This window comes from Pullulanibacillus camelliae, assembly GCF_014642655.1.
Lineage (GTDB): Bacteria > Bacillota > Bacilli > Bacillales > Sporolactobacillaceae > Pullulanibacillus > Pullulanibacillus camelliae.
Genome location: NZ_BMIR01000020.1, coordinates 1 through 57,671 on the forward strand (window position 1 = coordinate 1; position 57,671 = coordinate 57,671).

Here is a 57,671-nt window from a genome sequence, read left to right on the forward strand (position 1 = left end):
TCTACGATGTATTTGCTCTGGTAGGCATACATTTATGATAGAGTGCCTCTTCTTTTTTGGCTAGGATTTTGTAGAAATACCACCGAGAACTATTTTACACATACGTTAAATTTACATAAAAAAATGTGAATTCAATATACTTCAAAGATTAAATAAAACCTGAGTAAAGACAGCCCCCATACCTTAATTTAACCTACATTATTTTCATGACTGCGCTTATTAGGACTCAGGTCCATCGCTACATACACGCTAGATAAAAGGGTATTATTTTTGAGCATAATAGCTCTCATGAAGGCATCAGAAATGAATACATGGCCCCTGCCTAAACATCCCGCAAGGATGCCTTGAATGATTTTTCAAATATAGTAAATGCTAACTGACTGTCTTCCTTTAAAAGAGCATTTAGGGGATGTTAGAATCCCATTTGGATGACAGAACGTTTTAACTGATCGGAGTTGTAAGTATGAAGCATTTAAAAATTTTTATGGGCACAATTTTATTCAGCATTTTACTCGTTAACCTCTCTGCTTGTAGTCATTCAGCGGATAAAGATACAGCAACAAAAGAGCAGCCGCAATCAGATGCCACAACTCAAACCCATCATTCAGCGTCAAATCGAAAAGGCACAGCAAACAATAGCACAAGTCCCAGTAATGACGCGAAAAGTCAGGTGATCAACCGACCTCAAGGGGCTTGGGTCGGCACATTTGAGAAAAAATTGTATAAAGGGTATCACGTGACGCCGAGCCGCTACAAAAATATTGGCAATGGCCAATGGGAAGTCTGGGTTAAGGAAATCAACACCGGCCAAAATCCATATGTGACGGTGAATCAAAAGACAGGGGATTTCCATGGATAATCAGTTCCCTAACACTTCACGGCACTCTCTATTGGGATAAAAATAATTCAGATTCCTTCCATTTTAAATCGTTCTAAAGGAAGTCCCATCCCTCTATTCTTTTGGTCCTTTTTCTTTCACCTGCTTTAATGTCGCAACAATGAGAAAGCTCACAATCACCAATAAGAGCCAGGAGCTCACCTTCCCAAGATTAACGACGTGCCAGGCACCGGTCTGGTTTGGATATTCCCAAGCACCAAAAAAGGTGGCAATGTTTTCGGCAATCCATATAAAGAAACCGATAAGTCCGAAAGAAAGAGCAAGAGGCATCCGATAGCGCCTGCCATTTATCCTATAGATTACCCCCGATTGCCCAAAAACAATAAGTACAAGTCCAGACAACCACCAACGCACATCCATCCAAAAATGATGAGTGAAAAAATTTAAATAGATGGCAGCAGCAAGGGGGACAACAACGACAAATGGCGGCCACTTGATCAATTCAACCTTTAATCTCCGCCAGGCTTGGCAAAGATAGCTGGCTACACTTGCATACATGAATCCACTGTATAGTGGTACTCCAAAAATTTTGGAATAGCCTTCCTCTGGATAAGACCAAGAGCCCATATGCACTTTGAATAGTTCAAGAGCAAGTCCAATAAGGTGAAACAATGTAATCACCTTAAGTTCATCCACAGTTTCAAGCCCTGAACGCACCATCCACCATTGCATGAGAAGGCAAATAATCAGCAACCAATCATACCGTGGTAAAAAGGGAAGCGGCAGGATTTTTGTCATAGCCAAAGAGACAAAGATCACCGCAGGAAAGAGACAGGACAGCGCTTGTTCCCAACCAAAGCGAATCAATTGTTGAAGTGCGTTCATACTGCGTCCCTTCATTTTCCGGGCATGATTTTGGATCATTACATTCATGTGTTGCTCCCCCTCTTCATATTACGTTTCTTCATCACTTCGGTATTCCAAAAGATCTCCTGGCTGACACTCTAAGGCCTTACAGATCGCCTCTAAAGTGGCGAGTCGGATCGCTTTTGCCTTGCCATTTTTCAATATAGAAAGGTTGGCCATCGTGATCCCAACCCGCTCTGAAAGCTCCGTTACACTCATTTTTCTCTTAGCTAGCATGACATCAATATTGATTACAATTGCCATGGGTTTCACCTCAAACCGTTAAGTCATTTTCTGATTTTATATCTATCGCTTCTTTTAACAGTTTCTGAAGTACAGCAGCAAAAACAGCAATGACCATTGAAGCAAAAATAATGATCAAGCCGATAATGATAACACCCGGGGCATCATCTTTGTCAGCAAAGCCATAAAAGAGAGGCAAGGCTGCTATATACCAAATGCAGATAATGGTGGCACAAATTTTTATATGTTTTAAAGCTCTCACAGATAAGTCCGAGAACGCTTTGTTTTTATCGATGAAGCTTAAAAGTTTAAAGGCTTGAAAAAGCGCCATATAAAAAGGAATTGCCGCTCCATATAAGACGATAAAAACAAGAATGTTCATATAAGAGACTGTTGGATATAAGCCTCCTGCATAGCTTGCAATATGGGGTACAACAAAGATGCACAAAGCAAGAATCGGCATTCCGATAAAAAGCACAGCTATTTTTAAAAAGAGCGTTGATACGCGGTTCATGAAAAAGCACCTCACTCATTTATTGTCAAATTTATTTTACCACAAATTTATCGTTTTACAATAAATAATTATCGATTTTAATTATATTATTATTCCTAAAAAGAAAAAAACATCCCCCAAAGAGATGCTCTATCGCTCTATCGCCCGAATGCTTTATCAAAAGGCTATTGATCTTAACCGATATATCCCTATGAGTGAACAGAAGAGATGAAATAATCCCTGATTGGCGTTTCCATTTGGGGAATTAAGGAATGGGTTTCATTGAGCGATTATCCTAATATCACTTCATCTGAAAGCCTAATTAATATTTAACTATTAAATAACTCGACTCTTCCAAGCTCATCGGTATAGAAGGGTATTCAACGCCTACTTTTTTTACAAATCATGCCTTAGTTAAGTGTGTAATCAACACTTGCACATCTATACCTCATACCATTTCTAAGACTTTTTGGTTTTGTCATCGAGAATAGCACGTAACTCCTTAATATCTTCTTCGGACAAGGAGTCTTCTTGAATAAATTGCACAAGCATCGACTTCAATGTGCCACCATAAATGCGTTCAATAAAGGATTTTGCCTCAGCATGCTGACATTCATCCTGGGTATAAAGTGGAAAAAAGGTATAAATCCTCTGATTTTTATTCACACCAACCACCTGTTTTTGAACAAGACGATCTAAAAGCGTGCGAACTGTTTTCGGCTTCCAGTCCGTTTTATCCTGCAAGGAGCCAATGACGTCATTTGCTGTCTGGGGTGCCTTTTCCCAAAGCACATTCATGACTTCCCACTCAGCTTCTGAAATACTCGGTGCTTCTTTAGCCATTTCTCTACTTCCCTCCTTCTATTTTACTCTTATACTACATGAAATTTCATCAGCTCTCTTTATCTTATGATGACTAATAGATCCCTTTATCCTCTAAAATCGATAAGGTGATTTGCGCTGCCTGACTTCCGGTAGCACGGGCATCATTTTGGATACGTGTGGCAAAGAAGTAAGTATTATCAACCGTTTCAACATAACCGATAAACCAGCCACTGATATTTTTATGATTGACCATGCCTGTACCCGTTTTCCCAGAAAGCACGGCACCATCTTTCTCTTCTAGTTTAATGGCAGCTTTAACAGTTTGGATATTTTTTCTCTTAAATTTAAATTGATTCGTATAAAAGGCTTTAAGTAGCTGTACCTGCTCTATTGGTGATATTTTCAGAGAAGATTCTAGCCAAAACGGCGTCCTTCCTTCAAAAACCTTTCCATTTCCATAGCCAATTTGATTAAGATCGCCTTGTTCACGCTCCAGCCCTATTCTTTTATCTAACTCCTGAAAATACCATGTGACAGAATTTTTCAGTGCTGTCGATAGATTTTGGTCGCTATTCCATGATTTATAGGCATACTGTGTGCCATTCCAATCGATGGTGGAATGCTCAGGAGTTATGACATGCGCTTCCAAAGCAAATAGGGCACTGTAAATCTTATAAGTCGAATCTGGGGACGCTCGAAGCCTACTTTGCTTCTCATTATAGATATAATAGCGATTCGCCTTCAAATCATATAATACAAAGCTCCCCTTAAATCCATCAAAATAGTCACTTAGATGCACGTCAATCACTCGATCACTTTTAAAATCATAGTGATTATTTTCCTCAGCAAAAGCAGAAATAAACGGACCTTGACTTGTCAGCATTAATCCTACAACCATAAAAATGACTATACTCTTAAGCTTCCCTTTTTTTGTTTGCCTTGTAAAGGTTGCAATACTCCTAATCCGTCTCTTTATTTGCGCCTTAGAACCATTGAGCTGGTTGGCCAGAGTAAAAGCCTTCGGTTGCGTTGTTCTGGCCGCCATTTTAATGAGCGTATGACCATATTCTTGATAGCTGTTCTGATCCAATGCATTTAAAACAGCGGTATCACAAGCGATTTCACGGTCCAACCTCATTTTTCTAAAAGCCAGCCAAACCAATGGATTGAACCAGTACAAAATTTGATAAAGTACAGTCAGGTCATTTATCGCAACATCCTTATGCTTATAATGAGTGAGCTCATGAAGTAAAATGAAGGTCATCTCTTTCATTGATAGCCATTCATCACAATGAGCGGGCAGAACAACATAGGTCTTGAAAAGACCAAATGTCATGGGAGAGGTAATGCGTGGCGATTCCCCTATAATCAGTTGTTTGGATAGATTTAAATGTTGTTTACACTCATCAAATAAAAGCAATATATCTTTATTTTTAAGTTCATTCGTCGTCCTTTTTATCTTCTCGATCTTCAACAAAGCAAACAGTGTTAGAACAGACATCAATAGAACCCCTATGATCCAAATCCATACTAAAACATGATTGAGAAAGTCGAGAATGGGATGATTCACAGATAGCGTCAGATCCTGCATCCAATGACTTTTTTCCAACCGGGAGTGCCCATTAGTAATAGGAGAAGAATGAGTACTATCCTTTTGATGATAAGTCTCCAAGAACTGAAAGTGCTGGCTAAAATGAAATAAATAATTTGATATAAAAGGCAGTGTCAATCCAATAAACACTAAAAGCCATAGATAATAATGCCCTCTCGCTGATAGCTGTTTTGAAAACACTTTTTTAATGAGCATTATGATAGCGATACTCATAGAAGATACGATGCAACCGATGAGAAAATGTGTGAGAAACATGCTGCTGTCCTCACCTCCCTACTAATGACCATAATCTTAAATTTCCTAGTGCAATGCTCAAATAATCCTTATCTTAATTATAAAGTAATCAAACAGTCAACACATACCAAAGTTTTCTAGTACGTGCTGACTGCAAATATTTCTGTGCGCGCTCATGCCTTGCCGTTAACAATGACAAGTGGAATAGATTTAATTTAGAGCACTGAGTGCAGCCTTAGCTGCTGCTGCGATAAGCGCATCGTCATACGTGGCATCCTGTGCAGCGCGGCTAGATAAAACGGCAATGACAATAGGCGCTCTATTCGGTGGCCAAACAATGGCAATATCATTTCGCGTTCCATAGCTCCCAGCTCCGCTCTTATCGTCAACCTCCCAGCCCTTTGGTGCGCCCGCCCGGATCAAGGCATCTCCAGTAGCATTTCCCCGCATCCAGTCGATCAGAAGCGCACGTTTTTCAGGAGGAAGCCCATTCCTGATTGCCAATGTCTGAAGATCAGTAGCAAGTGCCCTTGGTGTGCTTGTATCTCGACTATCCCCCGGAACAGCAGCGTTTAAATCGGGCTCATAGCGAGCGACCTGTGTTACATGATCGCCAATTTTTCTCAATGCTGCTTCAAATCCCTTAGGACCTCCGAGTTGCTTTAATAAAAGATTCCCGGCTGTGTTATCACTGTATCGTACAGCAGCCTCACTCACTTCTCAAAGCGTCATCCCAGTATCAACGTGTTGCTCTGTAATCGGTGAATACGAAACTAAATCCTTGCTCGTGTATGTGATGCGCTCATTAAGCTGGCCCAGTGAATGATGTCGTAGTAACGCTCCTGTGGCTAAAGCTTTGTAGGTCGAGGCATAAGCAAACCGCTCATCAGATCGATAGCTAACGGTTCGATGATTCCCCGTATCGAGCGCATAGACTCCAAGCCTCGCATCATATGTATGCTCGAGTCTAGCAAACTGCTGACTAAGATGATCAGCTGTTTTCTTCTTGGGCCCTTTATCACGATGAGCTGATTGGTGTTCGGCAGGCTTTGACCATCCTGCAAGTGGGACAACAGCGATCAAAAGTATAATCAAAACCAGTATAAACTTATTCACTCTAAAACCATTACGTCTTTTCAACATCTAGCCCTCTTTCTTCTGTTATAATCGTGTAGCGAAAAAAATGGTGTGAAGCTATAGCCCCAGACTCTATAATACACATAAAAAGGCAGCCATTTTGCCTGGTGTGTATCCTCCTTTTCGCCACCGGATTACAATTGTAATCAATATTACAAATGTAATTCAATACTACACACGTAATCTCTAAGTGTCAATCCCTTTACTGAAAAAAATGCCACCTATGCTTTGAGTTAACTAGAATGCCTCATTTAAAATAAAATAACATAGATGTACTAGGGGGTGATAGAGAGATCTGGATATTCAGAGGGGCCTTTTGCTCAGGTTTCTTATCAAATGCCCTTCCACTTCGGACTTTATTTGGCTTCAGCCATGTATTTCTGGCCGAAGAGAAAAGCTGGTAGCCATTTTTCCATCAGCGTTAAGCTTACACTGGCTTCATGATGTAAAGAACCCTTCCTTTGCGGAAATCCACACCGTCCTCATGAACAGAATTTTATGCTTTCTTAAAATATAAAAAAAAGCTATAAGACTCTTTATCGAATCCCATAGCTTCTATCTTATTTTAAAAACGTGGCTTATACTTCACCGCTCCGCTAAGCACAGCCTGATGCGATTTTTCAAATCACCTACTAAGGGTGACTCCAAAGCCTCTGGGTGGCAAAAGTCAAAGCCCGAGCTTATAAAGTCTTCGGCAAAGTGATAATCTGACGTTATTAATAACGAAGCTTACCTTTTAATATCTATCTCTTTTTGGGCCACTATATCGAATGCATAAGTCCTTTCATTTTGCTCTGGCTGATAGGTACGTTCTGCAAAGGTAAGATGGCCTTTGGTGTCGACGGTCACAAGGGTTGAGGTTCGGGTGCCATATTTTGGGCTGCTTATAAAAGGCGAAGACAGCAAATGTTCAAGCTCTTCGTCTATTCCTGTATCAGGGAGCTGATCCTTCGGAGCCTTATCCTCATCAGCAAGGAGCTCAAACAAGCAGTCCTCTTCGATCCTTTCCTTTCCCTCTAGACACCCCTTTAATCGCGCCTTACTTTTTTCAACTTTAGGCCACGGTGTATCAAGCAAAGCATTGCTCAAGCCATAAATCCCTGGTTCTAGCTTGCGGATCTCGCCTTCTCGATTAGAAAAATAGTAAAGCGTTTCGGTATCCCCTATGATGAGATTGAACCCATTGTAATCCTGAGCATGCATTTTCACTGATTGCAGATAGATCTCTGGATCCATCGTCCCACATAAAAACTGACTGACTAACTCGCCACGAGAGATAGCGTTCGGATTTTCTGAAAAAGGATCACGATAATTGGTCAGCGCTGCAAAACGTCCAGCTTTTGTCACGCCCATCCACGTTCCCATTTTTTCTAAATCCCTTCCCGCTAACACCTCAGGATAATCCGCCCAAAAGTCTGCCAAAGAGGCCGGACGCCCATACAGCTCATCTCGATTAGCAGCCACAACAAGCTTGTAATTGGGATGCGCATGATACGCAAACGTTATTAAGCACATAAATCTTCCTACTTTCTTAAGTTCAAACACGACATAAAATTTTAAACCTATTTCATCATTGGCAAACGCGTCATCGCCCTTGCGTCTTCTTCACGCTTACACATGGATAGCCCTCTCACTCCAAAAAGTGAGGGGCTATTTTCCGTGTGAATCTAACCTCTGAGCACAGCGCCAAGTTCCGCCTCAAGCGCCGTCAAAACCTTCGTGTGTACTTTCTCAACTTCTTTATCGGTTAAGGTTTTATCGGGATCGAGGTATTTTAGAGCGTAGGCCATTGACTTCTTGCCAGCCCCTAAAGATTCCCCTTGGTAAATATCAAAGAGCTTCACCTCTTTAAGAAGGGGTGCACCATTCTCTTTAATAACCTTAATCAACTCCCCGGAAGCCACCTGTTCGTCAACGACAAGAGCGATGTCACGAGAGATCGCTGGATAACGCGGTAAAGCGATATAACGAAGGGTCTCATTTTCAGCATGGAGCACCTGCTCAATATCCAGTTCAAATACATAAGTCTCTTTTAAATCAAGCTGGCTCTGTAAATTTGGATGCAGCTGTCCGACGAAACCAATGACCTCTTGATCTAGCAATACATTAGCAGTGCGTCCTGGATGTAGCCCTTCACGCTGAGCAGCTTGATAGGAGATGCGCTCCGTCAAATCAAGCGTATTAAATAAGCCTTCAAGAATGCCTTTGGCAACGAAAAAGTCAATGGGTTCTGCCTGTGCATGCCATCCGGCGGACTGCCAGCTTCCCGTGAGAACAACCGCAAGCTGCTCCCGTTCTTCAGGAAGCTGAGTGAGCCTTTCTTCTTTTGAATAAAAGCCTTTACCGAGCTCAAAAAGCTTCACATCAGGCATTTGCCGATTAAGATGATATTGTGTAATCTCCAGCAATGCTGGAATGAGACTAAGTCTGAGGACCGACCGTTCCTCACTCATTGGCATAGCAAGTGGAATCGGCTGATAAGACGCTTCATCGATGGTCGTCACACTCTTAACCTTTTCTTCAGTGGTCAAAGAATAGGTCACCGCTTGGTAGAGCCCTGCGCCTTCCATGTAACGCTGTACCCGGCGACGCTTAAGCTGATAATCAGTGAGAATACCTGTTGTCCCACTGCCTTCTGGTAAGGTTGCTGGCACATGGTCATAGCCGTAGGTGCGGCCCACTTCCTCTACCAAATCCTCTGGGATCGTCACATCGGGGCGCCGGGCTGGGACGGCGACCTGTAATCCATCGCCTTCAACCTTTGCAGCAAAACGCAAGCGACGAAACACAGATAAAATCTCATCTGAAGAAAAGGTTGTGCCTAATACAGCATTGATCTTCTGCCAAGGCATCGTGATCACTCGATCAGGAACTTCTGGCTCCCCTACATGGGTAAAACCCTTTAACACCTGCCCACCTGCAAGCTCTGAGATTAATTCGGCTGCACGATCAGCAGCACCTGCCACTCGATTCCTATCGATCCCTTTTTCATAACGGCTGCTGGCATCTGTGCGCAGACCGAGACGTGAGGAGGTTTGACGGATAGATGCCCCATCGAAAATCGCCGCCTCAAGAAGTATTGTTGTTGTCTTATCAGTGACTTCTGAATCAGCTCCGCCCATTACTCCGGCAACAGCCACTGGTGCTTTTCCATTGGTAATGACAAGATCCTCTGCAGTCAACGTACGTTCTGCATCATCAAGAGTGGTGAGCTTTTCACCGTTTTCAGCATGGCGCACCACCACTTTATCAGAGGCAAATGTATCATAGTCAAAGGTATGGAGTGGTTGCCCATATTCCAGCATGACAAAATTAGCAATGTCGACGATATTAGATATCGGACGAACTCCCGCAGCAATCAACTTATTCTGTAGCCACTGTGGGGATGGCCCGACCTTCACACCTTCAATCACACGTACACCATAGAAGGGGACCTTCTCTGGGGCATCAACCTGAACCGTAATTTTTGCTGTAACATCCACAGCGGTTTCTACGAACTCAGGTGTGGGAAGTTGAATCTCCCGGTCTAAGATCGCCGCCACTTCATAAGCGACACCAATCATGTTTAAGCAATGCGCACTATTCGGTAAAATATCAAGCTCTAAAACGTAATCATCAAGATTGAGATAAGGTAGGGCATCGGCACCCACTTCTGCCTCTTCTTCTAAAACGTAGATGCCATGCGCAAATTCTTTTGGAACAAACTTGTCTTCAATGCCGAGTTCTTGAAGTGAGCAAATCATCCCTTGGGAAACTTCACCGCGTAATTTTGCCTTTTTAATTTTAAAATTCCCAGGAAGGACTGCACCAACCTTAGCCACGACAACCTTTTGTCCAGCCGCAACATTGGGAGCTCCACAAATAATTTGCACGTTTTCCTCTGCACCAATATTGACTTGACAAACGTTGAGCTTATCGGCATTTGGATGCCTGTCACAAGACTCTACATAGCCGACGACAACATCACGGATCCCTTCACCAAGAAAGGTAACATGTTCAACTTCTATACCTGCCTTCGTTATTTTTTCCGCAAGCGCCTGCGGAGTAACACCCGTTAAATCAACATATTCGTTTAACCAATTATAAGAAACATTCATTTTTTTATACCACCTTTATGCCCGTTTGAACTGTTCTAAGAACCGCTGATCATTCGTATAGAAATGGCGAATGTCATCAATACCATATTTAAGCATAGCGATACGCTCCGGTCCCATACCAAAAGCAAATCCTGTATAGACTTCCGGATCGAATCCAGACATCCGTAAGACATTAGGGTGGATCATCCCTGAACCGAGAATTTCAATCCAGCCTGTCCCCTTACAAACTGAGCACCCCTCACCCCCACAACGGAAACAAGAAATGTCCATTTCCACAGACGGTTCCGTAAAGGGGAAAAAGCTTGGACGCAAGCGAATGTGCCTGTCTTCACCAAACATCTTTTTCGCAAACACCGTGAGAGTCCCTTTTAAATCGCTTAAGCGGACATTTTTATCAACATATAAACCCTCAATTTGCATAAATTGGTGGGAATGCGTCGCATCATCAGTATCCCGACGATACACCTTTCCCGGACAGATGATTTTCACTGGACCTTGTCCATGATGTTTTTCCATGGTGCGTGCTTGAACCGGTGAGGTATGTGTCCGCAGTAAAATATCCTCTGTAATATAAAAGGAATCCTGCATATCCCTTGCCGGGTGATCCTTCGGAAGATTTAAGGCCTCAAAATTATAATAGTCCTTCTCTACTTCTGGTCCCTCTGCAATTGAAAAGCCCATACCGATAAATAAATCTTCAATTTCCTCAATAACAGCAGTAAGCGGATGATGATTGCCTTGTTGGACCATGCGACCAGGAAGTGTCACATCCACCGCTTCACTCGCTAAGCGTTCCTCAATCTTCTTTTTCTCAAGCGCTTCTACTTTTTCGGTAATCGCACTTTGAATCGCCTCGCGAACGTCATTGGCTAACTGTCCAATCACTGGACGCTCCTCAGCGGATAGCTTGCCCATCCCGCGAAGCACCTCTGTAATTGGTCCTTTTTTTCCTAAATACTTCACCTTTACATCTTGAAGCTGCTTAGGCTCACTCGCCGTTTGGACAGCTGCCAAAGCTTCCTCTTTTAGAGCCTCTAATTTGTCTTTCATTTTCTTCCTCCTTATCTTCAAAAAGCGGAGCGGCTTTTATTGACATCGGTTTTGTTTTTATTAACGGAGAACGTCACGCTGTAAAAGGAACAGTAGAAAACTTGGCTTGTCCTTCACCGCTTCGCTAAGCACAGCCTGATGTTCAAGGCTCCGCCTTTACACATTAAAGTTGTCGCCAAGCCTTAATGCTGAAAGCCAAAGTTGCGCTTATAAGGGCTTCTGCTAAGTTATAAATGCTGACGCTACAAAAAACCCCGCCCCCAAAAAAGGGACGAGGCTCCGCGGTACCACCCTTGTTAACGATCAGATAGGATCGCTCACTTAACACCGGATAACGGGCGGTGCCGATCCATCCTTTACCTAGGAAAACGTTCCAAGCCTGATGCTTGTCTATTCCTTGGTCTTTTCGGATGATTGCTCCAGAGCGAATTCCTAACATGCCGCCATAGATGTGCTTTCAGTCAGGACACATCCTCCCTAAATGGCGGCTTTCGCCAGTACTACTCTCCTTCAACGCATGACAAGTTCTTCTATTCGTTACTGTTAGTATAAAGAAATATCAGCTATTCTGCAACATCATGAGTAAAATGGACTTTTAAAAAACGGCTCCTCCGGCAAAGCCGTAATCAAAGAAGACAAATTTTTCTACCAAAACCCTTTCTTACATTCTTATATTTTAAGTGAAATCTAATAAGACCTTAATTTATGTATAAAGGGTGGTCGCCTTCAATCAATTAATTTTTGCGGTCTTTAATAATAAGACTCAAAGTGATGATAGAAAGAATGAATGCAATAACAGAAATACACAGGGTTAAAATCAGCATTTTTATTCCCCCACTTGAGTTTTTAGAATAAAAAGGGTATGATAAACATAAGATGATGGAGGGAAGGGGCTTGCCCCTTCCGGGATGTTTAGAACTTTCACCGGTGATGACGGTGGAGGTTCTTTTTCTTTTTACGCTTTGTTAACAGCACTACTGTTAGATTCATAACAGCAACTGTAAAATTAACCAAAGACGTAAGAAGTATCACAATCTCTGCCATCACTTACCACCTCCTTTCTAAAGGAGGTTAGAGTGTCTATCACACCCTCAGGTCCCATTCTATTATAAATAATCTATCTATTCGAATATATCAAAAATGGAACTTGACACGGATGTCATATCTTAATCAATAGCAACCTGTTTACGTGCAATCTCTATCAACAGCGACAAACGATGCGCGATAGTCCCCCTATCCCTAATACAAGTTTCCGTATTAATAAATTTCCATGGTTATTATACCTATTCTAAAATGGATTAGTTGCCCACTGCAAGGACTGTTTTATAAAAATACGTGGATGCAGCTTCAATAGGGAAACCATATATTCGGCGAGATCCTCGGGTTGCATAAATTTTTCTTTATTCTGTTCGGTAAGCGTGTCCCCAAAGGCGAGTTCTGTCGCTACAAGACTCGGATTCAGTGTAAAGACGCGGATGTTGTTCCGACGCACTTCTTGCATAAGCGCTTCGGTCATCCCCTGGATTGCGAATTTCGAAGCACTATAAGAAGTAGAACCCGCTGTTCCTTTAAGGCCATTACTTGAGGAGATGTTTATAATATCCCCACGGTTTTTCTCAATCATTTGTGGCAAAACAGCGCGTGTCACATGATATGTACCAAAAACATTGACTTCAAATGTATGCTTCCACTGTTCAGGTTCAATTTCTAAAAAGGGACCATGACACCCGATTCCTGCATTATTGATAAGTATGTCAGCTGGCCCAAGCTCTTTTTCTAGATAAGCGATGCCGTGATGGACAGCTTCCATATTAGCAATATCTGTAGAAGAGAAACTGACATTCACACCAATAGACTCAATTTCCTCAGCGACGGCTTCTAATTTGCTTTTTGTACGAGCGATTAACCCAACGTTAACCCCCGCTTTAGCCAACTCCAATGCTGTTGCCCGTCCAATGCCGCTACTTGCGCCTGTAATGTAGGCCGTTTTCCCTTTGATTTCTTGTCCCAACTTTAACCATCCTTTCTATCAGTTTTTATTTTAGTATAGGCTTCGGCTGAGAAGTGTTCAATGCTAAGCATTCTTTTTACTTTGTAGCACTAAGAGGATGGAGGAAAGGGGTTTTCCCTTCCAGAAGGGTTTAAAACTGTCAGCGGTGAAAGCTTTTTTCTTTTTACACTTTATTAAAGTACAATCACCGCCACATTTAAATCCTACATCACTTTCAATCAAGAGCTCACCATAATGCCACCATTCACATGGATCACTTGCCCTGAGACATATCTCGAATCATCCGAGGCCAGATACACATAAGCAGGCGCAAGCTCAAAAGGTTGTGCCGCTCGTTTCATTGGTGCATTCAGTCCAAACTTCTCCACGTCTTCCGCTGAGAAGCTTGAGGGTATAAGCGGTGTCCAGATGGATCCTGGGGCAACTGCATTGACTCTGATGTCTTTATCCGCCAAATTATGTGAAAGTGCTCGAGTAAAGCCAACAATAGCTCCCTTTGTAGCGGTATAATCAATCAGTTGTTTATTGCCTTCATAGGCCACAACTGAGGCCGTATTAATGATGGCATCTCCTGCTTTAAGATGAGGGAGCGCCGCTTTAGACATATAAAAAAAGGCATAAATATTTGTTTTAAAAGTGGCATCCCATTGTTCTATCGAGATATCTAATAAGCTTTCTTGGGGAAACTGCACCCCATGATTGTTCACTAAAATATCGAGCTTACCAAAGGTATCCACAGCGGTTTGCACGACTTTTTGGCAATGATGAGGGTCACGGAGGTCTCCTGTCATCAGAATACAATGCTGTCCAAACGCTTCTACACGTTTTTTGGTACGTTCAGCGTCTTCTTGTTCATAATCACTAAAATAAGGAATGACAAGATGAGCCCCTTCTCTTGCAAAAGCGATAGCCGTCGCCGCTCCAATGCCACTATCCCCACCTGTAATGATAGCGACTTTATCTTTCAGTTTATCGCTCCCTTTTACTTCGGGATTTTCAATAATGGGCCTTGGATTCATTAGCGATTCTATACCGGGTTGTCTTTCTTGATGCTGAGCTGGAAAAGCTATCGGCTGTTCTTTTGTTACCATTTTCTTGGAGTAATAAGGATATTCAGGATACATGGTTACCGCTCCTTCATAGGTCAATGTCACTATATCCTATTTTAGTGAGCAGAAATTGGTGAAAGCTGAGAAGTTGTCCCTACCGGACGCATTCACTCCTTTAAAGTCCCCGTAAGTAGTACATTAAAATGCCGGCGGCCACTGCAACATTAAGCGATTCGGCTTGACCATAGATCGGAATTTTTATCGAAAAATCGGTTTGATCTAAAAGATCAGGATGTACCCCGTTGGCTTCGTTGCCTACAAGCAAGGCAAATCGATGTTGACGAAGGTCTGATGATAATTCCGTCCCTGCCAGCGAGGTCCCATAAATAGGAATCGCTTGTTCTTTCAGTTGAACAATCGCTTCAAATAAACTTAAACGGATGACCGGAAGATGGAAATGGGAGCCTTGAGCGCTGCGCAAAGTTTTTTCATTATATTGATCAACGCAGCCCTCTCCTAGATAGACTGCATCAAGGCCTGCCGCATCCGCTGTTCTAATCAATGTCCCTAAATTCCCTGGATCCTGGACAGCATCTAACAACAACACTCGCGTTGCCTCTTTCGGAAGCTCTGAACTTTTCATTTTACACACCGCGAGCATTCCTTGAGGATTTTCCGTCATGGCAAGCTCTTTAAATAGATCGGTGTTAAGCTGATACACCATCATGTCTTCGTAAAGCTCAAACACCACATCCTGATCCCCATTTAAAAGCAGCTCTTGTACAACATCAGGATCTTCCAGAGCCTCTTCCACAAGATGGGGGCCTTCAATGAGATAAAGCCCCGCTTTCTCCCGTCCACGCCTTTTTAAAAGTTTGCGCCACTCTTTAAATTTTTTATTTTGTGCAGATTGTATGTATTGAACGTTCATATTAACCTCTCTTCACTCCCATAAGTTATGCTCTCTATTTTACATATTTTTAGCGAGATAACCAAATACTATAGTCAAAAGTAAAGGAGTGTGCTGTATTGTGGATATCAATATTCGTAATGCCGTGAAACATAATATTTCCGATAATGATGAAACTCAACTTCGCGATACTATTGTAGATGCCATTCAAGACGGCCAAGAGAAAATGCTGCCAGGTCTTGGGGTCTTGTTTGAAATCATATGGAATCAGTCCGATGAACAGCAACGCAACACTATGGTGAATACCCTGGCAAAAGGAGTTTAAGAAAAAAACGTTGAGACCAGCTGATGGACTGGAAGAAAATCAAGACACAAAGGAGCTTAGAGTTCAGACTCAAGCTCTTTTTTAACTGTCTACTTTACAGGGTCCATTTTAATTGCACCTAGGGGCTCCCTTTTTATCTGTATCCTCTTTATCTAAAGCGGTTCCATAGATTCAAATAAGTCGAAACCAATAACAGATTGTTATTTACATATAAAAAATCTGATAATGTGATGAAATAAAATTTGACATAAGGGATGTTCGCAATGAAGAAACAGATTTTTTTATAGTATTCGCCCTTTTTATTGTTTCATTAAATTTAAGAATCAGCATCGCATCAATTTCACCAGTATTAGAAGCTATTAGACATGATTTACATTTAAGCAATGGAATGGTGAGTTTACTGACGTCTATCCCTGTCATATGTATGGTTTTTTTTGCGTTCTTTTCCACACGCATCAGCTCGCGATTGGGATTAGAAAAAACGATTGCGGCTTGTCTTGTGCTCATTTTTATCGCGACAGCCTTTCGAGCGTTTACTCATTCTGCATTGACCCTGCTTCCCACTGCCTTCTTTATAGGCATTGGGATCGCCATTGCCGGACCCTTAATTTCTGGCTATATCAAAAAAAAATTCCCGAACAAAATCGGGATGATGATCGGTGGTCTATTCTTTAGGCATGGGAATTGGAGCGTCATTAAGCGCCGGTTTGATGATTCCGTTACAAGAAAGACTGAACGGTTCCTGGCAACTTGCTTTAGCCAGTTGGGGGATTTTTGCCATCATCGGACTCCTCTTTTGGCTTCCGATGGTGAAAAAGAGTGAGCCTGTTCACCCATCAAATCACAGGTCTGAACCTTACCCTTCAAAAATGGGAAAGCATGGTTGTTTATGCTCATCTTTGGCTTACAGTCGGGTATTTTTTATTGTATTAGCACTTGGTTAGCCCCCGTGGCACAAACAATGGGGTTTAGTGAAGCACAATCTGGAACACTCATTACACTATTTACGGTCGTTCAAATGCTATGTAGCTTTTTCATCCCTTCATTCGCAGATCTCTACAAAAACGAAAAAGCGTGGTTAATGGGAAGTACCTTATTTGTTTTACTGGGACTAGTCTTCATTGTCTTTAATCTTTTGAATCCATGGATAGCCACTATTCTCATTGCTATAGGTCTTGGCGGGTTATTCCCGCTTTCATTAGCAATGCCGTTAAACGCTGTTGCATCCTCAAGTGAGGCCAGCGCTTGGACAGCCATGATGCAAGGCTTCGGTTATATCCTCGGTGGCATGATTCCGATGATTGCCGGACTCACCCGCGACCTTATTACGTACGACAAACAAATTTTTGTCCTGATGATTGTCCTTTGTTTGATTCTTTGTGGGGCGTTACTGAGCTGGAGAAAAAAGCAACCGGTGCATCATGACGAGAATTAAGTGTTGGAGCTATTATAAACGACTTGGAAGTCCAAGTCGTTTTTTCGATTCAAAAATCAGACGATACTTCCCATATTCTTTTTACACCCACTAATTTCTGGTCATCGAATGTCATTCTATATATATCGGGTTTGGAAGTACGATGTAAGAAATCTAAATCATAATTGCTATCGTAATATCCCATCATCAAAGTCATCACGGCTCCGTGGGTGCCGACTACGACTTTTTGACCTCTATAGGTCTTTAAGAGTTGGTGTAAAACGTTTATAGCCCTTTTTTGACAGTCCGCGTTAGACTCCCCGCCCTCTAGTGCGAAATTAAAATCAGCAAAAGATCTCTCTAATAGTGGATTCAATGCCTGATCAGAAATCCGCTCAGCATCAGAGGAAAATACTCTCTCTCTAAGGTTTTCAAAAATGATTACCTCTTGTCCTAAGGAATCAGCTAGAGGCTGAACAGTTAACATTGAACGATAATATGGACTTGAAATAATGACATCAATGCCTTCTGCTTTTAACCGATTCTTTATCCGTTCCGCAGCTAATTTTCCCTTTTCCGTTAGCCCTCTTGTTCTTTCATTCCCCTCTTTTGGTGATTCACCGTGTCGTATCATATAAATAAACGTTTGCATAGTCCCTCCGTAAAGTGTTTATATTATTCCTTTTTTCTTCAATTAAAAAAGGGGAAACTCTTATCACAAATTACCCGCCAAAATGCATGACAGACCGCTTATTTAATCGTTTTCCCAGACACGACATGCCAGTGAAGATGTTTCGAATCTTGATAATGACCTAGGTTTGTAATCACTCGACAAGCCCCATGTTCTGCTGTAACTTGTTGAGCCACTTTTTTAATCACACCGAGGAGTTCAAGTAATAAGGCGTTATCACTCTCTTCCAAGGCCGTTAAAGAGGCAATATGTTTCTTAGGGACTGCCACAATATGTACTGGGTAAGCTGGCTTTGTATGATGATAAGCTAACACATTGTCAGTCTCCAAAACTTTATTCACCTGTGTTTTACCGCTGAATACTTCCTCACAGTAGAAATCTTCAGTCATCATTCCCTCCTATAAATGACCTTGCATCTTATTCGATAAATTTCCCCTCCCAATATCGCGACTCCCACTAGCTTGTCTTTACCAAAGGCACCTAAAAAATGCCCACCCTTTTCTAAAATTGGTGTTAACATTTGAATGTTATCTACATTCATGCTTCACTCATAACCCTTCAGCAATATGAACTATTTTTTTAATCACAGCATCGGCGTCTGCGTTACCTTGGATAGTAAATAAATAGTCTGCTTCGCCTTCTATAGGGGCCGTGACATCTTCTTTTAGTGATTCCGCCTGTTGGCGGGTGAGCACTTCTTGAAAAGAGGAGTAAGCCCCTCTAAAAATATTGGTATTGCGTTCGCTCTTTCTTACCCGTTCTTGAAGGACATGATCCGGAATATCAAAATGAACCAAAATGCGAAGAAAGGCCTCTTTATTAAACAACTCTTCAAGCATGTATCGTCGTCCTTTTCGACTGCAATTGGAATTGCAAATGATAAAATGAAAATTAGTGTTTTCTTTCGCATAATCAACAATCAACTTTGAAAGGGCATGTTTAAGTGTGTTTGCGCCTTTTTCTGGTAGTAGATTCCTATAAAAGGTATTGATAAATTCAGCATGATTATCTTGATCCATAACAAACGAATGTTTTAAGGCTTTTTCTAAAGCTCTTGCAAAAGTCGTTTTCCCGCTATGGGTTTTACCTACGATTATAATCACTAATCTTTTCATCACTTCATCTCCGTTGATAGTGGTTGATAGGTAGGAAATAGATAATCAATATTCAAATGATCCCCCTTAGCTTAGTCACTCAGCATAAATAAAGTAAACGCCATTTTCCTATCAACAGTCATTCCCGAAATTTATTTTAACATAAAAGTCTAACAAATTTTAATAATCATTCATTATAAAGATAGCGTTATTTTCTATTTTAATTTCACTTTAAATCGCATAAGAAGAAAAAAGCCTTCCCATGCACGGAAGACTTCTGATGCGGCGACCTGGAACATATTCGAATTCACAAAAAAAATCCTTTTTTACTAGATTGAGATTTATATTCCTTAATGGCATTAACCATTGAATCTGCGATATGCTTTTGAAAGTTATCAGCAAACATTTTAGCTTCGTCATGTGGGTTCGTCAAATATCCAACTTCAACTAGCGCTGCGGGCATTTTTGTATCCTTCACAACAAATAAATCTTCTTTTTTAACACCGCGATCTGGAAACCCTGTTGCTTTTGCGATGTGTTTTTGGAGGATTTTAGCAAACGCTTGAGAGCCTGCATGATAATAGTACGTTTGAGTGCCTGAGACTGTTGAATCAGTAAAAGCATTCGCATGAATGGAAATATAGAGATCTGCATTTAATTTATTAGCATAATTTGGCCGATAGCGACTCGTTTGCGAAATAAAATCATCGTCTTCTCTTGTCATGTATACTTTAATCCCCTGTTCCTTTTTTAATAGTCCTTCAACCTTTTTTCCTAAACTTAAAGTGAAATCCTTTTCATATCGACCATCTGCTCCTGTAGTTCCTTTATCTTGTCCCCCATGCCCAGGATCAATGACGACTTTAAAGACTTCTGTAGTCTGATGATCTTCTTTTTTCATGTTACCATTACGCTTAAAATGATCCTGAGCATCATTTCCACAAGCCCCTAGTAGGAATAATGAAAGTATAATAACAAACCCAATTAAAATTCTTTTTCTCATCCTTAGCCTTCTTTCTATCTTAATAGCATTCTTTTAGCCCTTTTTAACGAGCCTTCTTTTTATAGCTGTAGCAGCGATCATAGCAATGAAAGTGCATAGGTTTTACAGAGGCATCAATTTTCTTCATTTGATATCCCTGTTTTGATAAATAACTCAAAAGCTGTGGCAAATATTTTGCCGTCTCTTCTCTATCATGCAATAACACAACCGTTCTCTCGCCATCTTTCTCAACCTTATGAATTTGATTAATCGTGCTTTCCACGAATCCTCCATTTGACAATTCCCAATCTCTGCTATCAACGGTCCAGTCCCACAATTTATACCCCTGACTGTCCAATGCTTTTCTAAAAGAAGGAATCAAATAAGGAACACTTCCATAGGGAACTCGAACAAGAACGGAGTGATAGTCTGCGACTGTTTCAAGTGTCTTTTGATCTTCACTTATTTCATCTAGAACGGTTTGTTTTGAATGATAGAAGTGTTCTGCTACATGGGTTACACCATGGAGCCCAGCGCCATTTCCTTCACGAATCATGCGTTTAACAACCTCAGGATGTACTTTAATATGCGGCGCTAGCATAAAAAAGGTCGCTTTCGCATTTACCTTTTGTAATGCATCCAAAATACGGCCTGTTGCAGATGATGGGCCGTCATCTATGGTCAAATAGATCACTTTGTTATTCGCCTTTCCAAAAGTATCTTCTGTTTTTCCTGCACTGTGCTCTCCATTTACTTCAGTGTTCCGTTGAAGTTCGCTCGCTGCACGTTCACTGCTCGTATATTTATTCATGGCTATCAAATGTATAAAGCAATAACCTAACAAACCAGTAGCAGCTAATAGAATGAAACAGATAGACCATGTCTTCAAATAGATGTTCACACGCTGCTGCCTTCTATGCTGTCTTGAATGCTTCACTGGCTCCCTCCTTTCTTCTGTACACTAGAGTAATAGATGCAAAAAAACATAATGTTAAGGTGAGATAAAGATTACATGAAGATGTACAATTTCCCCCTATTAAATTGTTTTGATAGGAGTCAAACACCGATTATTAGCAGTTTTAGAAAACGAGATGAGAAAAACTTGGCTTCCGCCAAGCCTTAATGGCAAAAGCCAAAGTTGCACTTATAAGGTCTTCTGCTAAGTCATAAATTCTGACGTTACAAAAAAAGCCAATTCCATAAATAGATTGGAATTGACGATTTGAAGATAATACTAATGGTTTTATTTAAAGTATGAACCTATAGCCATCAACGACGATGAAAATAGATATTATTGTCCCGGAGTCGTTCAGAAGAAAGGTGAGTAGAAGTCTGAAACCCTTATCCCTTTAAAGTCCTCATAAGTCTCTCAGGTTATTTTTTATTTAAGTGAAAATAAAATAGGACACCATCGTCCGTATTTTCTGCTCCATATATCACATGATGCATTTCCAATATATTTTTAGAAATGGCTAGACCTAATCCTGTTCCACCTTTTGACCGCCTCCGCGAGGCATCACCACGATAAAATCGATCCCATACCTTATGAATTTGCTCGGGATCAATATATGTCCCCTTGTTCTCAACGCCCACTTTAACTTGGTCGGCCTTTTCTTCTGTTGTAATGATAATGTCATGCCCTTTTGGTGTATAGCGAATAGCATTGGTCAAAAAATTCGTGAGAACCTGTTCAATCCGATGTCGATTAGCAACCACTTCAATAGGTTGAATGACTTTTTGAATTGTAAGATCCTTATTTTCCATCTCCAAACGTAGTTGTTCACAAACCGAATCAATGGCCCTATTAATATAAAAAGGATCCATCTTCATTTTATAAGTCCCTGACTCAAACTTAGCCAACTCAAGCATATCCATCACCATGACATTCATTTTGTCAACCTCTTTATCTAATGCTTCAAGGTAATACCCTTTTTTATGCTTGGCCACACCATCCCTTAAAATGGTGATACAACTTTTCATAATGCTGAGCGGCGTTTTTAGCTCATGGGAAACCCCTGCGATGAATTCCTTTCTAGTATTTTCAAGTCGCTTCTCTTTCTCAATATCTTGCTGTAATTGCGTAATATGAGAGTGTAAAGTACGCGAAAGTAAATTAATGTTACGAGAAAGATCCCCGATTTCATCTTTTGAAGTGATCGGAACCGTTTCCGAGAAGTTAAGGTTTGCAATTTTTTTAGTAATTCGGTTGATTCGTAATAACGGATTGGCAATTTTTTTTGAATAATAAAAGGCTGTAAACAAGATGAGTAGAAGAACAAAACCAGTAATATAAACATAATAATCCTTAAGCATTTGTACAGCTTCATCAACAGGTTGTAAGGAGGTCATAGAAAAAAGATAGAGCGTCTGACCATTTTTATCAACAAAAGGTTGAATGAATATCTTGTATTTATTATCGTTTTTTTCATAATTAAGCACATAAAACGAATTAAAGTTATACGTAACATTATTAAACAATAGTTGAGCTTGAAAGGTCTTCATTCGATTTAAAAATAAGTCATTAGAATACGGCAGTGTCTCGTCCACCTTCGACTCATTTACTTTTTTGATCGTACCATTCAATCTTATCGTTTGCGCTGTTAAATCCTTTTGAGTATTTTGGTTTGAAATCCCGCTCCTGCTCTTTCTATCCTCTTGTTTTGATCGTTGTGGTTGTGGCTTTGGCCCGCTATCCTCTTGCTTATAAAGTCGTTTCCCAACCTCATTTTCCAAAATCTTATTTTCCCAAAAAGACTGCCCTGTCAGATCTTGCAATTGAGCAGGCGTCAAGGCTCCCAATGTCCCCGGAGGAAAGGTTCCTAATTTTCCGAGTGCATAAGGGATAAAGGTTTTTCCTTTTTTAATACCATAGGCACTGACCTTCATCCCGATTGGAAATAAAGAGGCTATATTTGTTGACTCCTCTTTATCAACCAAATAATCCATAGGAAAACGGATATTTTCATCTGGAAATTTTCTTAATTCGGAAGCTGCCAGCTGGATCTCTAAATCAAAACCATTGGCATCGACTAAATTTCCATATTGATCTAAGGGCACTATCCATGAACGTTTATTTTGATAAAAATCTCGTTCCAGCTTTTGTATGACTTGCGACTTTCCACTACTTTGCAAATATGCTTTTTTGAAAGCAGTGATACTTGCTTTCATATCTTCAACCTTTCGTGCCGCATAATATTTTTTAAAAAAGTAGATTTGTCCAAACAGAATGGTCGCTAAAATAAACATGCACAAAGCAGTTGTTAATAAAAATAACTTGATAACAATTCGATTTTTCATGCTTTGCCCTCAAATTTATACCCCATGCCAACTATAGTTCTAACCCATTTTGATTGATCCTCAAGTTTATTTCTCAAATTTCGCATATGGGTGTTCACCGTCCGTTCATCGCCAGAAAATTCATAGCCCCAAATTTTCATGATTAATTGTTCTCGCGTAATGACAATACCTTGATTTCGCATTAAGTATGTTAAAATTTCAAATTCCGTGTGTGTTAAATGGATAGGTTCCCCATTAACCGTAACCGTCCGCGAAGGAATATGAACACAAATGCCCTGATGGACTATTGTCTCTTTTGAGTTTACATCTTTATAGCGCCCGCTTTCTAACAACCGTTTGGCTCTAGCTAATAAAATTGGTGGACTATACGGTTTAGTCACATAATCATCGGCGCCTAATTCAAATCCGAGTAGAGTATCATCCTCATCTACTCGGGCAGTCAACATAATAATTGGCACATTTGACACTTTGCGAATACGTCTGCAGACAGACCAGCCATCAAGCACTGGAAGCATAATATCCAGAATGATTAAATGTACTTTTTTTTCTTGAAAAATATTTAAAGCTTCTTCCCCATCTGCAGCTTCTAAAACTTGGTATTCTTCATTTAGAAAGTAATCCTTGAGTACTTCACGTAGGATATCTTCGTCTTCAACAATAAGAATTGTTTGTTGCATCTTTGCCCTCCATTTAAGAAAGAAAACATTATGACATTCATATAAAAATCGGATCAACCTTAAATATATTATAGCCATGTAAAGATAAGATAAAGAGATCGCTTTTTCATTTATTTATAGCTTCTTTATCCTCAAATGTGGGGCCAAAGATGTTTTAACTGCCTAATGGAGACAACATAGGGTACCATAGCGGAAAAACGATCTAGAATTAAAACGATGTATAGATCCAACTTTCAGAAGAAATTCACCACAAATCGCAGCAAGTTAAATTATTATTATTCATTCCTTCCTTCTGATTAAAAAATTGGCTAACCCTTCACTGCTTCGGAACCATCCACTGACAATATAGAAAAAGCCTACCCCACTTGAGGTAGACTTCTAATAGCTGGGACAAGGAACCTGTCCCCATTATCCAAAAGTAATGTCTTTTACTTTTTCTGCGTCTAGGCGTTTAGCCACTTCGACAACAAGCTTGACAGCATTTTCGTAATCATCTCGGTGGATGACTGAAGCTGCTGAGTGGATGTAGCGTGTTGCAATCGTAATGGAGAGACTTGGTACGCCTTTTCCTGTTAAGTGAATGCGACCTGAATCCGTTCCTCCTCCTGGAATGGCTTCATATTGATAAGGAATCCCTTGCTCATCCGCGATGCTTGTTACGAAATCGAGCAATCCTTTATGCGCCACCATGGAGGCGTCGTAAATGATGATTTGTGGTCCTTCCCCAATTTTAGCACTGGCATCCTTTTCACTGATTCCTGGTGTATCACCGGGAATCCCTGTATCTACCGTTAAGTTAATATCAGGTTGAATAAACTGTGCAGAGGTTTGCGCACCGCGTAGGCCGACCTCCTCTTGAACGGTTCCGACACCGAAAACAACATTTGGATGATCAACATCCTTCAAGGCTTTTAAAGCGTCAATAGCAATTGCGCAACCAATGCGGTTATCCCATGCTTTTGCCATCAAATACTTGGGGTTCGCCATAACCGTAAAGTCACAGACAGGAACAGCCATATCTCCAGGCCGTACGCCGGCTTCCAGGGCTTCCTCTCGACTTGCAACACCAATATCAATGAACATATCCTTCATATTCGCTGGCTTTTTACGTTCTTCAGCTGGAAGGATATGCGGGGGTTTAGAACCTACTACGCCAGCTAGCACACCTTTATTAGTCACAACGGAAACACGCTGAGCCAGCATGACTTGTTCCCACCAGCCCCCTACGGTTTGAAAACGTAAGAACCCTTTATCATCAATCTTTGTAATCATAAAGCCGATTTCATCTAAATGACCGGTAATTTGCAGCTTTGGTCCGCCTTCTTTACCTGTCTTCTTAGCGATTAAGCTCCCTAGACCATCATAAGTAATCTCGTCAGCATAAGGCTGTATGTACTTCTTCATGACCTCGCGGGGTTCGCGTTCATTTCCGGGAATCCCTTTAGCATCGGTTAGCGCTTTAAGCATTTGCAAGTCTGCATCGAGTTCTGTCATTCCACTATTCCTCCTGTATCTGTGATTTGATCATTTCTTCGCGTTTAAACCTCTGGTCAAACCGCATATTTATTTCGTCTTTCGAAACTATTATACAAAATAGCGGATATTGTCACAATCTTTAAGCTTAATAATTTTCCTGTTGACGCTTATAATTTACCTCATTTTTCTTAAAATATCCTTGTTGAATTTGTTCCCCATCAAAGCCAAGGAGCTGTCCTAATAACAAGAATTCAGTAAATAAAACAAGGTATTGATCATATTCTTGAGTTTCATTAAAAGCAGTCATTGCCCGAAAAACAGTAAGAAATTGTTCAGTTACAGAGTTATCTTCTGCGGCTTCTAATTGGATTGCCGACACATCTGTATAGCCTAAATCAAGTCCTAGAGACAATAAAAAGTGAATACCATCCACATATTCTTCTAAGATAATCTCTTGGGAGGCTGGAGGCTTTAAGCTCCAAAATTTAAAACAACGTGTTTCATTGGCAAGCTCACCAAGCTCAACAAAAAAAGCGAGCATTTTTTCTTTTACAAGGTTATGCTCCTTAAGATTATGCTGGGATTCTATATGTTCATCCAACTGTTTTTGTATTGCATATAATGCATTTAACCACGTCAATTAACTCTCCTCCATATCATTTGCTTGAAACGTTTGCACTAGAGTATCGTATATATTAAGTAGGTGATGCGTAATGAATGTACTCTTATACATTTTTATAGGTGCTGGCTTCGGCTGTATCGTCTATGCTGCTGCACGCTTTTACAAGAAGCAGGCAGCACCTGCTCTTGATGAAAAAGAGCAGGTGACAATCGAAGAGCAGGCTGGCCATCTTACGATTCGCTATCGAAAGGCCGACTTTACTGGACAATGCATCTATGACGTGATCGGTGAGGACGTCGACAAAACCATTGCCGTCCATACCATCACACTCGAGCTTCGGTCAACAGTAGCCAGCCTGGCACACTGGAGAAGAGAGGACTTATATGAGATTGAACGCCATCTCTATATGCGTTACCCCGAGGCCGAGATAGTATGGCAATCTCCTATGCGTCTGCTCCTACAAGATTCTTAAAAAGACCATGCCCCAAAGAACGAGATGCCCCATATTCAAGAAAGGAACGCCGATTCGAAAGGAGGTATGGCGCGTTTTATGCCTAAACAGCTTCATCCCGATAAGCACTCCCAAAGCCCCGCCGCACCATGCAGCTAACCATAAATGGCGCTCAGAAATTCGCCAGTGTCCTTGCATGGCCTTCCGTTTGTCGATCGCCATCACCAACCAGCCATAGAGATTGATGAGAACGAGATAGAGCCCCAGCCCCACTTTTAAATCCATTCCAAATTCACCCGTTCATAAGCTTCCTTTATCACTATGTATCTGACCAGCCACTTTACAAAATTGTTGACGGAAAGACACATCACTACCTTAGTTATCAGAATAAAGGCGTTCACGACCACTCTTCAATGGCAGTAGACAAGATTGCTTTATACTCTCAGATAGCATAAAAAACGGATCACTCAAAATGAATGATCCGCTTTATAGTTTTTTAAGCATTAATCGCTTTTTTGGCTTGTTCCGCAAGCTGTGTGAAAGCTTGAGCATCATTGACAGCAAGATCAGCAAGCATTTTACGATTGACGTTAATACCAGCCTCTTTTAAGCCATGCATTAAACGGCTATAGGAAATGCCATTATTTCGTGCTGCTGCATTAATACGCGCAATCCAAAGCTTACGGAAATCACGTTTGCGTTGACGACGATCTCTGTATGCATATTGTAAGGATTTGAAGACTTGTTGCTGAGCAACCTTGAATAATTTATGCTTTGAACCATAATAACCTTTAGCAAGTTTTAATACTTTCTTGCGACGACGACGCGTCACGTAACCACCTTTAACTCTTGCCATGTGTAACTACCTCCTGAAAATATCCATTTTTAACGATGCTTCTACGCAGACATCGCTTGTATTAGTTATTAAGTAAATTTTTGATGCGTTTTTCATCAGCGCTGGAAACGATAGCGCCTTTGCGCAATTTACGTTTTTGCTTTTGTGTTTTATGACGGAACATATGGCTTGTATAAGCGTGGCTACGCTTCAATTTACCTTTTCCAGTTTTCTTAAAACGCTTCGCTGCCCCTTTATGGGTTTTCATTTTTGGCATGAGTACGTCCTCCTAACAAATTACTTTTCGTTCGTTGGTGCTAAAATAAGAAACATGCTGCGGCCTTCCATTTTCGGCTTTGCCTCAATGGTACCGACTTCTTTACACTCTTCAGCCAAACGCTCAAGCACTTTGCGGCCGATCTCAGAGTGGGTAATCGCACGTCCACGGAAACGAATCGATGCTTTAACCTTATCTCCCTTGGATAGGAATTTAATGGCATTACGCAATTTCGTATTGAAGTCATGTTCTTCAATGGTAGGACTCAAACGAATTTCCTTAACGTTGATAACCTTTTGCTTCTTACGTGCTTCTCTGTCTTTCTTCTGTTGCTCATAGCGATATTTACCATAGTCCATAATGCGGCATACTGGCGGTTTCGCATTAGGGGCAACGAGGACAAGATCAAGATTCACATTTTTTGCCATATCCAATGCTTCACTCTTGGTTTTAATTCCGAGTTGATCCCCGTTTTGACCAATTAAACGAACTTGCTTCGCACGAATGGACTCATTGACAAACATATCTTTGCTAATATCGAGCCACCTCCAAAATAATTTGAGCCGACGACCGAGTCCGGCAAGACAAATCTCATACAAGAGATATTATTTTTTAATGAAAGTAAAAAAGCGCAGGCATACGCCCACGCTATTATTTCAGCATCATTAAAGAATAAAACCAGTCAACTGTAAAATCTTACGTCGATCAGGTGAGAAGCCGGGCGCCTCTTCTTGTTCGTCGCTATTCAATTCTTTGTCCAGTATACCATGATAAAAGGAATCATGCAAGCCCTTGGCTTTTCGACTCACTTTTTCATTATACTAAACCAAAATAAAAAAGTAAAGATTATCCCAGCTGTATGTCTAAAAAGATATCAGCAGCATCACAACATAAGGCAAATGCCTTAGCCACACCACATATAGACTCATTTGTTTATCGAGTTAAATCCATCACTCAGCCTAAAAATGAATATTTCGCGTATCACGATCACCAACATGAAGCTTATGCGCTATTCTAATCAGCGGACGAATCAACATCTGCGCGCTGCCAATGACAAATAGCCAGGTCCCTGCCGTTTGATATTGTTCAAAAAAGAATAAGAAGCTCCCAATTAAAAACCATAACGCAATCACAATATCATTGATGATGTGGAGCCATTCATACCGATTATGAAGGGTCACATGGTGCCGCCAAAAGTCTTCATCTTGCGTTTCTGTAGAAAAATGGGACGGTAGCTCTTCTTCTTTTTTCATCCAAAAACCTGCCTTTTAAACTATCTTTATTGCTTATTTCAATGTTTCCCGAACACGAAGCTTTTGTAACATATCTACCGTCATGTTTTCCAAATTATATTTAGGGTTAAAGCCCCATTCCTTACGCGCCGCCTGATCATCTAATGCGTTTGGCCAGCTCTCAGCAATCGCTTGCCTCTCTGGATCGATAGCATAATCCAATGTGAAGTGAGGCAGATGCTTTTGAATCTCAGCTGCAATATCCTCTGGAGCTACGCTCATCGCTGTAATATTAAAGGCGTTGCGATGCTCCAATCTGCTAGGGTCGGCTTCCATCAGCATGATGATCGCCTGTAAAGCATCGGGCATGTACATCATATCCATATAAGTTCCTTCAGCGATGTAAGAGGTATAACTCCCTTTTTCAATGGCTTGATAGTAAATATCTACAGCATAATCAGTTGTACCGCCACCAGGTGGGGTCACATAAGAAATCAAGCCTGGAAAACGTACACTACGAGTATCTAAACCAAATTTATGATAGTAATAATCACATAGCAATTCCCCAGCGACTTTATTTACGCCGTACATTGTGGTAGGCCGCTGAATGGTGTCTTGTGGTGTCAAATCTTTTGGAGTGGAAGGACCAAAAGCTCCAATGGAACTCGGTGTAAAAAACTGACACTGACATTCACGTGCGACTTCCAAAGCATTCACCAAGCCCCCCATGTTTAAATGCCAGGCAGTTAGAGGATGCTTCTCAGCTGTTGCCGATAATAGTGCAGCTAAATGAATTATTGTATCAACATGGTACTTATTGGCTAACTCATAAATTGCCTTTTGATTGGTAACATCTAGTGTCTCAAAGATACCCGATGTCGCAACAGGTCTGTCATTTTTTCGAATATCTGTTGCGATGATATTCTCCTCACCATAAGTCTTTCTTAATAGTGTTGTTAGTTCCGAGCCAATTTGCCCCATTGCACCGGTGATGAGTATTCTTTTCATCAGCGCCCCTCCTCGAATAAAAGCATTGTATTTTAAACATACATATGTACACCTGAAAAATACATAAACAAAAGACAGAAAATACACTAAAATCCTTATTTTAAGCGTTAAACACTTCGATAATCCAAAGTGATTTTACCACACTTATTATAATATGTTTATACAGAAAGGACAAATTTGTGAAAAAAATAGGTGTTGCTCGTAGTTTGACTTTCTCTAGAAGGGTCTATTCTAAAAAACAATGTGAAAGAGGCTTTTATTTGAGAAGAAGTGAAGCAAAGAGAAAAGACTGCCGAGCGAGGTGCTCCGGCAGTCTTTTCCTTGTTGCATTTATCTTTTTTCATCAATTTCTGATTTGATCTGTTGGATAAAGCTTTCAAGACGAATCGATTCGGAAGCATTTTCTCCATATTGCCGGACATTAACACTTTGAGTCTCAATTTCTTTATCTCCAACAACGAGCATATAAGGAATTTTCTTTGTTTGCGCTTCACGAATTTTATAACCGATCTTCTCATCACGCTCATCCACTTCGACTCGAACAAGCTGTTTACGAAGGGCTTCAGCGACCTTATTCGCATAGTCTTGGTGCACGCCTGCTACTGGAATCACTTTGGCTTGGACTGGAGCTAACCAGGTTGGGAAGGCGCCTTTATATTGTTCAATCAAAAAGGCAACAAAGCGTTCCATTGTGGAGACAACCCCGCGATGAATGACAACAGGTCGGTGCTCTGCACCATCTTCTCCTATATAGCTTAATTCAAAGCGCTCAGGTAAGTGGAAATCCAATTGCACCGTCGAGAGGGTTTCATCTTTACCAAGTGCCGTACGTACCTGGACATCAAGCTTCGGTCCGTAGAATGCGGCCTCTCCCTCAGCTTCCACATAATCAAGCCCCATCGTATCCATGGCATCACGCAATTTTGATTGGGCAAGCTCCCACATCGCATCATTATCCACATATTTTTCTGTGTTTTCAGGATCACGATAGGAGAGACGGAAATAGTAATCATTGATGCCAAAGTCTTTATAAACTTCTTGGATCAAGCGAACAACATTGATGAATTCGTCCTTCAATTGCTCTGGACGACAGAATAGATGAGCATCATTCAACGTCATCGCCCGCACGCGTTGTAGGCCGGCAAGCGCTCCAGACATTTCATAGCGATACATCGTTCCCAGTTCTGCCACACGAACTGGTAAATCACGATAGCTGTGCAATTGATGCTTGTAAACCATCATGTGATGCGGGCAGTTCATTGGGCGAAGCACCAATTCTTCATTATCAATTTTCATGATTGGATACATGTCTTCATGATAATGATCCCAGTGTCCACTTGTCTTATAAAGCTCAACATTTGCTAAATTTGCCGTGTAGACGTGCTCATAACCGTGTTGGATTTCTTTATCGACAATGTAGCGCTCAATCACGCGGCGAATTGTCGCTCCTTTAGGCAGCCAAACTGGAAAGCCTTGTCCAATTTCTTGAGAAATCGTAAAAAGGTCTAATTCCTTTCCTAGCTTGCGATGGTCCCGTTCCTTGCGCTCCTCTAATTCATGCAAATGCTCTTCAAGCTGCTTTTGCTTAAAGAAGGCCGTCCCATAGACCCGCTGTAGCATTTTATTGTCACTATTGCCACGCCAATACGCCCCTGCCACACTTAACAGTTTGAAGGCCTTGATTTTCCCCGTGGAGGCTAAGTGAGGTCCTCTGCACAAATCGACGAATTCACCTTGACGATAGAATGTCACCGTTTCGCCTGCAGGAATGGCTGACAGCAGTTCAATCTTATATTCGTCACCGATCGCCTTATAATGCTCAAGTGCCTCGTCACGGCTGACCACTTCACGCTTGATCTCTAAGTTCTCAGCGATGATCTTCTTCATTTCTTTTTCAATCTTTCCAAACTGTTCAACGGACAAGGAATCAGGCATATCTATATCATAATAAAACCCTTCTTCAATGACCGGACCAACGCCCAGCTTTACATCATCATACAAGCGTTTAATTGCTTGTGCCATGACATGTGTCGTCGTATGTCTTAAAACATCTAATGCTTCAGGCGCATCCTCCTTTAAAATCTCAATAGCGCCATCCTCAGTCAATGGACGCCTTAGATCAATGACTTGACCATTAAATTTACCGGCAATGGCTTGCTTCTTCAGCCCTGGGCTTATACTGCCTGCAATGTCTTCTATGGTTGTATCGACCGGATACTCCTTAACCGCTCCGTCTGGAAACATAATTTTTAGCATTTCTGACATATGCCGCACTTCCTTTCACTTGTGATTAAAAATTAAAAAACACCCATCCCTAAATTAAGGGACGAGTGCTTAGCTCGTGGTTCCACCCTTCTTTCCATAGGACGCTTAGTCCTGTGGCTCGAAGTGTTGATAACGGCTGTACCGTTGTCAGTTATCACAAAAGTCGTGTTCACTGACAAAGCTCAAGAGGTGGTGAATTTGCGTTCTACTAGGAAATTCTCAGCGCCATTCCTTCTCTGAAAGTAGAGGGACCCAAATCCTTGTCCTTTTCATTGCTTTTCTCAAACGATGAAGTTATGTAAGGTATTATACCCGCTTAACCGGTGAAAAGCAATCCTAATTTTTCCGCCTCTTTTAAAGAGTAAAAGTGGACACTCTCTTCAAATACTTTGCGCAGCGTGTGCATCATGCCATGATCCTCTCTGTTTGTAAACACATTAATCGTCACAGGAGCAAGACCAATCAACGTCAGTAGAAGTGAAGGCTGCGTTTCCACCCCCCATTGTTTTAAAAGTGGATAAAATGAGCGCACGGTTGGAGGGGCTTCAACCACCTGATAATTACTATCATAAAGTAAGTAGCCAGCCTTATCATTATCAACAGCATAAACGGTATGATGGAGCGGTTTATAAGTTTTTACAATCTTTCTCAGCTTATCAACAAAAACCGCATATTCTTGCTGAAGCTTAAATTCATCGATGGCCAGTTCGATCGTTTCCATCAAGCATTCAAAATAATCATTTAAACGAAAGGTTTCTAAAGATTTAAAGCTGAAGGATGAGTGATCGACGAGTACTTCTTCAATCACCTTACGCATGATCTGTTGTCGAGAAGGCAAACGATCAACCTTTGGCAGTTCAGATTTCTCCCCGTCAAAAATGGCCTTCACAATATCAAGAATATCGTGCTGATCACTTTCATCAGTAAAATAAAATGATTCCTGAATCATATGTAATATCCAACGCTCTTCGTAAAAGTCAATCATATATTGTGTCATGCTATCAATCAATTCGCTCTTAAGATGCTCTGATAACCCTTCCGTAAAACGGAGCTCAATCTCTTCATGTTGTCGCTTGATGCCTATCGTGTTTGCAAAACGAGAATAAAGAAAACGATATAAAGAAACGGCTTCATGACTTGAATTCATTGTCATCAAGATCAAACAGAGACCCTCCTTTCCCCTATGTAAACACTATATGGGTCCTGTCCAAAAAAGATGACAAAAAAAAGAAGCAGATTCCTCTGCTCCTCATCCGCTCTTATCGATTGTCAACTGCTCGCCTATTCTCACCAGTAACTGCAACGGACACCGTATAATAACGAATGCGTTCCATCAATCGCTTCGCTTTCAGCTCTTCCACTCCGCTTTTGTTTGAATAGGATAGGTGCTCTTCTAGCTCATCGTAATCATAATTGGACGTATACAGGGTGGGCAAGCTTTCCATCATGCGATGCTGCAAGATACTGCCCAATACCTCGTCGCGTACCCATGGCGACATATTTTCCGCGCCAATGTCATCTAAAATCAATACAGGCACTTTTTGTAGATACTCGATTTTTTCATTCAGCGTATTTTCCTGAATCGCCCCTCTTAGCTCCCTAAAGAAGTCTGGCGTATAAACCATCAGGGATTCTACCCCTTTTTGCTCAGCAAGTGCATTCATGATCGCTCCCATGATATAAGTCTTGCCGACCCCAAACTTTCCGTGGAGATAAAGCCCCTTGACCTCGCTCGGATTCCGACTATAGCCCTCAACAAAACGCCCAGCTGCCTCTAACGCATCATGACGGCCTCTTTCTTTTATATCGATGGTTTTAAAGGTCACCTTAAGAACATCTTTAGGTACATAGAGCCCTTGAAGAAGAGAGGCCTGACGCCGTTTCTGTTCATCCTCTTCCAACATGCGGCACGGTTTATACGTGATCGCCAGCGCCCCTTTATCTATAAAAAGCTCTGGTTGATAGCCTTTGAGTAGATTCTTACAGCTCGCCAGCCCTTGGCATGCTTCGCAGGAATGACTGGCCTCCACATATTCATACACCTTTGGTAATCCTTTTAATAATTGTTCATCGGTAACGGCCGGATGAACCTGTAAAAACGCGACAAGCTTGGGATGCTCTTTTAGCGCTTGTAACAGCTTATTATTTTTTTCTGCAATAGACTGAGAACCAGCCATTCTTCTCAGAGTGGATTGGATAGATTGCACGTCCATACACCACCTATAAATTATTTAAATAATCCTCAAGCCACTTCTCTCTTTGTGCAGCTTCTTTTGGATCTTGACCTGTATCTGTCTTATCCTCAGCCTTTTCCTCTTCCATCCACTTCGGAAGCTTCGCTCTCCGAGTATTCTTACGAGACTTTGGCTGAGTCTTATTCTCCGACCAATTTTGATATTGCTTGTGCTCTGATTTAGCAAGCGACATGGCCTCTCGGACCGTTTTCACCTTTTTACGTGCCCAGTGGGCAGCGATCTTGATCACATAGCCTCTCACCAGTTTGTAATCATTCGTGCGCATCACATAATCCAAGAGAACATTAACCACTCCCGGTGTCAGCTTCTGGTCGAATAATATATCCTCAACGATTCGAAGATCAGGATCTGCTGGCTGTCCACCTCCAACGGCTTCTAGAAGCTCAAACGGCGACATCGTTTCAAACCATTGAATGAGCTTCTCAAAATCATCCTGTGGCTGTTTCCCATGAAATTCCTGAAGTGTCTCAGGCTGCGAACGTCTGCTTAAAGAAGGGAGATGATCCCCATGTTCAATCTTATAATAATCACGCACTTCCTTGCGAAGCTGTTCAATATCGATTTCCCCTGTATGCAAGAAGGCTCGCTGGATGATATTGCTCATGGTTTCCGGTCCCATTTGATAGACAAAAGAGAGCTTTTGGATAGCCTCCTTAATCTCATCCGTAAAGGCCTCTTTTGAAATGATAACATTAGAAAGCCTCCGATACAGCTGATCAAAATCAAAGTCAACCGATAAATGCGGTTCAGCACGCTCCTGCTGTGGGGCCTTTAAAATAACCTCATCCTCCACTCGTTCATGATGTGCCACAAGCTCTGACGGACTTACTGATGTAAATACATCATTAAAGTCTGCCGTGACATTTTTATAATGTAACGGCATCTCTTCACGTATAAACAATGCCTTTAACTGACTATACTCCTGCTGCCCTATCCGATTGTATAAGAAAATATTAAGCAAGCCATCTGTAAAAAACTGCTCAGGAGAAAGGGGAGGGACCAATTCATAGATGAGCGGCTCATCATCCTTTTCTTCATGCTTGTAGATGTTTAATAAGCCCATCGCTTCTAGAAGTTTGCGATCCTCAAATAAAGCTTGAAGCGAGCCATTCGTCTTAACCATTAAATGATGATGAGTAAAGGTTGCGGTTTTAAACCCTTCTGCTTCAAAAAATAAAGTCATAAACAACTGACAAGCAGAAGCGCCGATGAGAGGCTGATACAAGTAATTCAATATTTTCAAATCAAGGGACTGGACAACAGATCGAAGCCTAACCCGATATTGATCGACGGGGAGCAGTTCTTTCCAATGGGCTTGCACCTCAATTCCCCCTAAACATAACAGTATTTCTAAAAACAGCCTTTGACTTAATCATCTGTCTTAGCCTTATTAAGGAGATCCTTTAATTCATGGATAAACACATTGATATCTTTAAATTGACGATAAACCGAAGCGAAACGGACATAGGCCACCTCATCTAGCTTAGCGAGTTCATCCATGACCAATTCTCCAACCTCTTGACTTTTTACCTCAGAGACTCCCCTGCTTCTGAGTTCTTTCTCAACCAAACGAACGATATCCTCTAATTTTTCGAGAGGGACAGGGCGTTTTTCACAGGCCTTGATCAAACCGCTCAATATTTTCTCACGATTAAACGCCTCGCGGTTTTCCCCTTTTTTCACGACAATAAGCGGAGACTCTTCAACGGTTTCAAATGTAGTAAATCGATATTGACATGCCTCACATTCCCTTCTGCGTCTAATTGAGCGGCCATCATCAACTGGACGAGAATCAAGGACACGTGAACCATTATGTTGACAATTTGGACAGCGCAAATTAACCACCAGCCTATACTTTTCTAGTCTTTTCTCCTCTGCTCGGCTCTTCTATTGCTCATTTATCCCTACACCAACAAAGGTATACTCTTTATCAAGTCTTTGATAGAATTGACGAATCATTTTCTGTCCATATCCCAAATTCATCCCTTTTTCAACTGTAAATGAAATATCTACGGATGTCTTAAAAGGACGAACATTCACCACGGTGATGACTAGAAATCCCTTTTTACCTCTGACGACATTGACTGAAATTTCCCCCCGTTCCTTTGATGCATCAAGTAAAGAAAATCGCTCTTCACTCGCAATTAAGGACTGGATGCCGTCCATTAATTTATCTTTCGTTGTTTTATAATAATGCGTTCTTAGCGTTTCATCTTCATTTCTTTCGGATGTTTCTACGTGACTATTAAAAAAAGCTGAAAGCTTAGACATCATTCCCATTCTCAACACCGCCTCACTATTCTCTCTTACTTTAAGTTTAATGAAAATAGTGGTGATAAACAAGCTTTTTATTAAAGAAAGCCTGCCAATCAGTAAGCGGTTAAGACGTCTCGGTTAATGTCTTCATCGCACTTAAACGCTACTCCGCCCAGAAAGTTTAAAAGGAAACGCCGACTGCGCTTCCTTCGAATTATAAGTTAATACACTTCTTTACTTGGGAACTACACGGGTCTTGAACCTCTCTGAGACCTCAGCTAGTTGTTTTTTAACACTTTGTTTAAAGGCTGTGTCATAAAATTGACCACAGTTCAGATTTTACCCTGTTCGCTAGAGATAGCCTTTACAGCAGGCATTAATAATCCAATCCACTTCATAAATACTCACTGCACTTTTATTACTTTAGGACCACAATGTACGCACCAATCTTCCTATTAAACATCCCTTAAGAACGCACCTTAGTATAATATGTTTCTTTCCATAATGCAAACCTTTATCTCTACCATACTAGCCTTCTTATCTATCTAAAATCCATGATGAAAGCGAAGGCCTACAAAAACAAAACACGTTACTTTAGATGGAAAATTTTCGGTAAAATTGTCCAAACGAAGACAGCACAATCCTAGCCGCTAAGAAAAACCAGACGAAAATGAAGTGACCCCATTCCTTTAATAAGCTAAAAAATGGTGAAAGCAAATGCTCTGTGGAATATCTAGAATATTCCTAGCACCGCTTACCTCTTACCTCTTACCTATAGAAGGGGCCACTAGACATCTGAGGAAAGCAAGCTAGATGCCTTGCAATCCACGCACTCATGAAGAGTGCGACGGCAAAAACGAGTTGAAGTCTATCGTAACGACACCATTTCAATCCACGCACTCATGAAGAGTGCGACAATTGTAGTTGCCTTTAATTGTAATTCCTTTTCTGATTTCAATCCACGCACTCATGAAGAGTGCGACTTCAAACCCATGATCAAACTTTGAATTTATTGTTAATTTCAATCCACGCACTCATGAAGAGTGCGACGCAACAAGCGCCGTGGCTTGGCGTTCAGCTGCTTATTTCAATCCACGCACTCATGAAGAGTGCGACATTATTTAGGAGGCGATTTTCATGGCGCAAAAAAATTTCAATCCACGCACTCATGAAGAGTGCGACGTCCAAGTATTAGTATTATGGTTTAGTGTCCTTTATTTCAATCCACGCACTCATGAAGAGTGCGACTTGAACCTTTGAAACCCTTTGTCAAGATAATTAAATTTCAATCCACGCACTCATGAAGAGTGCGACTTCTTTTCACGTGATGGAGCAAGAGATCGGTCAGATTTCAATCCACGCACTCATGAAGAGTGCGACGGGGGCGAGTGGATGAACCCGAATCACCTACGAAAATTTCAATCCACGCACTCATGAAGAGTGCGACAAGCGGCTTTCGGTTACTTGGAAACCGCACGCAAACATTTCAATCCACGCACTCATGAAGAGTGCGACTGTGAGCAGGTTAAATCTTAAGTTTAACTATATCATTTCAATCCACGCACTCATGAAGAGTGCGACGCCCACCGTTTTCAGCCGCGTAGTCGATGATAAAGCATTTCAATCCACGCACTCATGAAGAGTGCGACAGCGAAATTCAGTAAAAAATACCCTATAAAAATTGCATTTTTACTAATAAATTACTTTTATTTTACCATTAAAAACTATTGAAGGAAATAAGAGGAATAAAAAATAGATGTATATGTGGTGCGAATCTCCCTAGTATTTTATGTTCACTTCACATTCGCACCTAGATTCCCATCTTTATAAAATAAGTATAACATGATCTTCATTTACGACAATCTAGTAAAAGAGATGCCTTCCTTTTAGATAGTTTTTTTAAATGAATATTTTGTTCTTTTGTTTGAANTGATTAGGAAATTTCCCCCTCAGATTTGTTCTCTATTTGGAAGCTTCGAGTTTTATTTGTTATTTTCAGTGAAGCTTTTGTTAAAACGTGCATCCCTTTTGTAGCGTTACTCCAGGCTTTTGCTAACTTAACCCAACCTTTTGTCACGCCCGCACTTGGATTCGGAAGCTTGAACCTCGGATTTGTTTTCTATTTGGAAACTTCAGGGGGGTTTGTTATTTTGGTCGAGGCTTTTGTTAAAATGGTCGCGCCTTTTGTTCCCTTGCAACCGGCATTTGTGCTCTTGGCTCTCTCTTTTGTTACGTTTAGGATACGATTTGGAAGCTTCTCTCACCAATAGATGGCTTTGCTGGGCAAGGTGATTGGCGTAGAACTCACTCCGAAAAATTGTATACTTTCAGATAGTGTAAAAAACAAGCCATATGGCTTGTTTTTCTAAGAGAGCCAGCTTTGTAAAATAGCATCTAATTGCTGCTCAGTCTCTTCTCTTGTTCTGCTATTATCAATGAACCGGTCAGCCCATTGTTTTTTCTTTTCCAAAGAAAGCTGTGTTTTAATGCGCTGTTCAGCTTCACTCTGAGTCAAATCATCTCTTGCCATTAAACGTTCAAGCTGAAGCGCATAGGGCACATAGACAACAAGAGTTTTATCCACCCAATCGTTCAGCTTGCTTTCAAATAAAAGCGGAATATCCAGCACAATCGCTGGTGCCTGTTCTTGTTCATAAGCCGCAACCCTTTCAAGCATATAGCGGCGAACTTCTGGATGCACCATACGATTTAACTTCAAGCGATCTGCCTCATTAGCAAAAATCCTTTGGCCTAATTTCTTGCGGTTGAGTGTTTGATCCTCGAGTAGGATTTCTTCTCCAAAATAAGCAACAATTTGCTCATAAGCCTTTTGACCAGGCTCAACAACCTTCCTTGCCGCTACATCTGCATCAACAACAGGAATGGCACGTTCACGAAGCATGTTGGCAACGGTGCTTTTACCACTGGCGATTCCTCCTGTTAAGCCAATTCTCATTGGACTTACCTCCTCTGGCATACAGGACAATAATGCGTGCCTCGCCCTGCGACTTTTATCTTTTCTATCGGTGTCCCACAGTGTTTACAGTGTTCACCCTTTCTGTCATAAACAAATAAACTGTGCTGGAACATTCCCATTCGTCCCTGACCATTTAAATAGGTTCGAACAGAGCTGCCTCCCTTTTCCACTGCTTCAGATAAAGTCGCACGAATACTATCAACAAGTCGTTTGATCTCTTCATCGGAAAGTGATTTGGCCACCGTTTTTGGATGAATGCCCGCCCGAAACAAGGCTTCGTCTACATAAATATTACCAAGACCTACGAGCACATGTTGATCGAGTAGTACAGCTTTCACATTGCGCTCAGTATGAGCAAAAGCGTTTTGTAGTAATTCTTCATTAAATGCAGGATCTAGAGGTTCAGGTCCTAAATGAGCAAGCGGCGGACGCTTCCACTCTTCTCCCTTGAGAAACAAATGCATGGTACCAAATTTGCGGACATCACGATAAAACAATTGCGTGCCATCTGTAAATTGAAAGATAACATGCGTATGCTTATCAGGCACCACATCCTCTGCTTCCAAAGAATAACGCCCTTCCATGCGCAGATGAGAGACGAGCACATAATCAGACAAGATAAAACGGATGAACTTGCCACGACGCTCAATATTTTGGAAGGTCTCCCCGCGCAGAAGCGTTTGAAATACTGCGCTATCTTCGGGTTCCTTTATAATTCTTGGCCAACGAACGATGACCTCTTCTATGGTTTTACCAATGATCAAATGTTTCAGTGTTTCTTTGACTGTCTCTACTTCTGGTAATTCTGGCATGTCCAATCCCTTTCTTACCGATCGTTATTTGGCATCGTACCAAGTCTGTCCATAGGAAGCCTCAACCTTGAGTGGTACCTTAAGTGCCTTGGCATTCTCCATCACTTCTGGAACAATGATCTTCAGCCTGTCTATCTCATGCTTAGGTGCTTCAAAGATCAGTTCATCGTGAACCTGTAGCAGCATATTGGCTTCCAATTGCTCTTCTTTAAGACGCTCAGCCATGCTGACCATGGCCAATTTAATGATATCAGCTGCTGAACCTTGAATCGGTGTATTCATCGCTGTACGCTCAGCAAAACTGCGACGATTAAAATTTCGACTTGTGATTTCAGGTAAATAACGGCGACGATGTAAAAGTGTGGTCACATAACCATCATGCTTTGCCTGTTGTACGATCTCTGTCATATACCGTCTGACTCCAGGATAGCTATCGAGATATTTTTCAATAAATTCTCCTGCTTCCTTTCGAGTAATACCAAGGCTTTGTGACAGCCCATAATCACTGATACCATAAACAATCCCGAAATTAACCGCTTTTGCATGCCGACGCATGAGCGAAGTCACTTCACCTTCAGCAACACCAAACACATCCATGGCTGTTTTCGTATGAATGTCCATATCCTCTTTAAAAGCTTTAATCAAATTCTCGTCTTCAGCGATATGAGCAAGTACGCGCAATTCAATCTGCGAATAGTCGGCCGCAAACATCATCCAATCTTTTTTCGATGGAATGAATGCTTTACGAATCTTTCTTCCTTCTTCTAAACGAATTGGGATATTTTGCAAATTAGGATCTGTTGAGCTTAAGCGGCCGGTCTGTGTCAAGGCTTGGCGATACAATGTATGAATCTTACCTGTTTTCGGATGGATCACTTTAAGCAAGCCTTCAATATAAGTAGAATTCAGCTTACCAAGCTGACGATATTCTAAAATCTTATCGATAATTTCATGATGACCTTGAAGCTTTTCAAGAACATCTGCCGAGGTAGAATACCCTGTCTTAGTCTTCTTAATCACAGGGAGATTCATCTTCTCAAATAAAATTTCACCCAGCTGCTTGGGCGAATTAATATTAAATTCTGTACCAGCTAAAGCATGAATATGCTTTTCAAGCTGAATGAGCTTATCATTCAATTCAACGCCCATGTCTTTTAAAGTCGTCTCGCTGATGTCGACGCCTTTAAACTCCATTTCACCTAATACATCGGCCAATGGCATCTCAAGCTCATAAAAGAGACTGGATTGATGGTTCTCCTCAAGCTCTTCTGCTAATAGCGGTTCGAGCTCAAGCATTGCTTTTGCCTTCCGTGCCACGTGATCCGCTAGCTTGTCTTCATCAGGAATCTGTTGTTTTGCCCCTTTCCCATAAAAAGCTTCATCAGAATAAACGTATTTGATGTCACGACGCTTTGCAATAGCTGCTAAATCATGGTTAGATTCCGAAGGATCGATCAGGTAGGAAGCAAGCGTGATGTCAAAGTGTACGCCCTTCAACTCCAGCCCCTGCCATTTTAAGGCGACACGATCGCGTTTTCTATCATAAACAATTTTTCTCGTTGTCTCATCTTGCAGCCAGCTTTTAAAACGCTCTGAAGAAAAAGCGACATCTTTTGGAACAAAATAACAGCCTTTTTCATTGGCCAGACCGAATCCAAGAATCTCAGCGTAATGATAGTTTTCCTCTAGGATTTCAACTGTAAGCGCACTTTCCTTCAACAATAGAGAATCTTCGATCGTCGTCAACACTTCAGATTTAACTTCAATCTCTTGGCTTTCTCCAGCAATCGTTTCCTCGAAACCAATACGATTGAGCAAGGAAGAGAATTCAAGCTCCTTGAACAATTCACTCAGCTCTTGAGAAAAGGTTTGCTGATAGGTTAAACGATCCAACTCGATGTCCACTGGTGCATGAATATCGATCGTTGCCAGCTGCTTACTCATCACTGCTTGATCCTGATTTGCCTCAAGCTTCTCCTTAAGCTTTTTACCAGAAACTGCTTCTAAGTCTTCAAAAACGGCTTCTAAGGAGCCAAATTGTTTAAGCAGCTTGATCGCTGTCTTTTCTCCTACTCCCGGAACTCCCGGAATATTGTCAGAAGAATCACCCATAAAGCCTTTTAGGTCAATGATGCGGATCGGTTCAATCTCATAGCGTTCAAATACCTTTGCTGCATCATAATCATCCATATCCGTAATCCCTTTTCTCGTGAGACTCACTGTCACCTTATCATCCACAAGCTGTAAGAGATCTTTATCACCTGTGACGACCTTTGTTGTCCAGCCCTTCTGCTGCGCCTGTTTTGAGAGTGTGCCAATGATGTCATCGGCTTCGTATTGATCTTTTTCATAATGCTGGATACCCATAAGATCAAGAAGCTCACGAATTAAAGGAAGCTGCTCGGATAATTCTGGCGGTGTTTTTTGCCGCGTTCCTTTGTACTCTTTATACGTTTTATGTCGAAAAGTGGTTTTCCCTGCATCAAAAGCAACCAGAAGATGCGTAGGTTTTTCTGTTTCAATAATCTTAAGTAGCATGGTTGTAAAACCATAAACGGCATTCGTATAAACACCTTTATCATTATTCAAGAGCGGTAAAGCAAAAAAGGCACGATAAGCAATCCCACTGCCATCAATTAAAACAAGCTTCTTCATAAACACTCTCCTTTAGAAAACGTGGCTTGTACTCGATCACTTCGCCTAATAAACCTAAGCCTGATGCTTACCTTTTAAAGATAGCATTTAAGCGAAATGACGTACTTTTTATAAACTATCTATCGATCTGAACCTCTGTTCTCATCATACACTTTTTCCGTCCTCGTTTAAAGAAAGAGATGATATAAATGCTATAAAGCTTAGCGAATCCCTTTCATCTTTGCTTCGGGTTAAGCAATCTTCGAGGCAGAAATTCCAGACCTCTAAAAAAAAGGGGAGGCCTGGCATTCAGTGCAAAAACATGCACGATCCACTCCATTGGCACTCAAAAATTTTATCATAAGAAAAACCGGGCGAAGAGCATGCCCGGTCCTTGTCCTTAGTATAGAGCATCTTCCAATATGAAAGAGGCTTCGAGAGCCAACAAGTGGAGTGGAGCAGAAGGTGCGAGACTCCAACGGAACGGGGCCAGCGTTACTTCACGAATAAACGTCGAGTTGTTCCGAGAAAGCTGACTTCGAAGCCATACGCGTAGACGCAGGAACAGGGAATTTTTTATCATAAATACCTTGGAACACAGATAAACCATTCCAAAATGAGCGGAGACCACTAATGACGATCGACTAAAAACGGCACTCCGTGTGGCAACGCCGAAGCGTGAGCATGAGGAAAGCGAGGGGCCTGAAGGGGAAGCGCACATCGTCCTCATGACTAGAAATTTTATACTTGCTGATCTTTAAAAAAAACACCTCGCAAGCTTAAAGCCTGCGAGGCACTTTTCTCTTAAGGGAATTTATTTAAAGAACTGACATGACCTGTTTCACCGAATCAACAGATTTATCAAGTGCTGCTTTTTCTTCAGCCGTAAGTTCAAGCTCAATAATCTGTTCAAGACCATTGCCACCGAGGATGGTTGGTACGCCAAGATAAAGATCGTTGTAACCATATTCACCTTCAAGATATGCGATGGCTGGAAGCACGCGGCGTTGATCTTTCAGGATAGCTTCAGCCATTTCAGCAAGCGAAGCCGCTGGTGCATAATAGGCACTGCCATTTCCGAGAAGGCTGACGATTTCCCCGCCACCTTTACGTGTGCGCTCGACGATTGCCTCAATGCGATCTTTTGGAATTAATGTTTCCAAGGGTACCCCACCCGCATAAGAGTACCGAATCAGCGGCACCATATCATCTCCATGTCCGCCAAGAACAAAACCGGTGATATCTTTAACAGAAAGGTTAAGCTCTTGTGCTACAAATGTACGGAAGCGCGCTGTATCAAGCACACCGGATTGACCGATCACACGGTTTTTAGGAAAGCCAGATTCTTTAAATACGGTGTAAGTCATCGCATCCGCTGGATTGGTTAGTACGATAATGGTGCAATCTGGTGAATGTTCAACGACATTTTTTGTAACGTCCTTCATGATTTTAGAGTTCGTATTCACAAGATCATCACGACTCATGCCAGGCTTTCGGGCAATCCCTGCAGTGATGATCACAAGATCTGAATCAGCCGTGTCTTTATAATCGGAGGTTCCTGTCACTTGAGCATCCGCACCAAAAACAGGTGTCGCTTCTAGCATATCAAGGGCTTTGCCCTTAGTCGGTTCTTCCATTTGTGGAATATCAACCAAAACAACATCTGCTAGTTCCTTCTGGGCAATGATAAAGGCCGTAGTCGCACCAGTGAACCCTGCACCGATAACGGATACTTTCTTTCTGTTAATTCCCATTAAGATCCATCCCCTAATTACATATTTTTAATGAGTTCATCACCGAATTCAGAGCATTTCACTTCTGTTGCACCTTCCATGAGACGTGCGAAGTCATAGGTCACCACTTTGCTTGCGATGGTTTTTTCCATAGACTTGATGATAAGATCAGCAGCTTCATTCCATTTTAAATGTTCAAGAAGAAGCACACCAGAAAGGATAACTGATGATGGGTTAACTTTATCCAATCCAGCATATTTAGGTGCTGTGCCATGTGTTGCTTCGAAAATAGCATGTCCTGTTTCGTAGTTGATATTCGCACCTGGAGCGATACCAATACCACCGACTTGTGCCGCTAGAGCATCTGAAATGTAGTCACCATTAAGGTTCATTGTCGCAACCACATCAAATTCTTCTGGGCGAGTTAAGATTTGTTGCAAGAAGATATCCGCAATTGCGTCTTTGATGATGATCTTACCTTCAGCTTCAGCTTTTGATTGTGCAGCATTAGCAGCATCCTTGCCGTCCGCTTCTGCAATGCGATCATATTCAGCCCATGTAAAGACTTTGTCACCAAATTCTTTTTCAGCCACTTCATAACCCCAGTTTTTAAAGGCACCTTCTGTGAACTTCATGATGTTCCCTTTATGAACTAAAGTCACGCTCTTACGGTTTTCATCAAGTGCGTATTGAATGGCTGCGCGCACAAGACGGGTCGTACCCTCTTGAGAAACAGGCTTAATACCGATACCAGAGGTTTCTGGGAAGCGAATCTTGTTAACGCCCATTTCGTTTTGAAGGAAGTCGATAACTTTTTTCACTTCTTCTGTGCCCTTGGCATATTCAATACCTGCATAAATATCTTCAGTATTTTCACGGAAGATGACCATATCCGTTTTTTCAGGATGTTTAACTGGTGAAGGCACCCCTTCAAAATAACGGACCGGACGTAAACATGTGAATAGATCCAATTCCTGACGAAGTGCAACGTTTAAGGAACGAATACCACCACCGATTGGGGTTGTAAGCGGTCCTTTGATTGCAATGATATAGTCACGAATAACATCTAAAGTTTCAGAAGGTAACCATTCACCTGTTTGATCGAAAGCCTTTTGTCCAGCGAGTACTTCTTTCCAGACAAGTTCCCTCTCGCCATTGTATGCTTTTTGTACAGCTGCTTCTAACACTCTTGAAGCAGATGCCCAGATATCAGGACCAGTGCCGTCACCTTCGATGAAAGGGATGATGGGTTTGTTAGGGACTTTAAGATTTCCATTTTCTACAACAATGCGTTCTCCGTTTGCCAACTTGAATGACCTCCTATGTAGTAAGTAAATTAATTATTGCTCAAGCAAAAAACAAGCGAGGAGGCCTTCATCTTAAGAAGCGATGAATGTATAAGCCTTCCTTACTGTTTTTGCTCATTATAACAAGCGGTTTCTATAATAGAAACTGATAACCGCTAACTTAACTTTATCAAATTATTTACGATCTTCAATAGCAACATATTCTTGATGCTCCGGTCCAACATACTCAGCACGTGGACGGATAAGACGATTATTTGCATATTGTTCAAGAATATGTGCGAGCCAACCCGACACACGGCTCACTGCAAAAATAGGTGTAAAGATATCATGTGGAATACCTAAGCTATGATACATGCTTGCGGAATAGAAGTCGACGTTTGGAAGCAATCCTTTTTCTTTAGAAACTATCTCTTCCATTTTCACAGACATGTTGTACCATTTTGGCTCCCCACTAATTTCCGTTAGCTGACGAGACATTTCTCTAAGATGCTTGGCACGTGGATCCCCATCTTTATAGACACGGTGTCCAAATCCCATGATTTTTTCTTTATTAGCAAAAGCATTTTCAAGATAAGGTTCAACCTTATCCTCTGAGCCAATTTCAGTGAGCATTTTCATAACCCGTTCATTAGCCCCACCATGTAATGGCCCTTTTAAGGCACTGATCGCTGCAGTAATACCGGAATACACATCGGATAATGTAGCAACGCAAACGCGTGCAGTGAAAGTGGACGCATTAAGCTCATGATCAGCGTGAAGAATGAGTGCTTTGTTAAACGCTTCAACTTCAACACTATTAGGTTCACGATCAAATAGCATGTAAAGGAAATTGGCTGCAAAGCTTAAATCATTGCGCGGTGCGACGGGTTCTTTACCGTCACGGATGCGAGTAAACCCTGCGACAATGGCTGGTAATTTTGCTTGTAATCGAAGCGCTTTACGTTTATTCGCTTCTTCAGTCATTTCATCCGCTTCAGCATCATATAAGCCAAGAACAGATACCACACTCCGCAGTACAGCCATTGGATGGACACCTTGAAGAGGAAAGCTTTTAATTTGTTCAAAAACTTCACTTGGTACAACCATTTCTTCAAGCAATTCTTTTCTAAATGCATCTAATTCTGATTGATTGGGAAGTTTATCATTCCACAAAAGATAGACAACTTCTTCAAAAGTTGATTTTTCAGCGAGATCATCAATATTATAGCCTTTGTATGTAAGTACGCCGTTAATAATTGAACTCACTGCAGAAGTCGTTGCTACAACGCCTTCTAATCCTCCTGTTGATGGCAATCTAATCTCCTCCTTAAGAGCTTACATTTTTTTCAACCAACGATTTATCTATTTAAAACGATTGGTTAATAAATAGGGAACCCAAACTTAATTATAAACAATGTCATCGGGTTTGTGAACAAATATGGATGCTATTCGTCATTTAGCAACATTTACTAAGAAATTATGCATGTCCTAACATCATTTTTAGGAGTAGAAAAAACGAACAAAAATAGCCTCCTTTTTTAAATCTTAAAGCTTTGACTCAAAAAAACTTCGACAAAAAGAAATGTTTTCACATCTGAACCATAGAATGAAAGTAGGATAAGCTTTAAACCCTAATGATTGGTCAGGTGGCAAACTATGAATTCAAAATATCTGAATGACATCGTGAGATATCTATTCATTCTCTTTCGATTTGTCTTCATTCTTTCATTATCTATTTTGTGTATTACCCTGTTTTACTATGTTATCAAATATGCTTATCCTTTTTTGATTGCTTTCTTAGCCGCTCTGCTGATTAATCCACTTGTTAACTTTTTGGAAGAGAAGTGGCACTTAAAAAGGGGACTGGCCACTCTACTCGCTCTGCTCATCATTCTTGCAACCTTCTGTTCTATGGCCGTTTTATTGGTCATCGAGATGATCAATGGGATCGCTGAGTTGACAGCCGTTGTTCCCCAGAATATTCAATGGCTATCCATGGACCTACAACATATCTTCACCAAGCATATTATGCCCTTGTGGGAGCGTTTAACCCATATGGTGAACACATTAAACGAAGGACAACAAAAGACCATTCAAGCCAATATCCAAGAGATCGGGCAGCGCTTGGCGGAGTGGCTGAGCTTACTCGGACAATCCATTGTCAAAACATTGACAAATATCGTACTATCCATTCCTTCACTGTTAACCATTCTCGTGTTCATTCTGATGGGTACCTTTTTCATCAATAAGGATTGGTATAAAATGCTTCGCTTTTTTAAGCATAAGATTCCCCTAGACTTTCAAAAAAGCACAGAGGCGATTTTTCATGAACTCAGAAGATCGTTGCAAGGCTACATACGCGCGCAATTTATTCTCATGACACTTACAGGATTGACCGTATTTTTTGGCTTATCTCTATTAAGGGTTCAGCATGCTTTAACCATTTCTGTTTTTGCTATGCTGATTGATATCATGCCTTATCTTGGTACAGGTACCTTGCTCATCCCTTGGGGATTATACACGTACCTCACTCAAGACTATTTTTTGACCATCGGCATTGCCAGTCTCTACGCTATCACAATCATTCAAAGGCAACTCCTTGAACCAAAGCTTGTTTCATCATCTATTGGCAGCAATCCTTTAATGACACTTGTTGCTTTATTTATTGGTTTTAAGCTCTTCGGTATTATGGGCCTTGTGCTCGGTCCTATTTGCTTGATCGCATTGACGGCTTTTTTTCACTCAGGTATCTTTGTCGACCTGTTTCATTTCATTACCGGAAAAAATCGCCCCTAATAGCTACCGTCTAAACGTAAAGAAAAAGCGCCCGCTGTTATATAGCTTTTTCAACCCAAAATAGACAAGTCGCTTGGCTTTCCGTCTGATTGCAGGAACGAGTAGAATAAAGCCGACTAAATCTGATAAAAATCCTGGAATCAATAAGAATAGCCCTGCAAATAAAACCACCGCGCCTTCCAATATCGCATCGCCAGGCATGAGACCACGAGAAAGCTCTTCTCTCGCTCTTGCCCAAATCAATCGCCCTTGCTTCTGAGCCAAATAAGCCCCTAGTAAGCTCGTTATTATCACAAGGAGAACGGTGAACGAACCAATAAAGTGCCAAAAGAAGATAAAACACATGACCTCTAAAGCGATCCAGAGAATAAAAAAGGGCAAATAATTTCGCAAGCTTACTCCTCCATATTTTTAAGCAAGATGTGATGAAGTTCAGGCCAAGCTTTGCTCAACTTAACAGGACGCATGGCCGTTGTTGTCCAACAGTGCTCAGATGAACCTTCAGCGAGCACTTCTCCATCGCTTTCCCTTACTGCTTGATAAAAGAATTTAATGCGCACACCGTTATATTCAGCTATTGATGATTTAATAATGATGAATTCATCATACTTCGCCGGTGATTTATAAGACACATTTACATTAATCACTGGCAGATAAAAACCAGCCTTTTCAATATCTGCATATGTCTGATCGAGCTCACGAATATAATCCGTCCGCCCTACCTCAAACCATTTGACATATTCACTATGGTGAACAATGCTCATCTGATCTGTTTCACTATATCTGACTCGTAATTTAGATTCTGTCGTTAGCATATATATAAGTAGATGAGGTTTATTTTAATAAAAATAAACCTCATCCTCCCCCTTTCCCGAAAACAACTCCTTAGAGCACTTTGGCATGTCCGTTATATATATTCCCTCTTTGGGCATCCACAGTGATTTCTTGACCATTTTCAAAAAGCTCTGTTGCATTTTTGACACCCACAATAACAGGAATTTCTAAATTAAGACCCACAACTGCAGCATGTGAGGTTAACCCTCCTGCTTCTGTAATCACAGCTGCTGCTCGTTCAAGTGCTGGCATGATTTCCCGATCTGTAGAGCGCGCGACCAAAATGGCTCCTTCAGGCATAGTGCTATTAGCCTCCTCAGTTGATGTCGCGATAAAAACCTTACCTGTTGTTGATTTTCTGCCAACGCCTTGTCCTTTTGCTAAGGTTTCGCCAACAAGGTGTACTTTGATTAAGTTAGTTGTTCCTTTTTCGCCAACAGGCACTCCAGCTGTGATCACGACAAGATCGCCATGCTGAACATGTCCTGAGCGAACAGCCTCATCCACAGCAACATCAAGCATTTCATCGGTGGATTGTGCCATTTGGCCTAGATGTGGCTGAACCCCCCATACCAGACATAGATGCTTTAAGGCTTTTGGTGAACTGGTAATCGCAATGATGTTCGCTTTTGGACGATATTTAGAAACAACGCGTGCTGTATGCCCAGAAACCGTAGCGGTGATAATAGATGGCACATTCAATCCTAAAGCTGTGTTAGCAACAGCTTGTCCAATAGCATCTGTAATGCTGACTTCACTGGCTTGGGTCCGTGCATTAATCAGTTCATGATAATCTAAAGATTCTTCTGTCCGTGTTGCAATACGATGCATCGTCTGCACCGCTTCAACAGGGTAATCTCCAGCAGCGGTTTCTCCAGAAAGCATGATAGCATCGGTGCCATCAAAAATCGCATTGGCAACGTCACTTGCTTCAGCACGCGTTGGACGTGGATTACGCTGCATAGAATCAAGCATTTGTGTCGCTGTTATGACCGGCTTGCCTAATGCATTGCATCTTTTAATAAGCATTTTTTGTACAAGGGGAACCTCTTCGGCTGGAATCTCAACCCCTAAGTCCCCTCTTGCCACCATAAGACCGTCAGACACATCAAGGATTTCTTCGATGTTATCTACGCCTTCTTGGTTCTCAATTTTTGGGATGATATGAATGTTTTCTCCATCATTATTTTCAAGTAATTCACGGATTTCCAACACATCAGAAGCACGGCGAACGAAGGAAGCAGCGATAAAATCAATATCTTGTCCGATCCCAAAGAGAATATCGTTAGCATCCTTCTCTGTAATTCCTGGAAGATTAACACTGACATTAGGAACGTTAACACCTTTTTTACTTTTTAACTCGCCAGAATTAAGCACAGTCGTTACAATTTCATTCTTTGTACATGACTTAACTTCGAGCTCAATTAAGCCATCATCCAGCAAAATTTTAGAGCCAGGGTGAACATCATTGACAAGCCCTTTATAAGTCACAGAAATTTTTTCATGATTTCCTTTCACTTCATCCATGCTGACAATCAGCTGCTGACCTTTTTCTAGTAGGACCTTACTCGTCTCCATATCCCCCGTACGAATCTCTGGTCCTTTTGTATCGAGAAGAATCGCCACTTTCTTTCCAGTGATCTCTTCTGCTTGACGAATGTTCTTGATACGATTGCCATGTTCTTCATGATCGCCGTGTGAGAAATTCAGACGAGCCACATTCATACCTGCTTGAATCAACTCAACTAACTTGTCTACACTTTCACTTGCAGGACCGATTGTACATACGATTTTTGTTTTTCTCATGATTAAAATACCCTCCATCAAATTAAATCGAAAGCTCGCGCGCTAGAGTGATGAGCTCATCATCACAACAGTGTTTTTCTTTTAGTATATCCCCTATGCTATGAGAAACAATGCGGTTATTTTGGATGCCGACCATCTTACCCGCCTCACCATTTAATAGCAATTCAACAGCTTTTCCACCCAATCGGCTGGCTAACACCCGATCGTAAGCCGTTGGGCTTCCACCGCGTTGGATGTGGCCAAGCACCGTGACACGTGTTTCGATATTTCCTTGTTTTTTTAATTGTTCAGCAATAGCTCCAGCCGAACTTACACCTTCAGCAACAACAATAATACTATGTTTTTTGCCTCTGGCATGACCTTGTTCAATCCGCGAGATCACCTGGTCGATCTCTTTCGGATTCTCTGGAATCAAAATGGACTCTGCACCACCAGCAAGGCCAGACCACAAAGCGATATCACCAGCATCTCTTCCCATGACCTCAATAATAAAAGTGCGATCATGTGATGTTGCTGTATCGCGGATTTTATCAATAGCATCAATGACCGTATTTAAGGCAGTATCAAACCCAATGGTGAAATCCGTACCTGGAATATCATTATCAATAGTTCCCGGAACGCCTATGGTAGGAAAGCCACTTTCTGACAGCTTTTCAGCACCTCTAAAAGAGCCGTCTCCCCCAATGACAACAAGTGCTTCAATGCCAAATTTGTTTAATTGTTCAATGCCCTTTTGCCGGCCTTCAGGCGTTTTAAACTCTTCACAGCGCGCACTATAGAGCATCGTGCCCCCTCTTTGGACAATATCGCCGACTGATCCGACTTCTAACTTTTTAATGTTACCAGAGATCAGGCCAGAGTACCCATGAAATATTCCATAAACCTCAAGCCCATGGTATATGCCTTTACGAACGACTGAACGAATGGCTGCATTCATTCCTGGTGCATCGCCACCACTTGTCAAAACACCGATTCTCTTCATCAGATTACACCTCTTTTAATGTCATTAATGGTGCTTATAAAAGCTTTTAGAACACACCCTGCAACACAAAATTAATAGGATTTCTTTGAGAGCCATCCTAAGAGCTAAACCCTATTCTAAAGCAGGCTCTTTATATATAGTTAAAACCTATAATCATAGGTCACCACTCATTATGTAAAAGAAAAGTCAAAACGTGTTACCTAAATTATAACATTCACGTGGAAAAAAGGTGCTTTCCATAATGGAAAGCACACTAGGATTGTTCAGCGAAATCGGTTTCATGCTTAAATTTCCCCATGACACGATACTTTTCTAGCCTTTGTTCAACAAGCTCTTGTTTTGTACGCGTCGATAATTCAAGAAGCGCCTCTTGAAGGGCTTGATCAATCGCCGCAGCTTGTGTTTCAATATCGTGATGTGCACCGCCCTTAATTTCAGGAATAAGGGTATCAATAATTTCAAGTTCTTTAAGGTCAGGTGCAGTAATTTTCATGGTCTTTGCTGCTCTTTCAGCTTGTGTTGAATCTCTCCACAATAATGCCGCAGCACTTTCAGGTGCAATGACAGAATACCAGGAGTTCTCCAGCATTAATATACGGTCGCCTACACCAATAGCAAGCGCGCCACCACTGGCTCCTTCACCTATAACAATGCAAACGATGGGGACTTCAAGACCCGCCATTTCAAATAAATTGCGAGCAATCGCCTCTCCCTGGCCTCTTTCTTCAGCTGTTTTACCAGGAAAAGCTCCCTTAGTATCAATAAAAGTAATAATAGGACGCCCAAACTTTTCAGCCTGCTTCATGAGTCTTAATGCTTTGCGGTATCCTTCAGGATGAGGCATACCAAAATTACGGCTCAAATTTTCCTTTGTGTCGCGCCCACGTTGCTCGCCAATAATGGTTACAGGACGGCCATGATAACTGGCAATACCTGAAACAATCGCCGCATCGTCCCCAAATAAGCGATCGCCATGACATTCAACAAAATCAGTAAATAAATAAGGAATGTAGTCCAAAGTTGTTGGGCGATCCATATGCCGAGCAATTTGTACACGATCCCAAGGAGACATATTGGAATAGGTTTCTTCTTCTAGCTTCGCTAGCCGTGTTTTCAATCGTTCAAGCTCATCAGACAAATCGATATTCTTGTCATCCATAAAAGCTTGAAGTTCATTGATTTTCTTTTTCAATTCAACAATCGGCTTTTCAAAAGCTAATTCTGAAGCCATGTCTCGTCACCTCCTTGAGCATGTAATGCGAGCACCTTAGATAAGGTCTCACGCAATTCCTTTCTTGGAACCACTCGATCAAGTTGACCGTGCTTTAATAAAAACTCCGCGGTTTGAAAATCTGCAGGGAGCTCTTCGCGAATGGTTTGTTCGATAATGCGACGGCCAGCAAAGCCAATCAATGCACCTGGCTCGGCAAAATTATAATCGCCTAATGAAGCAAAGCTCGCTGTCACCCCACCAGTAGTAGGATGGGTCATTACAGTGATAAACAAACCGCCATTATCGCTAAACTTTTTCAAAACGGTGCTCGTTTTTGCCATTTGCATCAAACTGAGCACACCTTCTTGCATGCGTGCGCCTCCGGACGCAGTAAAAATAATCATCGGTAAGTGATAGTCAAGGGCATGTTCAAGCGCTCTTGTTATCTTTTCTCCGACAACTGATCCCATACTTCCCATGCGGAATCTAGCATCCATCACAGCAAGGACCGTTTCATTCCCATTAATCTTGCCCTTTCCTGTTACAATCGCCTCATTTAATGAGGTTTTCTTTCTGTCCTTTTCAAGCTTTTCTTCATAACCAGGAAAGCCAAGGGGGTTTTCGGAGAGTAAATCCGCATCAAATTCAGTAAATGTTCCTTCATCCACCAAGCTCACGATTCTTTCATCTGAAGCCATTTGGTAATGATACCCACAAGATTGACAGACATATAAGTTCTTTTGCAGTTCTTTTGTATACATGATTTTTTTACAGCTTGGACATTTTTTCATCAAACCTTCTGGAACATCTTGCCTGACTTGCTGTGAAGGTACAGTCGCATATTTTTTTTTCTTGTTAAAAATATTATTTAGCAATGCCTTTACACCTTCTTCATTCTGTTGGTTGACCCCGTTTAAGAAGCACACCCTTCATAATATTAGCGTTGCATGTTTTTCCCGTCAAATTTTATTATCAAATCACTGGTCATTTCATTAAGGAAAAGGGGACGTGTTTTTATCTACCCTCTCATCAGGATCAGCCATCCATAGTGCCACGCTGGTTTCCATAGTGGCTTCAGCAACAGACGGGGGCGACCCTCGAATTCAAAAGCACAGAGAGAGCCTACTCGTCTGCATCAAAATTCTTCTCAGCAGCACCATGAGAATAAGCCAAGCAATTTATCCGTGGACAAATTGCTGTGCTGCCTATAGGTGAATGGGGGAATAACTCTTCCTAAAGTGGCAGACACAGGATCGTGTTCTTCACTCTAAACACAATTTTATGGCATTATGACTCATTAATTATACCAAACAATATAGGCTTGATAAAGTCATCCCCATAAGCGCCGTTCAAACCGCCGAAGGAGCTTTTAAGATAACATTCTCTTCACCTAGTATATCCTTTAACTTTTTTATACAATCTGAGCTGGGTGAGACGTGATATTTTGGCGCCAATTCAACAAGCTGCTCTTTATCCTCATAAAATAGAAAGACGCGACAAGGACCTGAATACTGTCTAAGAGCATCCTTTAATTGGAATAAAAGCTGTTTTGCTTCGTGATTCGCTTTTATTCTTAAAAAAAGGCGCGAAGGCGACTTAAGCTCTTTTAGATCTTGAGCCTCATGAAGAATCAATTGTGGCTGTCCTTCCTTATTTTTTTGGTCAACGCTTCCTTTAACCCAGAGAAGTGCCCCTTTATTTAAAAGCGGACCAATGCGCTCAAAAGCATCAGGAAACGCGACACCATCAAGCACCCCTGTCGGATCATTCATTTTGAGAAATGCCATCTGCTTTCCAGCTTTAGTACGAATCGGTTTTACCTCTTCAATGTAAACAGCAAGCTGGTAAGCTTTTTTTGTATTCTCGGCCCTCACCTCACTAAGTGAAGGAACAGATAAACTTTGAATGATTTTCTTATAGTTGTCCAATGGATGCGCACTGATGTAAAATCCCAGCACCTCTTTTTCAAAATAAAGGCGCTCTTTCAAGGTAAGCGGCGGAACCTGCTCATAGATATCCTCTTCTTCATCATTTAGAAAGGAGGTTTGACCACCCAATCCTTGAAAGCTTTCACCTCTTTGGATAGCCGTATCTAAAGACGCAAGGAGACTGGAGCGGTCGACTTGAAATTCATCAAATGCCCCGGCAAAAATCAAAGCCTCAATCATGCGCTTATTCACCTTTCTCAGCGAAACCCTGCGACAAAAATCAAACAGACTCGTATAGGGCTGGCCTTGTTGTCTTTTTTCAATGATTTCTTTGACCGCTAGAGCACCGACATTCTTAATGGCATTAAGCCCAAAACGAATGCCCTCCTGTGTAGCTGTGAACATATCCTGACTCTCATTAATTGAAGGGCCAAGCAATATGAGGCCTCGGCGACTCATTTCTTGTCGATAGTCATTCAATTTCTCTTGATGATGAATCGCGCTTGATAAAAGGGCCGTCATAAAGGCGATGGGTTCATGCGTCTTGAGATAAGCCAAGCGGTAAGCAATAACAGTATAGGCGACAGCATGCGAGCGATTAAACCCATAATCGGCAAACCGAACGATCAGCTTGTAGATGCTTTCAGCTGTTTCCCTTGGATACCCTTGCGCTAAACACCCATCAACAAAATGTTTTTCTTCCTTCTCTAATACATCGCGTTTCTTTTTGGAGACTGCTCGCCTTAAAATATCTGCCTCACCAAGGGAAAAACCAGCCATTTTGGCCGCGATTTGCATGATCTGTTCTTGGTAGACAATAATCCCATATGTCGATTTAAGAATGGGCTCCAAATCAGGATGGAGATAATGAACCTTGCGCTTTCCATGCTTAGCGTCAATAAAATCTTGAATAAACTCCATCGGCCCGGGTCTGTTCAGAGCATTGACCGCCACCAAGTCCTCAAAATGCGTGGGCTGCAGGCGTTTAAGCACTGCACGCATCCCATTGGTTTCAAATTGAAAAACTCCCGTCGTCTCCGCTTGTGATAGCAACTGAAATGTACTCGTATCATCTAAAGGAATGGTTTCTAAACGGATGCGTCTGTGCTCTTTCTGTTCAACGATTTCCAGTATCCTTTGAATTAACGTCAAGTTACGAAGGCCTAGGAAATCCATTTTCAATAGCCCCAGCTCTTCAATCACATCCATGGGATATTGCGTGACATAAAGGCCGTCACGACTTTCGTTCAATGGAACCAAATGAACCAGAGGCTCTTCACTGATAATGATTCCCGCAGCATGAACAGAGGTATGACGCGGGACACCTTCCACTTGTAAGGCTAATCGGAATACCTCCTTGATGTCTTTTGAGTCATCGATCAGCTTTTGCAAACGCGAAGAACCTCGATAGGCTTCCCTTAAAGTGATTCCGGGTTTTGACGGAATTTCTCTTGCCACGCGATCAAGCAGGCGGGTTTCAACCTTCAACACGCGTCCAATATCACGAATCGCTGCCTTCGCCGCCAATGTTCCAAAGGTCCCAATTTGAGCGACGTGCTCTGAGCCGTATTTTTGATTCACGTAATCAATAACCCTATCCCTTTTGATATCAGGAAAATCGATATCAATATCTGGCATGCTGACACGTTCAGGATTGAGAAAACGCTCAAATAACAAGTGATGAGCGATCGGATCGACATCCGTAATTCCTAAAACATAAGCTACCAATGACCCTGCAGCAGAACCCCTGCCTGGACCAGGCGTAATCCTTTCTCGCCGAGCAAACCGTACAAAATCCCATACGATCAGAAAGTAATCATCAAATCCCATACGATGAATAACGGATAGTTCATAATCAAGCCGGTCAACTAACTGTGGTGTAGAGTCTCCATAACGATGTGTTAGCCCTTTTAGACATAATTGCCGCAAATAGGCATCAGCCTGTATGCCTTCATCCAAGGGGAACTTGGGCAAACGAGAAACATTGAGAGAAAAGGTGAGCGCGCAAGACTGTGCAATGGATTCTGTATTTGTAATCGCTTCTGGGTAGACGTTGAATAGCTGCACCATTTCTGCTTCAGTTTTTAATGTATATTCAGTATTTAAGT

Annotated in this window: 50 protein-coding genes, 2 pseudogenes, 1 CRISPR repeat array and 2 other annotated features (1 of these 55 running past the window's edge); of the genes and pseudogenes, 5 read left to right on the forward strand and 47 right to left on the reverse strand. The window is 41.5% G+C overall.

Features of this window, described 5'->3' with window-relative positions; all coding sequences use genetic code 11:
* Nucleotides 1-463 precede the first annotated feature (463 nt).
* Nucleotides 464-859, forward strand: coding sequence for a hypothetical protein (locus IEW82_RS20095; protein ID WP_229672699.1), 396 nt, complete (start codon nt 464-466; stop codon nt 857-859).
* A gap of 93 nt (nt 860-952) precedes the next feature.
* On the opposite strand, the gene IEW82_RS16210 is transcribed toward IEW82_RS20095, so the two are convergent.
* From IEW82_RS16210 to IEW82_RS16265, 13 genes and pseudogenes are all read right to left on the reverse strand, one after another.
* Nucleotides 953-1,723 carry a DUF817 domain-containing protein gene (locus tag IEW82_RS16210; RefSeq protein ID WP_188697148.1) on the reverse strand — a complete coding sequence of 257 codons (771 nt, stop codon included), beginning with the start codon at nt 1,721-1,723 and terminating at the stop codon, nt 953-955.
* 69 nt (nt 1,724-1,792) lie between these two features.
* Nucleotides 1,793-2,008: a helix-turn-helix domain-containing protein gene (locus IEW82_RS16215; RefSeq protein WP_188696913.1), complete on the reverse strand. Its 216-nt coding sequence runs from the start codon at nt 2,006-2,008 to the stop codon at nt 1,793-1,795.
* A gap of 10 nt (nt 2,009-2,018) precedes the next feature.
* Nucleotides 2,019-2,501, reverse strand: a complete 483-nt coding sequence (locus tag IEW82_RS16220) for a DUF2975 domain-containing protein (RefSeq protein WP_188696916.1) — start codon at nt 2,499-2,501, stop codon at nt 2,019-2,021.
* Between the two features lie 438 nt (nt 2,502-2,939).
* On the reverse strand, nt 2,940-3,323 hold the full coding sequence (gene blaI, locus IEW82_RS16225) for a penicillinase repressor BlaI (protein WP_188696919.1): 384 nt from the start codon (nt 3,321-3,323) through the stop codon (nt 2,940-2,942).
* A gap of 73 nt (nt 3,324-3,396) precedes the next feature.
* Complete coding sequence (locus tag IEW82_RS16230; protein WP_188696922.1) at nt 3,397-5,172, reverse strand: BlaR1 family beta-lactam sensor/signal transducer; 1,776 nt, start codon at nt 5,170-5,172, stop codon at nt 3,397-3,399.
* Nucleotides 5,173-5,361: 189 nt separating this feature from the next.
* Nucleotides 5,362-6,294 (reverse strand): annotated as a pseudogene (gene bla / locus IEW82_RS16235) (class A beta-lactamase).
* 723 nt (nt 6,295-7,017) lie between these two features.
* Nucleotides 7,018-7,803, reverse strand: a complete 786-nt coding sequence (locus tag IEW82_RS16240) for an NRDE family protein (protein WP_188696925.1) — start codon at nt 7,801-7,803, stop codon at nt 7,018-7,020.
* 152 nt (nt 7,804-7,955) lie between these two features.
* A complete protein-coding gene (gene pheT / locus IEW82_RS16245) occupies nt 7,956-10,385 on the reverse strand; it encodes a phenylalanine--tRNA ligase subunit beta (protein WP_188696928.1) in 2,430 nt (809 codons plus the stop codon).
* 15 nt (nt 10,386-10,400) lie between these two features.
* On the reverse strand, nt 10,401-11,435 hold the full coding sequence (gene pheS, locus IEW82_RS16250; RefSeq protein ID WP_188696932.1) for a phenylalanine--tRNA ligase subunit alpha: 1,035 nt from the start codon (nt 11,433-11,435) through the stop codon (nt 10,401-10,403).
* A gap of 264 nt (nt 11,436-11,699) precedes the next feature.
* Nucleotides 11,700-11,958: a binding site (T-box leader), on the reverse strand.
* A 398-nt stretch (nt 11,959-12,356) separates the two neighbouring features.
* Nucleotides 12,357-12,479 carry a hypothetical protein gene (locus tag IEW82_RS20265; RefSeq protein WP_268237397.1) on the reverse strand — a complete coding sequence of 41 codons (123 nt, stop codon included), beginning with the start codon at nt 12,477-12,479 and terminating at the stop codon, nt 12,357-12,359.
* Nucleotides 12,480-12,723: 244 nt separating this feature from the next.
* A complete protein-coding gene (locus IEW82_RS16255; protein ID WP_188696935.1) occupies nt 12,724-13,446 on the reverse strand; it encodes a 3-ketoacyl-ACP reductase in 723 nt (240 codons plus the stop codon).
* A gap of 218 nt (nt 13,447-13,664) precedes the next feature.
* Nucleotides 13,665-14,570: an SDR family oxidoreductase gene (locus tag IEW82_RS16260; RefSeq protein ID WP_188697151.1), complete on the reverse strand. Its 906-nt coding sequence runs from the start codon at nt 14,568-14,570 to the stop codon at nt 13,665-13,667.
* A gap of 100 nt (nt 14,571-14,670) precedes the next feature.
* Nucleotides 14,671-15,426, reverse strand: a complete 756-nt coding sequence (locus IEW82_RS16265; protein ID WP_188696938.1) for a TrmH family RNA methyltransferase — start codon at nt 15,424-15,426, stop codon at nt 14,671-14,673.
* A 100-nt stretch (nt 15,427-15,526) separates the two neighbouring features.
* Between IEW82_RS16265 and sspI the strand changes: the two genes are divergently transcribed.
* A complete protein-coding gene (gene sspI / locus IEW82_RS16270) occupies nt 15,527-15,730 on the forward strand; it encodes a small acid-soluble spore protein SspI (RefSeq protein ID WP_188696941.1) in 204 nt (67 codons plus the stop codon).
* A gap of 247 nt (nt 15,731-15,977) precedes the next feature.
* Nucleotides 15,978-17,165 (forward strand): annotated as a pseudogene (locus IEW82_RS20325) (MFS transporter).
* Nucleotides 17,166-17,214: 49 nt separating this feature from the next.
* Here the strand turns inward: IEW82_RS20325 and IEW82_RS16280 are convergent.
* From IEW82_RS16280 to IEW82_RS16320, 9 genes are all read right to left on the reverse strand, one after another.
* Nucleotides 17,215-17,796 carry a histidine phosphatase family protein gene (locus IEW82_RS16280; protein ID WP_188696944.1) on the reverse strand — a complete coding sequence of 194 codons (582 nt, stop codon included), beginning with the start codon at nt 17,794-17,796 and terminating at the stop codon, nt 17,215-17,217.
* Between the two features lie 98 nt (nt 17,797-17,894).
* The gene (locus IEW82_RS16285; RefSeq protein WP_188696947.1) at nt 17,895-18,227 is read right to left on the reverse strand and encodes an HIT domain-containing protein; all 333 of its coding nucleotides are present in this window, start codon (nt 18,225-18,227) and stop codon (nt 17,895-17,897) included.
* A gap of 156 nt (nt 18,228-18,383) precedes the next feature.
* Nucleotides 18,384-18,950, reverse strand: a complete 567-nt coding sequence (locus IEW82_RS16290; RefSeq protein ID WP_188696950.1) for an ATP-binding protein — start codon at nt 18,948-18,950, stop codon at nt 18,384-18,386.
* 286 nt (nt 18,951-19,236) lie between these two features.
* Complete coding sequence (locus tag IEW82_RS16295; protein ID WP_188696953.1) at nt 19,237-19,932, reverse strand: N-acetylmuramoyl-L-alanine amidase family protein; 696 nt, start codon at nt 19,930-19,932, stop codon at nt 19,237-19,239.
* Nucleotides 19,933-19,975: 43 nt separating this feature from the next.
* Nucleotides 19,976-20,848, reverse strand: coding sequence for a polysaccharide deacetylase family protein (locus IEW82_RS16300; RefSeq protein WP_229672700.1), 873 nt, complete (start codon nt 20,846-20,848; stop codon nt 19,976-19,978).
* A 437-nt stretch (nt 20,849-21,285) separates the two neighbouring features.
* Nucleotides 21,286-23,208, reverse strand: a complete 1,923-nt coding sequence (locus IEW82_RS16305) for a sensor histidine kinase (RefSeq protein WP_188696956.1) — start codon at nt 23,206-23,208, stop codon at nt 21,286-21,288.
* Nucleotides 23,205-23,885, reverse strand: a complete 681-nt coding sequence (locus IEW82_RS16310) for a response regulator transcription factor (protein WP_188696958.1) — start codon at nt 23,883-23,885, stop codon at nt 23,205-23,207. Before IEW82_RS16310 ends, IEW82_RS16305 begins: the two co-directional genes overlap by 4 nt.
* Before the next feature lie 408 nt (nt 23,886-24,293).
* Nucleotides 24,294-25,379 (reverse strand): M42 family metallopeptidase, encoded by a 1,086-nt coding sequence (locus tag IEW82_RS16315; protein WP_188696961.1) that lies wholly within the window; start codon nt 25,377-25,379, stop codon nt 24,294-24,296.
* Between the two features lie 127 nt (nt 25,380-25,506).
* Nucleotides 25,507-26,001 (reverse strand): dUTP diphosphatase, encoded by a 495-nt coding sequence (locus IEW82_RS16320; RefSeq protein ID WP_188696964.1) that lies wholly within the window; start codon nt 25,999-26,001, stop codon nt 25,507-25,509.
* 73 nt (nt 26,002-26,074) lie between these two features.
* On the opposite strand from IEW82_RS16320, the gene IEW82_RS16325 reads away from it, so the two are divergent.
* Nucleotides 26,075-26,455: a hypothetical protein gene (locus tag IEW82_RS16325; protein WP_188696967.1), complete on the forward strand. Its 381-nt coding sequence runs from the start codon at nt 26,075-26,077 to the stop codon at nt 26,453-26,455.
* Here the strand turns inward: IEW82_RS16325 and IEW82_RS16330 are convergent.
* From IEW82_RS16330 to citZ, 18 genes are all read right to left on the reverse strand, one after another.
* Nucleotides 26,441-26,719 (reverse strand): DUF1294 domain-containing protein, encoded by a 279-nt coding sequence (locus tag IEW82_RS16330; protein WP_373285730.1) that lies wholly within the window; start codon nt 26,717-26,719, stop codon nt 26,441-26,443. The two genes, IEW82_RS16325 and IEW82_RS16330, sit on opposite strands and share 15 nt — an antisense overlap.
* Nucleotides 26,720-26,930: 211 nt before the next feature.
* Nucleotides 26,931-27,290: a 50S ribosomal protein L20 gene (gene rplT, locus IEW82_RS16335; protein ID WP_188696970.1), complete on the reverse strand. Its 360-nt coding sequence runs from the start codon at nt 27,288-27,290 to the stop codon at nt 26,931-26,933.
* 61 nt (nt 27,291-27,351) lie between these two features.
* Nucleotides 27,352-27,546, reverse strand: a complete 195-nt coding sequence (gene rpmI / locus IEW82_RS16340; protein ID WP_188696973.1) for a 50S ribosomal protein L35 — start codon at nt 27,544-27,546, stop codon at nt 27,352-27,354.
* A gap of 20 nt (nt 27,547-27,566) precedes the next feature.
* On the reverse strand, nt 27,567-28,070 hold the full coding sequence (gene infC / locus IEW82_RS16345; RefSeq protein ID WP_188697160.1) for a translation initiation factor IF-3: 504 nt from the start codon (nt 28,068-28,070) through the stop codon (nt 27,567-27,569).
* A 435-nt stretch (nt 28,071-28,505) separates the two neighbouring features.
* Nucleotides 28,506-28,799, reverse strand: coding sequence for a YrhK family protein (locus IEW82_RS16350; protein ID WP_188696978.1), 294 nt, complete (start codon nt 28,797-28,799; stop codon nt 28,506-28,508).
* A 33-nt stretch (nt 28,800-28,832) separates the two neighbouring features.
* Nucleotides 28,833-29,786, reverse strand: coding sequence for an L-threonine 3-dehydrogenase (locus IEW82_RS16355; RefSeq protein ID WP_188696981.1), 954 nt, complete (start codon nt 29,784-29,786; stop codon nt 28,833-28,835).
* A 330-nt stretch (nt 29,787-30,116) separates the two neighbouring features.
* Entirely contained in the window at nt 30,117-32,051 is a 1,935-nt protein-coding gene (gene thrS / locus IEW82_RS16360) for a threonine--tRNA ligase (RefSeq protein WP_188696986.1), read from the reverse strand.
* 54 nt (nt 32,052-32,105) lie between these two features.
* Nucleotides 32,106-32,333: a binding site (T-box leader), on the reverse strand.
* 34 nt (nt 32,334-32,367) lie between these two features.
* Nucleotides 32,368-33,204 carry a sporulation protein YtxC gene (gene ytxC / locus IEW82_RS16365; protein WP_229672707.1) on the reverse strand — a complete coding sequence of 279 codons (837 nt, stop codon included), beginning with the start codon at nt 33,202-33,204 and terminating at the stop codon, nt 32,368-32,370.
* Between the two features lie 106 nt (nt 33,205-33,310).
* The gene (gene dnaI / locus IEW82_RS16370) at nt 33,311-34,258 is read right to left on the reverse strand and encodes a primosomal protein DnaI (protein WP_188696993.1); all 948 of its coding nucleotides are present in this window, start codon (nt 34,256-34,258) and stop codon (nt 33,311-33,313) included.
* Nucleotides 34,259-34,271: 13 nt separating this feature from the next.
* The gene (locus IEW82_RS16375) at nt 34,272-35,627 is read right to left on the reverse strand and encodes a replication initiation and membrane attachment family protein (protein ID WP_188696996.1); all 1,356 of its coding nucleotides are present in this window, start codon (nt 35,625-35,627) and stop codon (nt 34,272-34,274) included.
* Between the two features lie 47 nt (nt 35,628-35,674).
* A complete protein-coding gene (gene nrdR, locus IEW82_RS16380; protein WP_188696999.1) occupies nt 35,675-36,142 on the reverse strand; it encodes a transcriptional regulator NrdR in 468 nt (155 codons plus the stop codon).
* Between the two features lie 51 nt (nt 36,143-36,193).
* Nucleotides 36,194-36,586 carry a cytosolic protein gene (locus IEW82_RS16385; protein ID WP_188697002.1) on the reverse strand — a complete coding sequence of 131 codons (393 nt, stop codon included), beginning with the start codon at nt 36,584-36,586 and terminating at the stop codon, nt 36,194-36,196.
* 793 nt (nt 36,587-37,379) lie between these two features.
* Nucleotides 37,380-38,211: a CRISPR direct-repeat array (repeat unit 32 nt; unit sequence ATTTCAATCCACGCACTCATGAAGAGTGCGAC).
* Nucleotides 38,212-38,927: 716 nt separating this feature from the next.
* The gene (gene coaE / locus IEW82_RS16390) at nt 38,928-39,518 is read right to left on the reverse strand and encodes a dephospho-CoA kinase (RefSeq protein ID WP_188697007.1); all 591 of its coding nucleotides are present in this window, start codon (nt 39,516-39,518) and stop codon (nt 38,928-38,930) included.
* Between the two features lie 5 nt (nt 39,519-39,523).
* On the reverse strand, nt 39,524-40,351 hold the full coding sequence (mutM, locus tag IEW82_RS16395) for a DNA-formamidopyrimidine glycosylase (RefSeq protein WP_188697009.1): 828 nt from the start codon (nt 40,349-40,351) through the stop codon (nt 39,524-39,526).
* Between the two features lie 24 nt (nt 40,352-40,375).
* Nucleotides 40,376-43,006 (reverse strand): DNA polymerase I, encoded by a 2,631-nt coding sequence (gene polA, locus IEW82_RS16400; protein ID WP_188697012.1) that lies wholly within the window; start codon nt 43,004-43,006, stop codon nt 40,376-40,378.
* A 797-nt stretch (nt 43,007-43,803) separates the two neighbouring features.
* The gene (gene mdh, locus IEW82_RS16405; protein ID WP_188697015.1) at nt 43,804-44,739 is read right to left on the reverse strand and encodes a malate dehydrogenase; all 936 of its coding nucleotides are present in this window, start codon (nt 44,737-44,739) and stop codon (nt 43,804-43,806) included.
* A gap of 17 nt (nt 44,740-44,756) precedes the next feature.
* On the reverse strand, nt 44,757-46,025 hold the full coding sequence (gene icd / locus IEW82_RS16410; RefSeq protein WP_188697018.1) for an NADP-dependent isocitrate dehydrogenase: 1,269 nt from the start codon (nt 46,023-46,025) through the stop codon (nt 44,757-44,759).
* A 174-nt stretch (nt 46,026-46,199) separates the two neighbouring features.
* On the reverse strand, nt 46,200-47,318 hold the full coding sequence (citZ, locus tag IEW82_RS16415; protein ID WP_188697021.1) for a citrate synthase: 1,119 nt from the start codon (nt 47,316-47,318) through the stop codon (nt 46,200-46,202).
* 342 nt (nt 47,319-47,660) lie between these two features.
* Here citZ and ytvI point away from each other — a divergent pair, with 342 nt between their 5' ends.
* Nucleotides 47,661-48,800, forward strand: a complete 1,140-nt coding sequence (ytvI, locus tag IEW82_RS16420) for a sporulation integral membrane protein YtvI (RefSeq protein ID WP_188697024.1) — start codon at nt 47,661-47,663, stop codon at nt 48,798-48,800.
* A 3-nt stretch (nt 48,801-48,803) separates the two neighbouring features.
* On the opposite strand, the gene IEW82_RS16425 is transcribed toward ytvI, so the two are convergent.
* From IEW82_RS16425 to dnaE, 7 genes are all read right to left on the reverse strand, one after another.
* On the reverse strand, nt 48,804-49,193 hold the full coding sequence (locus IEW82_RS16425) for an FxsA family protein (RefSeq protein ID WP_188697027.1): 390 nt from the start codon (nt 49,191-49,193) through the stop codon (nt 48,804-48,806).
* A gap of 2 nt (nt 49,194-49,195) precedes the next feature.
* Nucleotides 49,196-49,615: an acyl-CoA thioesterase gene (locus IEW82_RS16430; protein ID WP_188697030.1), complete on the reverse strand. Its 420-nt coding sequence runs from the start codon at nt 49,613-49,615 to the stop codon at nt 49,196-49,198.
* 70 nt (nt 49,616-49,685) lie between these two features.
* Nucleotides 49,686-51,440 carry a pyruvate kinase gene (pyk, locus tag IEW82_RS16435; protein WP_188697034.1) on the reverse strand — a complete coding sequence of 585 codons (1,755 nt, stop codon included), beginning with the start codon at nt 51,438-51,440 and terminating at the stop codon, nt 49,686-49,688.
* Between the two features lie 22 nt (nt 51,441-51,462).
* Nucleotides 51,463-52,422, reverse strand: a complete 960-nt coding sequence (gene pfkA, locus IEW82_RS16440; RefSeq protein WP_188697037.1) for a 6-phosphofructokinase — start codon at nt 52,420-52,422, stop codon at nt 51,463-51,465.
* Nucleotides 52,423-52,675: 253 nt separating this feature from the next.
* Nucleotides 52,676-53,653, reverse strand: a complete 978-nt coding sequence (gene accA / locus IEW82_RS16445) for an acetyl-CoA carboxylase carboxyl transferase subunit alpha (RefSeq protein ID WP_188697040.1) — start codon at nt 53,651-53,653, stop codon at nt 52,676-52,678.
* Nucleotides 53,638-54,510 (reverse strand): acetyl-CoA carboxylase, carboxyltransferase subunit beta, encoded by an 873-nt coding sequence (gene accD, locus IEW82_RS16450; protein WP_188697043.1) that lies wholly within the window; start codon nt 54,508-54,510, stop codon nt 53,638-53,640. Before accD ends, accA begins: the two co-directional genes overlap by 16 nt.
* A 474-nt stretch (nt 54,511-54,984) precedes the next feature.
* Nucleotides 54,985-57,671, reverse strand: partial view of a DNA polymerase III subunit alpha gene (gene dnaE / locus IEW82_RS16455; RefSeq protein WP_188697047.1) — the 3' portion only. Its footprint extends 685 nt past the window's final position; the window shows 2,687 of its 3,372 coding nt (coding positions 686-3,372); the start codon falls outside the window, past its right edge; its stop codon occupies nt 54,985-54,987.

Excerpts from the sequence above, each read along its gene's own strand:
- IEW82_RS20095 (WP_229672699.1), top strand. The coding sequence starts at position 464 with ATGAAGCATTTAAAAATTTTTATGGGCACAATTTTATTCAGCATTTTA.
- IEW82_RS16210 (WP_188697148.1), bottom strand. The coding sequence starts at position 1,723 with ATGAACGCACTTCAACAATTGATTCGCTTTGGTTGGGAACAAGCGCTG.
- IEW82_RS16215 (WP_188696913.1), bottom strand. The coding sequence starts at position 2,008 with ATGGCAATTGTAATCAATATTGATGTCATGCTAGCTAAGAGAAAAATG.
- IEW82_RS16220 (WP_188696916.1), bottom strand. The coding sequence starts at position 2,501 with ATGAACCGCGTATCAACGCTCTTTTTAAAAATAGCTGTGCTTTTTATC.
- blaI (WP_188696919.1), bottom strand. The coding sequence starts at position 3,323 with ATGGCTAAAGAAGCACCGAGTATTTCAGAAGCTGAGTGGGAAGTCATG.
- IEW82_RS16230 (WP_188696922.1), bottom strand. The coding sequence starts at position 5,172 with ATGTTTCTCACACATTTTCTCATCGGTTGCATCGTATCTTCTATGAGT.
- IEW82_RS16240 (WP_188696925.1), bottom strand. The coding sequence starts at position 7,803 with ATGTGCTTAATAACGTTTGCGTATCATGCGCATCCCAATTACAAGCTT.
- pheT (WP_188696928.1), bottom strand. The coding sequence starts at position 10,385 with ATGAATGTTTCTTATAATTGGTTAAACGAATATGTTGATTTAACGGGT.
- pheS (WP_188696932.1), bottom strand. The coding sequence starts at position 11,435 with ATGAAAGACAAATTAGAGGCTCTAAAAGAGGAAGCTTTGGCAGCTGTC.
- IEW82_RS20265 (WP_268237397.1), bottom strand. The coding sequence starts at position 12,479 with ATGGCAGAGATTGTGATACTTCTTACGTCTTTGGTTAATTTTACAGTT.
- IEW82_RS16260 (WP_188697151.1), bottom strand. The coding sequence starts at position 14,570 with ATGTATCCTGAATATCCTTATTACTCCAAGAAAATGGTAACAAAAGAA.
- IEW82_RS16265 (WP_188696938.1), bottom strand. The coding sequence starts at position 15,426 with ATGAACGTTCAATACATACAATCTGCACAAAATAAAAAATTTAAAGAG.
- IEW82_RS16280 (WP_188696944.1), bottom strand. The coding sequence starts at position 17,796 with ATGCAAACGTTTATTTATATGATACGACACGGTGAATCACCAAAAGAG.
- IEW82_RS16285 (WP_188696947.1), bottom strand. The coding sequence starts at position 18,227 with ATGATGACTGAAGATTTCTACTGTGAGGAAGTATTCAGCGGTAAAACA.
- IEW82_RS16290 (WP_188696950.1), bottom strand. The coding sequence starts at position 18,950 with ATGAAAAGATTAGTGATTATAATCGTAGGTAAAACCCATAGCGGGAAA.
- IEW82_RS16295 (WP_188696953.1), bottom strand. The coding sequence starts at position 19,932 with ATGAGAAAAAGAATTTTAATTGGGTTTGTTATTATACTTTCATTATTC.
- IEW82_RS16305 (WP_188696956.1), bottom strand. The coding sequence starts at position 23,208 with ATGAAAAATCGAATTGTTATCAAGTTATTTTTATTAACAACTGCTTTG.
- IEW82_RS16310 (WP_188696958.1), bottom strand. The coding sequence starts at position 23,885 with ATGCAACAAACAATTCTTATTGTTGAAGACGAAGATATCCTACGTGAA.
- IEW82_RS16315 (WP_188696961.1), bottom strand. The coding sequence starts at position 25,379 with ATGACAGAACTCGATGCAGACTTGCAAATGCTTAAAGCGCTAACCGAT.
- IEW82_RS16325 (WP_188696967.1), top strand. The coding sequence starts at position 26,075 with ATGAATGTACTCTTATACATTTTTATAGGTGCTGGCTTCGGCTGTATC.
- IEW82_RS16330 (WP_373285730.1), bottom strand. The coding sequence starts at position 26,719 with ATGGATTTAAAAGTGGGGCTGGGGCTCTATCTCGTTCTCATCAATCTC.
- rplT (WP_188696970.1), bottom strand. The coding sequence starts at position 27,290 with ATGGCAAGAGTTAAAGGTGGTTACGTGACGCGTCGTCGTCGCAAGAAA.
- rpmI (WP_188696973.1), bottom strand. The coding sequence starts at position 27,546 with ATGCCAAAAATGAAAACCCATAAAGGGGCAGCGAAGCGTTTTAAGAAA.
- infC (WP_188697160.1), bottom strand. The coding sequence starts at position 28,070 with ATGTTTGTCAATGAGTCCATTCGTGCGAAGCAAGTTCGTTTAATTGGT.
- IEW82_RS16350 (WP_188696978.1), bottom strand. The coding sequence starts at position 28,799 with ATGAAAAAAGAAGAAGAGCTACCGTCCCATTTTTCTACAGAAACGCAA.
- IEW82_RS16355 (WP_188696981.1), bottom strand. The coding sequence starts at position 29,786 with ATGAAAAGAATACTCATCACCGGTGCAATGGGGCAAATTGGCTCGGAA.
- thrS (WP_188696986.1), bottom strand. The coding sequence starts at position 32,051 with ATGTCAGAAATGCTAAAAATTATGTTTCCAGACGGAGCGGTTAAGGAG.
- ytxC (WP_229672707.1), bottom strand. The coding sequence starts at position 33,204 with ATGACAATGAATTCAAGTCATGAAGCCGTTTCTTTATATCGTTTTCTT.
- IEW82_RS16385 (WP_188697002.1), bottom strand. The coding sequence starts at position 36,586 with ATGGGAATGATGTCTAAGCTTTCAGCTTTTTTTAATAGTCACGTAGAA.
- coaE (WP_188697007.1), bottom strand. The coding sequence starts at position 39,518 with ATGAGAATTGGCTTAACAGGAGGAATCGCCAGTGGTAAAAGCACCGTT.
- mutM (WP_188697009.1), bottom strand. The coding sequence starts at position 40,351 with ATGCCAGAATTACCAGAAGTAGAGACAGTCAAAGAAACACTGAAACAT.
- polA (WP_188697012.1), bottom strand. The coding sequence starts at position 43,006 with ATGAAGAAGCTTGTTTTAATTGATGGCAGTGGGATTGCTTATCGTGCC.
- mdh (WP_188697015.1), bottom strand. The coding sequence starts at position 44,739 with ATGGGAATTAACAGAAAGAAAGTATCCGTTATCGGTGCAGGGTTCACT.
- ytvI (WP_188697024.1), top strand. The coding sequence starts at position 47,661 with ATGAATTCAAAATATCTGAATGACATCGTGAGATATCTATTCATTCTC.
- IEW82_RS16430 (WP_188697030.1), bottom strand. The coding sequence starts at position 49,615 with ATGCTAACGACAGAATCTAAATTACGAGTCAGATATAGTGAAACAGAT.
- pyk (WP_188697034.1), bottom strand. The coding sequence starts at position 51,440 with ATGAGAAAAACAAAAATCGTATGTACAATCGGTCCTGCAAGTGAAAGT.
- pfkA (WP_188697037.1), bottom strand. The coding sequence starts at position 52,422 with ATGAAGAGAATCGGTGTTTTGACAAGTGGTGGCGATGCACCAGGAATG.
- accA (WP_188697040.1), bottom strand. The coding sequence starts at position 53,653 with ATGGCTTCAGAATTAGCTTTTGAAAAGCCGATTGTTGAATTGAAAAAG.